Origin of the sequence: Legionella impletisoli, assembly GCF_900639875.1 — a bacterium.
In the GTDB taxonomy this organism is placed as follows: domain Bacteria; phylum Pseudomonadota; class Gammaproteobacteria; order Legionellales; family Legionellaceae; genus Legionella_A; species Legionella_A impletisoli.
Genome location: NZ_CAAAIA010000001.1, coordinates 230687 through 288357, shown reverse-complemented (window position 1 = coordinate 288357; position 57671 = coordinate 230687). Strand labels below are relative to the sequence as shown.

Genomic DNA, 57671 nt, shown 5'->3' with positions numbered 1-57671 from the left:
CTTGATAAAGTGGAGCAAACTTTATGGCCTGATCATTGCGTGCAAGGAAGTTTTGGGGCTCTTTTTCATGCCGATCTCAACACAAACCCTATTGAGGCGATATTTCGGAAAGGTACAGACTCAAACATTGATAGCTACAGTGGTTTTTATGACAACGCTTACCAAAAAAGTACGGGCTTAGCAGGTTATCTTCGTGAGAAAAAGGCAAATGAGCTTTTTTTTTGTGGTTTAGCGGCGGATATTTGTGTGTATTACAGCATTCAAGATGCCGTTAAAGAGGGATTTACCTGCTATTTGATTGAGGATGCAACGAAACCTTTGAATAAAGAGAAGTTTAAATCATTAAAAAAAGAGTTGATTGAAATGGGCGTGATCATTTTATTAAGCCGTGACATCAATAAAGCAAGGACAAGCGCGTGAAAGAATTTATTTCGAGCTCTTATCCTGTGGAACTTCAATCGGCCATTGAGCTTGCTTATGAGGCAGGAGAAATCGCTCTTCATGTTCAGAAAAAAGGCTACCAAGTTTGGAATAAAGGCGCTGAAGCGAATAATCCAGTCACTGAAGCGGATAAAGCCATTAGCGAACACGTTGTTTTAAGACTTAAAGAATTATTTCCTCATGATTTGATTATCTCTGAAGAAGCTCCTTTGCCAACAACAGTCGATGACGAGCAGCGGATCTGGTTTGTCGATCCCATCGATGGAACTAAAGAATTTATTAAAGGATTAAATGAATGGTCTGTCATGATTGGTTTATCAGAACAGGGTAAATCCGTAGTAGGAGTGGTATATCAACCAATAACTCAAGTGCTCTATTATGCAACCAAAGAAGGTGGTTCTTTTTATTCGAGTCAAAATCAGGTGTTTAAAAACCAGGTTAGAACCCTTCCTACAATCAAAGAGGCGGTTTTAATTCAATCACGTAGTCATTGGAGTCTTAAGGCAAAAGCCATTGCTGAGCAGTTCGGCATTACTCGGAGTATTCAGCATGGATCAATTGGTTTGAAGTTTGGTTTAATCGCTCGGGGGCATGCTGATTTATATATGAATTTTTCAGGTCATTGCCATTTATGGGATCTTTGTGCTCCAGAAATTATATTAACCGAAGCAGCCGGCGTTGTGAGTTCTACGAGCGGAAACGCTTTAAACTTTCATTCTGTCAATACGTTAGTAAATCACGGTTTTTGGGCTGCAAGTGCTTCGGTTGCTCATGAGGTTTTCCCCTACCTTAATAAGGATTAAAATGAATAAGGATATTCAGATTTTTGCAATAGGGCGCTCAGCCTCTTGGGCTAAAAAACTAACCGCTGAGGTTTCTGAACTACGAATAGCACAGCTGGAAGAACGAGACTTTGAAGACGGTGAACATAAAATTCGCCCCTTAGAAAGCGTGCGTGGTAAGACAGTTTTTGTGGTCCATTCTCTTTATTCCGATGAAGAGCAAAGCGTGAATGATAAATTGTGTCGCTTATTGTTTTTGATAGCTGCTTTAAAAGACGCTTCAGCTAATACGGTAAATGTGGTAACGCCTTATTTTGCTTATGCACGAAAAGATCGCCAAACAAAAAGTCGAGATCCGATTACCATGCGTTATCTTGCAGAGCTTATTGAATCTGTGGGTGCAGATCGCGTAATCGCGTTGGATATACATAATTTGGCAGCTTTTCAAAATGCATTTCGGATCCCAACCGTTCATTTGGAAGCCAATGTATTGTTTGCCCCGCTCATTGCTGATTTGGTGAAAGAGGAGTCCATTGCCATTGTGTCACCAGATGCTGGTGGTTTAAAACGCGCAGAGAAATTTCGTGCGTTATTAAGTGAGCTCTTACAAAAAGACGTCTCTCGGGCCTTTTTAGAAAAGAAACGAAGCGAAGGGGAAGTCACGGGAGGGGAAGAAATTATTGGAAACGTAAAAGGACGAACCGCGATTATTATTGATGATATTATTAGTTCTGGAACAACGATAAGCTTAGCTGTTAACGCACTAAGTAAACAAGGGGCAAAAAGAATATGGGCCTGCGCAACCCATGGTTTATTTGTCGATGGTGCAAATGAAGTGCTAGCTAACCCTAAGCTTGAAAAAATTATTATCACAAACAGTGTCGAGCCTTTTAGATTAAATAAAGAAATATTAGAAGAAAAAGTTGAGGTTTTAGACGCTTCCACGTTATTTGCACACGCTATTAAACAAATTGCAGAAAATGGTTCGATAGTCGATTTAAAGGAAGGATATCCAAAACAAAACAAATGAACCTAAACTTTGCTGGTAGCATAAGTTAAATAATCTTGTGCTTTTTTATACCACTTTTCTAAGTCATTTACTTGAGGGTCATCTAAGTGCCACGCAGAAATTTTAGCTCGCAAGCAGGTCCGAAGTAGGGTATAAAATCTCCATAATCTTGGAGAAGGAATGTCTTCTATATGTTCCTGATATGTAGATAAAAATAAAGTACCAACCTCAGAATTACCCAAAAATTCACACTCTAAAGAAAAATAAGCCAGCTCTTCTACAACATCCATGACTCTAAGCGTTCTATTAAACTCTAGGCGATCGGTAATAATCGGAGGTGAAATTAAGCAAACATGTTCAGGTCTTAAGTCACCATGACATTCAAGGACTTTCCCTTGTAGGACTCTATGTTTAATTTCATCACTTAATGCATGTAATTCATTTTGTTGAAAGCTGTGCAGTTCTTTCACAAGCGTTGTATTTAAACTATAGCTTGGGTTTATTAACGCTTGTTCATTTTTAAAAATAGATTCTTTAAGGTTTAAAAGATAACGTTCTGGAGAAAGTTGAGTTGGAGGTGATATTGAGTAAAAGTGCATTAATAGATTCGCTGCTTCTTTAACCAAAGTCCAATTAATTTTCTGGTTTAATATCGCTTCATCTAGCGTTTTTTCACGAGGGAATCGTTTCATCTTAACAAGCCAGTCTACAATAAATTTCCCTTCAGGATGTCCAACTGGAATAAGTTTTTTTTGTTTGTTTAGCATTAGAGGGATTGGCTTAAGATAAATATTTGCTGCTAAAAATTGATTGATTTCAACTTCTTTAAAGCAATTGTTCCGTCGGCTTTCTAAAGTGCTGAAGTCTAAATAGGAAAAGGTTACTGGTTTTTTTAATTTATAAGCATGCTGATTAGTCAAAAAAATGAATGACATATGGGTTTCAATGTAAGTAACTTCCGAACAATGCTCATGATAGGAGGAGGGCTCCCGTAGAAAGTCAAATTTTTCTTTTAATGCTTCCCAAGGATTTTTTTGTCTATTTAGGTTCATATTGTTCAGAGCTTTTTTGCTTCTTTAACTATATAGGTTTAAACCCAGAAAAAATACAGTGCTGGCATGGCCGTGATGATGACAATCACTTCTAACGGGATCCCAAGCCATAAATAATCGAAAAATTTATAACCTCCAGGTCCCATAACTAACGTGTTATTCTGATGGCTAATGGGGGTTAAACAAGAGCAGGAAGAACCGATGGCGATAGCAATTAAGAAAGGATCGGGACTTTGATGTAAAATTTCTGCTAAATCAGCGCCAATAGGAGCCATGACCACCGCTGTTGCAGCATTATTCATTAAATCCGATAAAGTCATGGTGATAATGAGCAGTAACCCTAATACTAATAAAATTCCACCCGTACCAGTAAAGGATAACAACTGACTGCCAATCATCTTGGCAGCACCCGTATTTTTTAAAGCGTCGCCTAGTGGAATTAATGCTCCAAGCAAGACAATGATGGACCAGTCAATACTTTTATAAACTTGACGCATTGGAATAATATTTAAAACCACCATCGCAACCACAACCAGGGTAAAAGCTATTTCAATTGAGAGCACCTGAAAAGAAGTGAGTAAAATCCCAGTAATAAATAAAATAAGAGGTAGAATAATCGTTCTTCTAAATCCAACATGAATGGTGCGATGAGCAATGGGTACAAGCCCGAGACTCACAACGTTTTCCCGTAAATCTTCGCTTGCTCCTTGAATCAGTAATACGTCACCCGGATTAAAATTAACATGATTTAAACGATTCTTAATCGATTTACCGGCTCGCGCTACCGCTAATAGATTTAACCCCAATCTTGAGCGGACCCTAAGCCGTTGCCAGGAACGGCCTTGAATTCTTGAGCCAGGAGTAACCACCGCTTCCATTGTTTCAATATCTTTACCAATTAAACTAGCTGTTGATACCATTTCACCATGAAATAATTCCAGGCTTCCTCTTGAGATTAAAAGGTTCAAGTCTTCATGAGATGCTTCAATGATTAAGACGTCATTTGCCATGAGCTCTTCATCGTTTGGAATCGAAAGTTTTTTCTTTCGTCCACGGATAAGCCCTAAAATGGAGAAATCTCCTTCAATAAGATTCTCCAGTTCTTTTCTTTCCATTCCAACGACCGGTGAGTTTTCAGGGATCCTGATTTCGGTAATGTAATCTTGGATTTGGTAAAGCTCTCCAGTGTCACCTGATGCTTTACGACGAGCAGGAACAAAATGCCACCCTATAAAAATTATAAAAAGTAGTCCACCAAGTGCAACACTGAGTCCTACGGGAGTAAAATCAAACATGGTGAAGGGCTTGCCAATTAAATTTTCACGATAGGAAGAGATTAGTAAATTTGGAGGGGTTCCTATTTTAGTTGTCATCCCGCCTAAAATGGTGGCAAATGATAAAGGCATTAAGATTTTAGAAGGAGACATTTTTGCATTAATGGCACTTTGAATAGCCACCGGCATTAATAATGACAAAGCCCCCACATTATTCATAAAGGCGGATAAAATAGCAGCAACCGTACAAATTGTTCCAATTAGGAACAATGAGGAAGTCATCAAGGGCTTTATAAAATCAATAATTTGATCTACTAAGCCGGCTTGAATAAGCACGGCGGAAATAACCATGACCGCAGCAACGCTTATCACTGCCGAATTTCCGAATCCTAAGAAAGCCTGTTCCGTGGGGACAATTCCCGTTAGAACTAAGGTTAACAAACACATTAAAGCCACTAGGTCATATCGAAAGCGTCCCCAGATGAACATTAAGATGGTTATTCCTAGAATTAAAAATAAAACATACGCATCATGCATAATGAAACCAGCTCGATTAATTAATGTAAGTTCGATATCAGAAAAACCCAAATGTTGCTGATATCGAACAGGCTTATTTTGAATGGATCCGATACAAAAAGTTTCGCTTTTATAATTCGTTATAAATTTACACCCACGTTGCGTTCTATACAAGGCGTAAAATGTCAGATTTATTATTAACTTATTGATAATTATTAAAATTAAAATAGGGCGACTCATAACTTAATACGCTTTGATCCTTAGGTAGACGTTTTATGGGTTCACACCAAAAGGAATATTAAGCCACGGGTCGTGGCTCAAGTTTTGATAGTTACTTTAAGGTTGGATGACTCGTTTCATGTATTGTATCTCGATGTAAATGGCTCAGGGGATTTTTGTTTGTTAGATTTCTGTCTAAGAGACGTCTATCTCTCGTTGTCAAAGACTCGCTAGACGCTTCGGCTTCAGCCGTTGCGGCAACTGCTGAAGAGGCATGTCCTCTGGCTTCTTGGGGTTTAAAAAACCGATGCCTTCGGTGCAGATGGCTACTTCTTGGTGCATCAGGTTCTTTTCGAACAATTTGTTGGCTAACTGGAGGAACTCCATGCAATAGCGCATAACTTATTCCGGTGGCTTGTGCCAAGTCAGATGCTTTTCTAAAGACTGGAAATTTTTGAAACGCATCGAGCTCTTGCATAAAATGGATACAACGTCGATGAAACTCCACACTAACATCAAATTTAATAACATTAATTAATTCGGATTCACCAAGCATTTCAAATAAGGTTTTAATTTTAACCGTGGTGCCGCGCTCTTGCTTTAAAGTAAACCATTTCGCAATCCGTTCTAAAACCATCATCTCAGTATTGGTCCACTTAGGAGCAGCACCAAGATTTTCACTGACTTGTGGATCAACCTCTAAAGGCGTTAAGGAGTGGGCATAAGCGTGTAACCACTCAGGCCGATACTGGCACTCAGGATATTTGCGAATATCTGCTAGAAACGCGCGCTGCAATATCTCTTTCATTTCGGGGGCTAGAGTATCTTCCATTTCGCCAAAATATTCTTCATACGCATCTCGAGCAGAACGGCCCATAACTTCATTTTGGCTTTTTGAGCGTTTTCCTTGTGCTTCCCGACTAACAACGGATTCATAATTAATCGTCATCCAATGGCCACCCTTTTGCATATGTCCGATTCGTTCTGCGTCACGATTTTTAAATCGATTTGTGCGTTTAGAGCTTCCCCAAAAAGGCTCCTTTTCGTCTTCTCCTTCGGAAAAATAGGCTAGATCTAATTCCGTATCGGCTAAGGCCCCATCTAACTTGACATGAGCATGAGTGGTACGTTTCGAGTACCATGTTTTTCCATCGGCATCTTTTGCACGATAAACGACTCGTCCAAAACGTTTAATCGCCTCAAAATCATGGAGGCCAACGACACTAGGAGCACCATCAGCGCCACCAGGTAAATGCCATTGCCATGCGTGTGTTTTACCATGGGGGTTGGTAAAAATAGCAGCATGGCCAACGCGATTGCTGGAGCGCGCATAACGAAAATGTTCATTAACAGAAAGGAGGCTAAAATCTTCAGAGCTAAATCCTTCACCTCGTTCAGTAACAGCAAAGGTGAACTTAGGATGGCCAGTCCACCTTGGGGTAGGAAGATCTTCTGCTTCAATGCGCTGTGTAGTAGGAATAGAAAGCGTTGGAACGTTTAACCTAGCGGTTGCTTTGGCTGCAGTAAATGCTTGAGCTGGATTCTTGGGCATAGTGAGTCTCCTTTCACATAATCATTTTTTTTGATGTCTAAGAGAGCACCAAAAAGTCCGTTGACTTAGTTGGCAACATAGTGCTAATTACATGATTTAATAAATCACCTAGGCCATGAGCGTTTTATACTAAATCCGTAAACCATAATCTGCAGCCAAACTTAATCCCAAGTTTTATTATTCTCAGATATCTTGGCCCTTGGCAAGGTTTTTTTATGATGAAATGCCATCAGACCCTAAGGTTTAAATGACTTGGGTGATTCGTCCATTTGGGGCTTGGTGCTCGGTGTTTTTGACCGAACAGTATCGGCTAACGTTTCAACGTCTTTGGGAGAGGTAATTCTTAGACCTGTACGGAATTTCTCATAGATAACATGCATTGGGCTTTTCTTAGGAGTTTCACCAAAAAAGCAAGTTGTTAATTTATACGTTTTTGGACTTTTTTGAGCTTGTGCTAAAAGTTCTTGGTTAATTTTAGCCAATTGTTCCATAGCTGTATGACCGCTCATTCGCTGTTGTTCTATTATCTTACAGAATCTCACTAGTCCTTTGTCTTTATGACCTTGATATTGTTTAGAAAAATCTTTTAAAGCCTCTAAAGTCTTTTCAGCATTTAACTCTTTTTCGTCTTTAAATTCACTTTGAAGATCTGTTTCAAATTCGATTGAAGGTTCTTCTTGTTGAATTTCAGAACGAATATCTTCTATTGGAAGTGGCGTAAAAGATTCAGAGGGAGTGCTAATAGGGATGAATTCCATAGCTGATTGCTCAACAGGGCTGATTGAAAACGATCGGATCTCTAATAACTTACTTGGAAGTATGGATTCATCTTGTCGTACTAAATTTCGAACATCAGATAAAAATAGTGCGGCTTGCAAGGCTTCTTTAGGCTTTTTGTGCTCCTCATGTTTCTTAATGATCCATGTGCCTAATGGACTTTGCGGGCCAAAACTTTCTTTTGCTAATGCAATTGCTTCAGGATATTGTTCTGCTATGGCGTAAGCGGTTTTGGCTAATTCATAAGCTCCAAGGTATTTCTCAGTTTTCCCCATTTTCCCAGCTTTATATACTTCAGCAAGTTGTTGTAACGTTTTTATTTTATCCTCAGCACTAAACGTTTCATCAATCGGTTTTGTGCTTTTTAAAACCAACCAAAGCGGATTCTTGTTTTTGGTATACAGTTTGTCAAGAGATTCAGGCTTAAACAAAGAGGGTTCAATTCTATCGATCGGTTCTGAAAAATTGGTTATCCCCAAAGCCTCATAAATCAGTATTTTGTTTTCTGAATTTACTTCTAATTCTTCAGAGTGCTCAGGAAGTGAGAATTGATCTCGATAGACAGTGGATAGAATTGTTTTAAGATACACATCAAAATGTTTTGTCGCAATCCCATTAACACGTTGGTTTGGACTATTTAGATTGAGTTCAAGAATTTTCTGAAGCATAACCTCAGGATGTTTATAAGCTTCAGACGCAATTTCTCTGAGTGCTAACTCAGCAACATCCCTTTTTTCTTTTTCTATATTCGCAACCGATGCAATTTCAATAGCTCGTTCTAATGCCATAGAAGCCGTAGTAGAGGCTCTTGATAACGTGTCACGAGAAGGGATAGATAGAGGAGTCAGATTGCTGTCCAGTGACATTCGTGCATCCAAACTGGATAGAGATTCAATGGATTCTGATTCTTTAATGAGCTTATCAAATGAATTTAATGTATTAACAATTTCATTTAACTGTAATTGATAGCGCATAATATGTTGCACAGGAATCACTGCACGCGCTTCAAACGATAGACGATCACTGAATTGATAAGATTGAGTGTTAAGTGCTTGGGTAATTTTTTTGTTATTCATCTTTTGAAGTTCGGGAAAATCCAAAATGAGCGGGATCATTCTGGCGGTGTAGTCTTTAAATTGTTTACTGGTGATTAAAGACTCCATTTCATTAACTACCTCATCGGTTGAAGCACTGGGGTTTGCCAAGGGTTTATGAAAATTAATGGTTTGATAGGCGTCGATTAGTTCAGTCAACTGATTTAAATACTGTTTAAAGAACTGTTGTTCCTTTGGGTCGAGTTTATGTAATTCTTTTTGTACCTCATCAGAACTTAAAATAGTTCTTAATTTATCGATGTTAGCAATCATAATGCGTTCTTTTGCAAAGAACTCATTAAGATTATGTAAAGCAGTAATTTCAGTTTTTTCCAGCTTCTTATTTAATTCATGAAGTTTTTCTTGACGCTCATCTACCTCCTCCAAGCTATGTGCGATGGGAAGAGGATAGGTTTGTTTGATAATGGATTTTTGCTTCTCAAACCAGTTTGTGGCTAGAAGCGCTTGTGCAGAAAGTAATTCTTGCAGATCAGGATTTGCCATAAGATAAGTGCCTGTATAGAGCCTTTATATTTTAAAGTGTAGTCAATAAATAAAATTTGGCTAAAGCGGGCATAAATTTGTTTGTAACCGCATTTTTTAAGCGGTTTGGCTGTTATTTAAGGATTTTCCTTAATCGTTTCTTAATGTTGATTAATTATAATGAGTGACTACAATACAACCAGATACAGTGTCTATTATTATGCCAAATGCAAAAAAAACGCCTTCTGCTATAGAAAATCCTGAAGTAGCTACCTATGTTCCGATGACTGATCGATTGGTACAAGTAGGTTGGCAAGTCGCTAACTTTGGCACCTTGTTGGTGACAACAAGTACAACCGTTGCCTTAGTGCAAAGTCCGCTGAATGGCTTGATGGCGAATTTTATGCGATATGGGCAAGCTTTACCTCCCAATCAAAAACCTGGAGTTTTGGCGGCTGTTCGAGGTTTATATGTTGGTATGATTAGTAACTGGACAGGCTCTAGCATGAGAACCGCTTATGTTACAGGAGCTACGTCGAGTACAAAAAAGGGAAATGTTCATGAGGTGACTGAAACATATGCCTCAGAAGAACTGGCCAGTGAGCCATCTCAAGCACATAAAAAACCGGTAAAAAATTTTAAACGTGACATTGGATATGTATCTGCTTTCGCACTGGGTGACGTACTGGTAACGCAAATCTCAGATAATAAAGCACAACTTCGTAAACTGAATGTGATTGATTCGAGTTTTAATTGGAAATCACCTAACAATTTGAGAAAGTTATCAACAACTGGATTTGGAATGCGTTATGGTGCGGGATTAACCAATTTCGCGGCTTTGTGTCTTTTGGAGGAGCAATTTGCTCAGGTTTTGCCGGGAAATAATGCAACAAGACATCTTCTTGCGGGGCTTGCAAGTGGCATGTCTGCCGCGGTTGTATCCTATCCTTTTGCTTATATGCGAGATGTGTTCTTAGCTAAAACATTGGTTGTCAATGGAACGTTGCAACCGCCTACTTTCATGGATTTCACTAGACAATCCTTGACCTACATGCGATCCGTTGGCTTTGTTAATGCTGTAAAAGAAGTATTCAAAGAATTTACTGTACAAGCTCCTTTGAGAATGGGTAGAACAGGTGCAACGTTTGCTATTGTATCGGGTATTAATGCCGCTCTAGGATCTGAACCGTTGGCTCGTGTATTTGAGCGACCTGCGGCAGTGAGCCGAGGTAGTGCCAGTTCTCATGGTTTTTTTGCAAAACCTGAAGTCTCAATGCCTAAGATTGAAGAAGTATCTGAAACAAGCCAAGCCAATCCAAGAAAATAAATTTGAGTCAAATTGGCCATTACTTAACCTAAGATTATTGTAAAATTTTTTTGCTCTGGTAATATTTCTGGAGCAAAATACTTAAAGGACTTCAATATGCCCTCTGCATTTTTCAAACCCGCCCAGCATCTTTTTAAAGTGGTGGCTTCTGACACAGCAAAAACAAGTGCCGCTACCTTAATCTCATTGAGTATTATCACTGGTATAAATTTTGTTTCAGAACAGTCTTTATTGAACTTTTATAAAGTAACGGAATCTTCTTCAGAAAACTGCAACCGTTCACCGAGTCCTGCGCATTAGTTTATAAGGCGATACTCTGGTATTTCGGGTGCTGTGCTATAATAAATAGGCATGCAATACAAGGAGAGTATTATGGCCAACAACGATTCAAGTAATGTTGTAGCGATTGTGGCGATTATCATTATTGTTTTAATAGCTGCAGTTGCGTTGTATTATTTCTTTAGCGCACCAAGGGCAACAACCCCTGTCCCAATGACTTCTCCAGCCACACCTGAAACCAACATACAGGTGGAAACCCCTAAAGTTTCTTTACCTGATGTTGAATCTCCAACGAAAAATGGTGGGGGCGGTCAAGGTGGTGCACAGGGAGGTGGCAGCCAATAAAAGGTGATCATAGAGCATGTTGCGATTCAAGCAGCATGCTCCTGCTTCCATTCATTTTCTAATCCACTACCAAAAATTACTTTCATTTCCCGCTGCAATTTAAAACACAACCTGCTAATATCATTCACAAAAAGCTAGTGGGCAGTAATGCGTGCCTGCCAGGAATCTAACCAGTATAAAGGACTTAGAATGTTAAATCCTAGGGATGTGAAAACGATTGAAGATGCCAAGCGTATTGTTGAAGAACGGCAATTAACGCATGTTAAAGTTGGAATTTTTGATATTGATGGTGTAATGCTTGGCAAGTATATGGGGAGAAATAAATTTTTTTCTGCCCTAGACAATGGATTTGCTTTTTGCGATGTCATTTTGGGTTGGGATTCTAAAGATAAGCTATATGACAATTCAAAATACACCGGATGGCATACGGGATATCCTGACGCAGAAGTCCGGATTTTACCGAATACTTGTCGTGAGCTGGTCTTTGAAGAAAATCAACTATTGTTTATCGCAGAATTTGCTGGAAAAGCCGAAGCGCTTTGTCCAAGAGGTGTATTAAAACGAACCATGGAAAAAGCATCGCAAATGGGATTTGATGCCTTTGCTGCGTTAGAATATGAGTTTTTTCTTTTTGATGAAACCCCTGATAGTATACGTGAAAAAGGATTTCGTCATTTAAAACCAATCACACCCGATTTTTTTGGTTATTCCATTATTCGTAATACTGTTCATGCCGAATTTTATCATCAAATTCTTCAAATGGGTGAGGTCATGGATTTCCCTATAGAGGGATTACATACCGAAACAGGTCCTGGTGTTATTGAAGCAGCACTTTCAGTGGATCAAGTTGTGAATGCGGGCGATAAGGCGGCCTTATTTAAAACCTTTATGAAAGTGCTGGCCCAGAGGAATCATAAAATGGCTACTTTCATGGCGAAATGGTCGCCCAATTATCCTGGTCAAAGTGGACATATCCATCTATCACTATGTCATAAAGATACCAGAGAATCTGCGTTTTATGATCCAAGTCAGTCGTATAATATGAGCAAAACTCAATATCATTTTTTAGCAGGACAACAGCATTTAATGCCACAATTGTTAGCGATGTTATCACCCACCGTAAATAGTTATACTCGATTAATTCCGGGTTTCTGGGCTCCAACCGATGCCACCTGGGGCGTTGAAAATCGAACTACAGCTCTTCGAATCATCCCCGGGAATGATAAATCCCAAAGAATTGAATATCGATTAGGCTCAGCGGATGCGAATCCTTACTTGGCTTTAGCTGCAGCTCTAGGGTCAGGGTTATATGGCATTGAACATGAACTTGAAACACTACCTGAAGTAAAAGGCAATTCTTATGCTCAACAACACCCTAAAGACTTAGCTCTCCCAGGAACATTATGGGAAGCCTCGCAAAATTTAAAATCTTCAAAAGCAGCGCATGAGTTATTCGGCAGTGACTTTGTTGAGCATTTTGCATCTACGAGAGAATGGGAAGAGCGTGAATTTCGTCGTCATATCACCGACTGGGAATTAGATCGATACTTTGAGATTATTTAATCATGAACACATTCAAAACTTATTCTCCTATAGACAACTCCGTCTATGTTGAACGTGCGTTTTCCTCGGAATCTGAAGTCAGAAAAACCTTAGACAACGCTCGACGCGCACAGAAACAGTGGCAAAAAATTCCATTAGAGACTCGTCAGCAATATTGTACCCGTGCAATGGATGCTCTCGTTGCAAAAAAAGCAATATTAGCTAAAGAGCTATGTTGGCAAATGGGGCGGCCGATTCAATACGCTGAAGGAGAAGTGAAGGGGGTTGAGGAGCGTGCACGATATATGATTGCAGCAGCTCCTGAGGCTCTTCAAGCGATAAGTTTACCTCAAAAGCAAGGATTTAATCGATATATAAAACGTGAACCATTAGGGGTCGCTTTGGTCATTGCACCTTGGAATTATCCTTATCTTACGGCGATTAATGCCATTATTCCGGCGATCCTGGCAGGAAATTCTGTTATTTTAAAACACTCAATACAAACACCACTCGTAGCGGAGCGATTTGCCGAAGCTTTTTTTGACGCTGATTTACCGGATGGTGTTTTTCAATATTTGCATTTGACCCATCAAGATACGGAAAAAGTGATTCAAGCGCCTGAAATTCAATACGTTTCTTTTACAGGATCGGTGACCGGTGGAAAGATGGTTGAGAAAGCTGCCGCAGGGCGTTTTCTTCATGTTGGTTTGGAGCTTGGTGGAAAAGATCCAGCCTATATCCGGGATGATGCGGATCTAGATAGCGCGGTCGCTACGGTGGTGGATGGGGCGTTTTTTAATTCTGGCCAGTCCTGTTGTGGAATTGAAAGAATTTATGTTCATCGTGATATATATAAAACGTTTATCGACAAAGCAGTTTCGTTAACGCATCAGTACATACTTGGGCGTCCAGATGATCCACAAACTACGTTAGGTCCTATGGTAAGAGCAGATTCTGCGGATTTTGTTCGACAGCAAATTAACGAGGCCTTAAGGGATGGTGCTAAAGTGCACATTCAAAGTGCAGATTATATATTAGATAAACCGGGGTCTGCTTATCTGTCTCCTCAAATTTTAACCGAAGTTAATCACCAAATGCGTGTGATGACAGAAGAATCTTTTGGCCCTGTAGTTGGGGTAATGCCGGTAGCCCATGATGAAGAGGCGATCGCACTGATGAATGATAGTGAATATGGTTTAACCGCATCGGTCTTCACAAAAGATATAGAAGCAGGTATAGCTATCGGAAATAGGCTTGAAACCGGAACTTTTTTTATTAATCGCTGTGATTATTTAGATCCATCACTAGCGTGGACAGGAGTGAAAAACTCAGGAAGGGGATGTTCGTTATCCAGAATAGGCTTTGAGTCACTGACCAGGCCAAAATCGTTTCATATAAAACTACCGGAGTAGCTCATGTCCTCAACTTATTCCTTATTAGCAAATTGGAATTATCCAACGCAAATACGTATTGGTGCAGGGCGACTTAAGGAATTACCTGAGTCTTGTGCTGCTTTAGGAATAACCTCACCATTATTGGTAACCGATCCAGGATTAGTTCAGTTTCCAATGATACATCAAGCGATAAAGATCTGTAAGGATGCCGACTTAAGAGTCAATTTATTTTCTCAAATAAAAGCGAACCCCATTGAGCAGAATGTTCGTGATGGAATCGATGCTTATCACACAGGAAAACATGATGGCGTGATTGCAATGGGTGGAGGTTCTGCATTAGATGCTGCCAAAGCTATTGCATTGATGATTGGTCAACAAAAAAGGCCTATCTGGGACTTTGAAGATGTCGGTGACAATTGGAAGAGAGTGAATGTAACAGGTATGGCTCCTGTCATTGCAATTCCAACGACGGCAGGCACTGGATCTGAGGTGGGACGTGCCTCAGTCATCACCGATCCAGTGCGCCAACTTAAAACCATTATTTTTCACCCCAATATGATGCCAAAAATTGTGATTCTAGATCCAGAAGTAACGCGGGAATTGCCACCCGCATTAACGGCCGCCACTGGAATGGACGCACTGGCTCATAATCTTGAAGCGTATTGCTCGCCTTTCTATCATCCTATGGCTGAAGGTATAGCGCTTGAAGGCATTCGGCTTGTAAAAGATAATTTACTCCGTGTGGTTCAAGACGGTGAAGACTTGGAAGCTCGCTGCCAAATGCTTGTGGCCTCAAGTATGGGGGCTACGGCCTTTCAACGAGGCTTAGGTGCGATGCACGCGTTAGCGCATCCGTTAGGTGCGCTGTATGATGCTCATCATGGCCGTTTAAACGCGATACTAATGCCCTATGTTTTAATGGCGAATAGACCAGCAATTGATTCTAAAATTGAGCGATTAGCAGCTTATCTTAGTATTAACAACGGGTTTGATGGATTTTTAAACTGGTTATTAACCTTGAGAAAAAATTTAGCCATAGAGCACTCTTTATCTCAGCTAGGGGTTTGGGTTGAACAACCGAGCCACATAGCAAAAATGGCAACCGAAGACGCAGCAGCAGGCGGAAATCCCATTGCTTTTAGTCGTTTGCAATATGAACAGATCCTGATGGCAGCGATTGAGGGGGATTTGAATCAAGCCATAATAAATTAACGAGAGTTCGACAGAAAAGTCATTGATGACTTTTGTGGCGCTAAACGAACGTTATCACGTAAAAAAGCGAAGCTTTTTGTACGGGATCCATTCAAAATAAGCTACTTTGAGATCAGCAAAATTTGAATTTTTCTGATTTCGAACTCACATTAAATTAATGATTTGGTCATGAAAAAAATAGGAATAATTCAATGCGACGAGGTGGATCAGGAGCTAAAAATACACCATGGCGATTATCCAGAAATGTTCTTAGCGCTCCTGCAACATGAGACCTTTCGATTTAATTATCAAGTCTATAGAGCGTTTCAAGAAAATCTACCTAAAAATCTTCACGAGTGTGATGCCTATTTGATCACCGGAAGTCGTTATGGTGTTAATGAAGAGTTGTCTTGGATTCGGAGTTTAGAAGGTTTTATTCAAGAGTCTTCTCGCATGAAAAAAAAGATGGTGGGAATTTGTTTTGGGCACCAGTTAATTGCAAAAGCGCTTGGTGGGAAAGTCGCCAAGTCACCAAAAGGATGGGGAGTAGGGACCTCGATCAACACCATTACTCGGCAAAAGACATGGATGTTACCAGAGTTGCTAGAAATCAATATGCTCGTGAGCCATCAGGATCAAGTGGTAGAAATCCCAAGTGATTTCGAGGTGATTGCTTCTAATGCACATTGTCCTATCTATATGACTCAGTTTTATGATTGCTTTTTAACCATCCAAGGACACCCTGAATTTAGTAAAGCTTATACTCAGGCCTTAATCGAAAAGCGAAAATCACTCTTGGCGCATGCGTATGAGCCTGGGCTTAAATCATTAGAACTTGAAGTTCATAATTCAGTCCTGGCCCGATGGATCATTAATTTTTTGTTGGCAAATTAAAAAGGAAGGTTAGCGTTAAATTTAGGAGATAACATGGCGAATGAGGATGAAACTAAGCAAACCATCTCAGAAGAATCAGGAGTGGAGCATGCAGAGGAAACGCCTGAAGATCATAACGCTGAAACATTTCATCCATCCCAATTTGATGCAGTTTTCTTATTAAGTTTGTTAGACCCCCGACCATTTTTTATACCATTTAATTCAAGGCGGATGGTTTGGTGGTTTGCTTTACTAAGTCTTGTTGCTGGATATGTATTTCTTGAACATCACTATGATGCTTCTACAGTCATTCATGATGTCGCTTTTGATAATGTGCTTCCTTTAATGATTGCTTTAACAAGCTATGAGCCTTTAATGTTATTGATGAACATGGCATTTGCCGTTTATCCTGACGAAGAATTAGAGCAAGATGAGGCGTTATATGATGTTGAAAATCCTTTGGAAGATGAAACAAAGCCAGAAAATTATAGCCGTGAACTGCAAATTGCTTATCGAAGGAATCGAGAATTAGCGATTCTAATTCCGTGCCATAAGAGCGAAAAAATCATACGTGAAACATTTATATCTTGTCTTCGACATGTACCGCCATCCCAGATATTTATAGTCGATAATGGCTTAGAACCAGAACCGACCGATGAAACCCGCGCGGTTATCCGAAACCTTAGTCGGGGTGTAAGGTATGTTTATTATGGCAATACGGGAAACAAAACCCTCGCTTTGCTTGCAACAGCTACGTATATTCTTCATCGTCATCCCTATGATCTTCGCTTTGCCTTGTTAATTGATGATGATGTCTTAGTTCCCGCGCGTTTTCGTGCAAAATACACTTATTTTGAAGACGAAGCGGTGCATTCTATTGTATATCCAATACGAGCTATTTCAGAGCTTACCTCAGAAAAGCCATTATTAATTCGCTTACAAGATTTAGAATATCAGTTATCCGATTTAGAAATGGGTTTTTTAGATCGCACAAACAGTGTGCAAAGACCCCATGGGGCGGCTTCTTTATGGAAAATTGCCACTCTGGTTGATGTGTTGTTAAAACATAATGGTGTCTTTAAGGGGGATGATGTCCAAATGGGACTCATTTTACAGCAAATGCGCTTTAGTGGGCGAAGCGGTATACTTAGACAAGATATGATTTGCTGTTTTGAAACCAAAGCACCGGGTACGATTTTGGGTCCAACGCCAAACTTATATACACAGCGCGTTCGTTCCTGGAATGAAGCAGCATTTTTATATTTTTGGACATTGCATTTAAAGCCGTTGTTAACGCACTGGAAGCGACCGCCATGGTCGTTGCTTTCAATAAAAAATCATCAGTTGTATGGTAATTATATTCAGTTGGGCCATATCATTCGCATCCCCGTTCTCGTGTTTTTACATAAAAATCCTCAATTTTGGCTGGTGAATTTGAGCTCTAGTGTTATCCAAGGATTCTTAATAGCTGGGTTTAATTACTTGAAGCTACCTCTTGAACGACGGTTGGACTGGAAAACAACGGTAATATATCCTTTTTATTCCTTACTCAACATGGGATTTGGTACACTTGGGTTTTTGAGAGCTTTACTTATTTCTGGTCCGGTAGCACCTCATCCCAAAAGTATCCAAAAGAGAATAGAAAAAAATCAATTAATACTGCCTAATAATGCCCCATCGCCGGTTACTCCAGAACATCAGGAGGTTTCTTTTCATGCCACTCAATCTCTAGAGATGTATTCATTTTTTGCAAGAAATGGCCTGAAGGTCATAGAGGCAGGTGAGGTAGAAGCACCCTCTGAAAGTCTTGGACTCTAAAGACTAATCGTGTCATATCGTTTTGAATAAACCTAAGCCAATAAGCAAAGTTAATAGAATTAAGATTAAACGCGCAATTAGATAAGTATATGCGGATTGAATCCCATAAAAAGCTAAGATGCGCATTAGCTTAGTTTTATTGATGAGCAATTCAAATTTACCTTTCCAATTTCCGATGGGTTTACCATTGGATTTAAATTCAATGGGGTTTGACGAGCGAAAATACTCATCCCCATAATCAATCAATAATTGCTCACCAGCTTCAATGGCTTTTATAGTTTTATACTTTATAAATTCAATTCCATTTATATAATGACGTGTCGATTCAACATTAGCGAGTTGACCTTTTTTCGAGAAATGATTTGTGGAGGGTGCATGATTGATAAATCGGGTGATATTTCCTGAATGCCGCGCGTCCATGAATGTGTTTAGTGCATCTTGTTCTATTTTGAACGTATAACTCCAATGGGATGATTGGCACTTTTTAACACCCGTATATAAACCCAAACATGTTCCACTGGCTAAAGCACTACGAGCGAAAACACCACACCCTATGATGGGATCAATCAGGCGTAATTCGCAGTTTTTATGGCTTGGTGGTGTTTTCAATAATTGTAGTATGTCAGTGGATGAATCATAAAGGAAATCAGCATCAACTTCCTTTGGTAAATGATCTATTTTGAGGTCAGCTTGTAACTTTACACCCTGAGAAAACTCAAAAGGATATCCATATAAACGACGAATTAATCCATTGAACTGACGAATAGAGAGGCAATCTTTAGCTGATTGATGAAGATTGGGTGAAAAAAAAATAGGATCAGGCTCTAAAGCGGATTGGAAGTTTGGTGAGGGGGTAATTTTAAAGACACATTGACTTGGATTATCCACTTGCATCAGGGTTGAGTAAATAAAAATAGCTGAATGCAATAACCCATTCATATCATCGTATTGATAATGAAACTTATTCTTTGTTTTTTGTATGCTTGGCTCTTCTAGAATTGGATGGTTAAAATCAATTTGTTTTAAAAAGGTTTCTCGTTTATAAACATGGCCATTTTCCATCTCAAATTGTTGTCTCAGGATGTTATATGTCACGGCTGTTACGTCGGTATTAAGTTTTTTATTTTTTAACAATAGGTTAACCAAGAAAAAATCCTTTTAATCTTATTGTTTTAGTTTAATATGGAGGAATAATTTTAGCGTTAATTGTTAATAATTAATATGATCTTTGCAATAGGCGACATCTTGATTAAGCTCGATACTCGGGGAGTTTACTCGGTTGAATTCAACACACGCCATCATGTGATGCTCGTGATCGATATTAAACAAGGACAACCAATTATCGCACACATGAGGTTTACGGACTACGCAACGAATCGTGGGAAATTAGTGATTGAACCGTGTCCCTCTTTAAAGGATGTTTATTTAATTCGATGTGAAGCATTCAGTCAAACCATGCGTCAAAAATTAACAGCAATTGTCCTTCAAGCTCATGAAAAAGATAAGCTTCGCATTGATAATCATTTTTTAAGAAAAGAATACCAAGCTGCTTCCGAATTCCGTGCGCTCGATTCATATCATTCAAAAAATGCTATTGAAAAACTACGCCAGCAGCCATCTGTGGTTGCTGATGTATTATCTGAAGAAGAACAGCTCATCAGCTGTCATAGCTTTGTTTTATCAACAATCCATCTCGCTTGTCGCACGACAAAAACACAACTACCTCATGGATTAAATATTCCTCCACAATTGGCTTGGTCAGATTTTCTTTATGCCACAGCTAATGATGATAAAGATCTTAGTGTCTATGAAATTAGTTCTTATTATTCTAATGGTCAATTACGATTTTTCCCACGAGTAAAAACAAATTATTCTAAACCCAAATCGAATCCAGCGTGCTCATCTCAGTGTGTTTTGATGTAAATTTAAAAAAATAATCTATTAAGTAAATCGGCTTTGAATTAATTTTTTTAACCCTTGCACAACCAACTTAGCTAATTTTAGAGTGTCTCTTATCCAAATGCTTCCTAATAATCTCTTAATATTTACCCGCTATACTGAAAAAAAGTGAGCTAGGATAACCTAATGACCGAGGCAATTTTAATTGCTGTGAGCGATGGTTTTGGTGGTTACGGTGATTTTTTATTCGCACTAAAGCTTTCCGAACAGTTAAGAGAATATTATGAATTAGCTGGGATAGAAGTCCCACCTGTGTATATTGTTACTCAGCAAAGTGGCAAAGAAAAAATCCAAAGGTTAAAAGGCGATGTCGAATTTGATGTTCCTGTATTGACTCCAGAAGAACTTGAAGAACAAGTTGAAAAAAAGGAAATTCAAGTGGGTCATGTTTTTGAAGGCCCCGTTTTTCAAACGGATTTAATCGATCGTATTGATCGTGCGCTTGCTAAAGTTGAACAACCAGTTTCTCTTACTATGTTGCCAGAATATAGTTTTAATGATCCTCGTCAAAGATCCACAATAGCATGGCAAAAATCTTATCGAGAGCGCAATCTTGAACAGATACGATATAGCAATACCGTTTTCTCTGGCTTTCTTGCAGATAGGGAAGAGAGGGGTATTCTTTTGAGTAAAGATCTTACTCAGCCATGTGCACCCGAAATCATGGTGGCTAAATTAGATGATAGAATTCGAGTTCCTTTATTGTGTCATCAAGATATTCAAACCTATCAAGAAAACCATGATTTAGCGTTTCAATATAGTCATGATGAGTATCACACGGATAGAGCAGATACGGCTGCTAGCCACTTTCTGAACGTTTATTGCGAGTTTGTTGGCATAAGTGATAAAAATCAAGATGTGGTTATGGTCGGCAAAAGCATTCAATCGAAAAGAAAAGCTCTAAACGATATTCAAGAGCGATTACTAGCTGGTGGGTTTACACGCATCATCTTTTACAATAGCGATACTGGAGCGGAAGAAATAGTACATGAACTCGTGGGGCATGAGGATGAAAAAACATTTCGTGTGATCTATGCATCTGGAATACCACATGAGTCGATGATTGCATTATCAGCGCTCTCAGGTCCATTATCAGGCGCTACTGGAGATCAGTCACTTAGTGAATGTCTGAGTGCTAATAAATTAATGGTTTATGAATGCTTACCGCACAAACAATCCTTAATCGCAAATTATGATGCGGCAATCATTAAAGAATCGAGTCATGATCCAAAAGTGATTGAGTTATTACAGTTACTCCGAAAAGCGCGCTCACATAGCGACTATCAACGTTTAGGTGAATTGCTGCGTAACCAAGGTTTGCAGGACAAATTCATACGGTTAAATCAAGCTGTGATGAAAAAATATGATTTTATTTCAAAAGTGATACAGGGTGGTCTGGGATGGGAGCCGTTATTAAAAACTCAAATAGCCAATCTTCTTATAGCGAATAAGCATCAGGAAGCCTTGGATTTAATGATGCAACATCCAAGAGTTACCAGTATTTTTAATGATAGTGATGGTAAATCTCTTTATGACTATGCAAAAGAATCCGATCCCGACAGTTTATTTATCCAATTTTTTGAAAAGAATCCTACAGCCATGCTTATGCAATATTTAATTGCGAGAAAATCTGAGGAAAGCTTACGCTACATGTTAGAACATCAGATTTCCCCTTTTTCTGAGATTCATGGTAAATCCATTTTTCAACATGCTTTGGATTTAAAGACCTATGGTTTTGTCGAGCAGGTTATTAATTCTACAAAAAAATATGAAGATAAAGTTAAACTTCGGATTCTACAAACAAAAAACACTCGTGGTGAGACGTATCTTGCACAATTAAGAAAACGTAAGCCCATTGATCAAAATGCTGCTACAGCTCGTGCAAGATATTTATCCACATTGGCGCAGCTGGATAAATATAAGCCAAAACCGGGATCCAAGCGTGAAACTATGTTTAATTCCTTTAAGGAATTGATTAAAACGTTTAACGATTTATCCACCTATAACGAAGAAGCATTTATTGGTTTGCTCTTACTGAATAAGAAAAATATTGCGGCTGAATATCGAATCTTTTCCCCTAACAATTGGCTTTTTGGCAGTAAATTTTATGATATTTTAGAGAACGCTTTAAAAGGGTTGGATTTAGATCTTGCAAGCCTCACACCTGTAGAAGAAAGGAAATATTATCAGGCCTTAGCCAATGTTATTAATACGAAACCTGATTTTCTTGCTAATGAATATATTTTGCAGTCATTAAGCAAGCAGGCTGAAGTTCAATTGCCAAAAATTGCGTCGTTAGTGCCTAAAGTGGAAGCCAAGCGCTTGTTAACAGAGAAACGTTTTCCGCATGATCCTACTATTATTCCTGTTTCAAATGGTTTTTATAAAATTAATCCAGAACCAATTGGGCAAGGCTATTTTGGACAAGTGTATGTTGGTCAATTTTACTCACTTTCAGAGGGAAATCTAACAATAAGTCGGCCTCTTGCTTTAAAAGAAATGATGCCATCGCAACGAGATATCTTAGATAAAGAGTATGCCATTATCAAAAAAGTTTATTCTCTTGAGCAAGTAGAACGCTTCGAAAAAAATGGTAAATCCTACTTAACTATGCCTTTATTCCCTGGTGTTCAACTTGATAAATATTTAGATTCTCATCGCGAACTTTCACTTGAAGAGCGCCGTTTAATGGCAATGGATTTGTTACGGGATTTAAATCAGTTGCATCAAAAAGAGATAGTGCATAATGATTTGAAACCAAACAATATGTTATATGATCCCATTAAAAAGAAGATGCATATTATTGATTTTGGACTGGCTAAAAATTATGAGGCACGTGAATTTATGCAATTTCATAGCATTGATACCGCCTTGTTTGGCTTTGAAATGCCTCCGGAATATTTAACGGGATCTCAAGCTAGTACTTCAATGGATATCTATTCTCTAACCGTAACACTTGCTGAGATTTTAGGTATAAATAAAAGAGATTTGGTTAACGCAAGACTTGACAAAGCATTGGTTAGTCTGCCTCATAACTTAGCATATGATATAAGAGCAGCCTATGCTAAAAGCAATACGCTTGGAGATTCATTATTTGATCCGATTATTTGTAGATATCACCGAACACAAGCTTTTGAGCAGTTTGTAACATCCTATGTGCACACTCCCTATGATTTTTCACCTTACCAGGACCTATTGGGAGCGGAAACCATTGAATTACTTAATCAAATGCAATCGGTTAATCCCGCTGAGAGACCTAGCGCAGAAACCTGTCTCTCAGTGTTGAATGAACAGATATTACAGGAAACCTCATTACCAGCCGATAAGCGTTTGAGATAATAAAATATAGGTTTAATGAGTATAATGATGTTAGTGTGTATTATTTTGGGGAGAAAAAAATGAGTCTTAACGATAAAATTAAAGAAGCAGTCTCTAATACATTTAGTATCTCAATATCTGCATTAGATCCTATACGTCTATCCACCTCAGAACGAATTAATAATTTTCCAGAATTTGTCGAATTGCTTCATCAACTAAATGATGAGCGCTGCCCACCGAAAATTCTGGCTCAAAGCCTTGAGGCAGTCATCGTAACTATTAAATTAAAAGAAGAGCCTACTGAGCTTGAAAGACGCTTTTTACAAGAAATCGAAACGCTGGTATATGGGCCTCAATATGAAACAAAAGAACAATTAAGTCCATAAAAGAATTTAATATTAAGTATGGGTTATGGGTAAATTACGATGATAGGCGTATTTGATATTCGAAATTTTTTGTCTCTAGGTAAAACTGGGTCTGGAAGATTTACTCATAAAATTGAGCGGGGGAAATTTCTCTCTTCAGAAAAAGTATTTGTTCGTAAAGAGATGACCTCGCCTAGGGTCGCTCGCCAAGAAGTATTAGCACAAGAATTATTTAGGCTTTTGCTACCCACCCAACCTGAAACCAGATTAGCATGGCATCCAATAAATGGTACTTATTATGTTTTGTCGGAAGAGATCCCAAACTACCGTCTACTTCCTATGACGCCTCATGAATTCACGAATGGTCAATACACTGGGTTAGGACAAATTCTTTTAGGGGCTTTATTTCTGCAAGAAATTGATCTTAAAAACGGCAATGTTGGAATAAGCGGCAATCAAGTGATAAAGATTGATGGTGACTGGTCTTTTGCCTTTATTCGTGATCCATCATTTTTTACTTATCAACCAGAACAAACCATTACTACAAGTATGATTGAGACGCTACCTTACCCAAAATTTTACGCTTTTAACTGGTTAGATCTTATTTTCGAAAATGTCGCTCAATCGCGTAGCCGAATTGTTGATCCAGCTGCGTTATGCAATGCTTCGTCATTTAGAAGAGAAGTGAATCAAGCCATTTTAAAAATTCTTCTCCTTCCTGAGTCCTATCTTGAGCGATTGGTAGATGCGTTCATTCCTGCAGGAGGTTCGCGTTATCTTGATTTTCTCAAACAAAGACGAAATGAACTGAAGCAAAGTGCGCTGCAGAGTTTATCCTTTAAAGCATATTTGAGTTCACCACAAGCAGCTAATGATGCACAAATGCATTGGAACTATATTAAAGCGTTTAAGGTTCAAGGAGATTATCCTATTCTATCTGAACAAGACCATGAGTGTTTCAAAGCCCAATTTGATTCTTCTTTTAGAATGCTACAAGAAAGCAGTTCCATGTCGAGAAGTTCTAGGATTAATAGCAATGTGGAAAGCAGGCTCGAGGTCGAGCATGTTAGAGAGGATCAGCAGATTGAAATCGATCATTTTTCTTCGGTTGCAAAGTTTCCCCGTATACCCGTTTGGAAATCATTTCTTAGTGGTTTTTTTATTGGTGGGGCTCTTATTTTATCGTTCATCCTGCTAAGAGTAATTGATGTAATGACGTTTGGGCTTTCTCTGCCTCTTACTGTTACCATTAGTGCGGCTATGGTGTTAAGTGCGGGTCTTTTAATGGGCGCAATCACTAAAGCACTTTGGCCTCAAGTTGATGGGAATAAGGCTGAACCTAAAAAGACAAACAAAAATCAAAATCAAATACCAAGTTTCGTCGATTCAGCTAAAGAGCGGATTGGTTCTTTTAAAGAGCTAACGCATTCTGCAGAGACTTTGTTAAATTCGGGGAAAATAAATACACAGCAATCTCAACCCGCACTTAAACAGGGAAACTTCGATGATAACCCCTCCTTTGGGCCTTAATTGTAGAGGACAATATGCAAAAGAACTCAGGATTATTCAAGAACCCAACCAAAGTAGCATCGAACCCAAGCCATGCTCGCTTAGAAAAAATTAAGGAGCTTACTCGTCAGTATATCGAATCAAACAATGGTTTGGTTGAACTGCTATGGGATTTAGAGCTTGCTATTTTTAGTGAAGAAAACCAAGCTCGAAAAGAAATATGGCAATCATTGTACAATGAGCTTCAGGAAAAACATACAGCATCAGGGGCAAAGGAAAAAATTACAGCCTTATTACACACAATAGAAGCGCTTGAAGTGGAATTAAAGGGAGGCTCAACCATTGGACGCTCCCCTTATCGGTTGTAAGATTAAACGATTTCCACTTCTTCAGCCTGCGGGCCTTTTTGTCCTCTAGCAGGCTTAAACTTAACCGTTTGTCCTTCATTCAGTGATTTAAATCCGCTGCCTTGGATTTCTCTAAAATGGACAAAATAATCAACGCCTTTGCTTTCTATAAATCCAAAACCTTTGCTATTGTCAAACCACTTCACTTTTCCTTCGATTTTTTCAGACATAATTAGTTCCTTATTAGTAGGTAATTTTCTAGTGATTTAGTGTTATTAAATATAGCATTTACTCATTACTTTTCCAGATTGAGTTTATTGATTGTTCGGTGAAATATCCAAATAGGAGTCCTCACATGAAATGGCCTCGTAATACCGGGTAAGTGCATGGATATGGGCTGCATTTCTCCAGTCGGTGCCATGTTTGTTTTTTATCTCATTAACGGCCTTAAACGCTTGAGTTATTATGGACTTTAATCGTTCGTGAACGGTTTCAAGATCCCAATAATAACCAGATTTATTTTGCGTCCACTCAAAGTAACTGACAATGACGCCGCCTGAGTTAGCGAGAATATCTGGAATAATGATAATATCCTTTTTATTTAAAATATCATCGGCTTTGAAAGTAATAGGACCGTTGGCAATCTCAACAATGACATCGGCTTGAATTTGATGAGCATTTTTTTGGGTGATTTGATCTTGAATAGCTGCTGGGATTAATAAATCAACATCAAGCGTTAAGAGTTCAGCATTGCTGATGCTAGAGGTGTTTTCACCTAGTTCACACACCGACTTCTTACAATAAAGATCATGAACGGATTCCATTTGTTTTTTCTTTTGCACTAAATCTGGGATTCTTAAGCCATCTGGTTTATAAATGCCTCCTTCAGAGTCACTTACCGCAACGATTTTATATCCATCTTGATATAATAACTCGGCTACTGGCTGAGCAGCGTTACCAAACCCTTGGATGGCTACGGTAATATTTTCAGGAGACCACTTTCTTTCTTTCTCTAGTTCTTTAATGCAATAGTAAGCGCCGCGACCTGTGGCTGTGTCTCGTCCCTGGCTTCCATTTAGCGGGATGGGTTTTCCAGTGACTACAGCCGGTGAAAATCGCCTGACGATGGTTGAGTATTCATCCATCATCCAACTCATGATTCTTGGTGTTGTGTATAAATCTGGGGCTAGTATATCTTTATCTGGGCCAATAAAATCAGCCATGACTTCAATATATCGACGACTAAGTCGCTCTAATTCGCGTGGGTTTAACTCTTTAGCAGAAACTTTAATCGCCCCCTTACTGCCGCCAAAAGGAACGCCCGCAATCGCGCATTTCATTGTCATCAGAAAGGCAAGCGCTGCGACTTCTTCCATGGATACATCCGGGTGATACCGAATTCCTCCTTTTCCAGGCCCACGAGCATGTTCATAATGTACTCGAAAACCCTGAAAAATTTTTAGTTCGCCGTTATCTAACCGGATCGGAATGCTGACTTGAAGACAGGACTTTGGATGTTTTAATTTTGCAATGGCATCCGCATCAATATCAATATAAGACGCGGCACGCTCTAACCATCTCATGGAACGGATGAAAAAACTATGGTGATTTTGCATGGTATCTCCTTTACCGATTAACCCGCTTACCGTGCTTTTTTATAAGTTTAGTTTATAAATGCTTGTACTTGGTGTCTTTCAAGGTAATATAAGTCAACTATTATGGTGACAAAAGGCTATTTTTTCCATCGGGTGATTTCTGTATGGGTTTTACATCCTCTAAATTAGTTTTTATTATTTCGAAATATTTTAAAAAAATATTATCCGAGGATTCTTTCCAGGCATTTAGTCTGGATAATTCAATTCTGTATAAAGGAGAGTCTTATCATCCGACTGTAATCCATTTTCCAGGGGGCAAAAGAAACCGTTTTTGGCTAGATTATTTTTTAAATCAGTTAAATAAAAAAGATTCGTTCTCTTTAACAAAACCAGACAATGTCCATATTTTGCAACTGAACAATTACGTATCATCGGACATGGAAATAAATCCTGCAGAATATTTTTTAAAAAAAGCCGGTTTAGATTATTGTTCATTGGGGAAAGCAATTTCTCCTTCAACTTGGCGAAATTCGGTAAAAATTTCTCTCTTAAATGAGCTCCTGCAGAATATCCCCAACAGTGAAACACCCCAATATTTTCTCGCATATGATTCTTCTGATGCTGTTTTAATTGGCGAGTGTGGAACATTGATTCAAGCACTTAATGAATATCGGTGTAACATATTATTTGGTCTCGATTCCATCATTTACAATGGTTTTCACTGGAAAAAAAATGTAATTAACACGCCAAAGTACATGCGTGAATATCTAAAAAATCATTACCGATTTTTAAATTCTGGGATGATCTTTGGTGAAGTTGAACCCATGAAACGAGTACTTTCGTTCTTACTTCATGAATATTCAACAAATGGATTATTCCCCCATTTTTCAGATCAGCATTATTATCATCAGGCTCGTTTTGAATTTCCTGAAGATATTGGGGTAGATTATAAAAAAAAATATTTATTAAATATTTTTCATTTTACGGGTTTTTTCGAGCGCTTCCAGTAACCTATTTTTAAAAAGGATTTGGGATCTAATTCATATGACGAAACGTCCTATTATTTTTCCATTGCAACGATTAATTGCTTGCTTGAGAAATCTTCATGCTACGGGAGTAGATAGAGTTGAAATACGCTATGCATACTGGTTAATACAACAAAAGAAACTAGGCCGTAAGGTTATTTTTGTTCGCCAAGAGCAAAATGTAATGCAAAAAATCCCCGATAACAAGGCGGAAAAGATCATTATAGGGTTGTGGCAACGATGGATTGAAAATAAAGGAGTTACTTTTAATCATTACGCGCAAAATGCTGATAGAAATATTTTTTTATTAATAAATAAAATTAGAAATTTATTTGGCCCTTCGCTTGATCGTAACATTGTCGCCGATCTCAAAAATCAACCCGATCCAGTGTACTTAAACATCTCTTATAAAGGGGTTGAGTTTCCAGAAATACATAAATTATTGCGCGATAAAATTAGGGCAACACTTTATTTTTATATTCATGATATCGTGGCGATTGAATATCCTGAGTTCTTTTACGGAAAAGCATCAATATTTCAGAAAAGAGTTAAGGTGATCGCTCAGTATGGTGAGGCAATTTTTGTGAATTCAATTGACACAGCGAGTCGTTTTAATGCCTATTGCAAGAAGGAAAAATTACCCATACTTCCCAACATATTAGCTAAAATTGGAGTCGAAGATAAATTTATTCAGACTGCAAATTTACCACTATGCCCTTTACCAAAGCAACTTGCTGTGCTGACCCAGGGACACCCATTTTTTGTGGCAATAGGAACGGTTGAACCTCGTAAAAATTACCTATTGCTTCTAAATATTTGGCGAGAGCTCGCTGTTGAGTATGAAGCAAAAGGACGTGTTTGTCCTAAATTACTTATGATTGGCAAGCGCGGGTGGGAAAATGAAAATATTCGCGACTTATTAGAGCGTAGTCCGAGTATTATTCGATATGTAAAAGAGCTAAACGATGTTTCTGATGAAGTGATGTTAAGCCTTATTCGTCATTCAAATGGACTTTTAATGCCAAGTTTTGCTGAAGGGTGGGGAATTCCGGTCGCGGAAGCCTTGACGCTTAATATTCCCGTTCTTTGCAGTGACATCCCTGCTCATCGTGAATCAGGGCAAAATCAAGCGCATTATATTCATCCCCTGGATGGCCTGGGCTGGAAAAAAGCTATCATGAAATATGCGGATACAAAACAAAAGCTTGGGGGCTCTTATAAGCCAGATACTTGGTCATCCCATTTTAACCATATAGAACGCTTTCTTTAGATTCGCATTGCAACCCGTGCGGCAATTGCGAGTTGATATAATATACCAGTCATCATGCCTGTCACTTTCAAACCGCTGTCTGTTTCATTAGGTAATACCACCAATTGATCGCCTCCTTCAATTGGATAGTGGGCGTATTTGTCGTATTTAAGATTTTGGATTTGTCCATTTTGCTTAATTAATAAAAACTCTTTTTGGTTGGCTGACTTTTGGAATCCTCCGGCTGCTTGAATATAGTCTGCAAGCCTATACTGCGGGTTTGCATTGATGGAAACTGAATTAACCACATCACCACTTACTGTGACAATAGAGGTTTTGGCGGGAATATTGATGGTGTCATTATTTTCTAGAATGATTTTTTTCCATAGCGCGCGATCACCTAAAACAATTTGTCCCTTTGTTTCAGCCTGCTGAGCTTCGTCGATGAATTTGCTTATGAGCTCAGAGCGTGCAGCATGTATTTTTGCGTCATCACCCGTTAAGGATTCGCCCGTCATTGCCTGGCGTTTTAACCGAGATAAATTAGTATTTAACGCTTCTTTTTGTTCTTTGGCTACTGATTCTCTAAATAACTGAACGTTATCTAGGTTGGCATCGGGTTTTAGTTGTAGTGTATTTAAAAATTCCGCTAAAGTGGTTCCTGGTTTAACGATGTATTGATGTTGTCCTTTTACTTGACCTTTAACGGTCACGACCCGCTGATGAATTTCTTTATCCGCTACAAAGGTAACCCGATCACCCGCTTGGATCATGATTGAGTTTGATTGTGAAATCGGAAGATAATGAAACTTTGGTTTCATGCCTTGATTACGTTGTATGCGAACATAGGTAGAGCTTGGCTCGACGTTGGCAAGCTTTTTTAAGGAAGCCAATGAAATATTCTGGCTTCGTAATTCGTATTGATAAGGTTTTTTCACATTTCCAGCAACAGAAATAGTGTATTTTTGGGGTTTGACGACAATCGTATCGCCTTGATGAAGTTGAAAAGGATTAATATCACCTCGTAATAAAAAGCTGTACAAATCAACACGACGAATTTCCTTACCTTCGCGTGTAATCACGATCTCTCGAAAACTACCTTCATGGAGATTTATGCCACCCGCAGCACAGAGAAAGTAAATAATTGAATCGGATGATAAGCCATCATAAAGTCCAGGCGAATTTACAAAACCGGTTACAAATACTTGGATAGGCTGTGCGGTTACTAAGTCAGCGTAAACATTTACCCCTTTTTTAAAAACTTTTTTTACATGCTGTTGTATGGTTGTATTGAGTTTTTCATTTTCTATTCCGGCTAATTTAACGGGTCCTACTTCAGGAATAAAAATATTACCCTGGGTGTCTACCGTAAATTTTTTCGATAACTGATAAGCTCCCCACATTTGCACATCGACTTCATCTCCAACACTTAAACGATAATGCGGATTAAAAAAGTGAGCTTGATGTTGTTGACTGCACTGATTGCCAAAAAGATTTTGCCCAAAAACAGGTAAATCATTGTTTAAGATGTCTCCCATGTGCGTGGAAGATTTCAAACGAGTATTAATATCATCATCGTCTTCGTGCTGAGTATTGAATGGTGTAAAAAAGCCAGTTGTTGAAGCATGCGATGTTGGAGCAGAAGCTTTAGAGGCACCCGTTTTAAGGTGAGATGCACCTTCAGCATATGCAATCGTTGATAAGATTAGCAGTGAAAAGCCAAATTGTTTCATCAGTCAATGTGTTCCTTAACAATTAGTATGGTCATTTTTGCGAGCACATAAAGGATTAATAATATAAACAAGATATTCATCAAATCATAAAAGGGCTGTGGGCTTGATGCTTCATCGGGCAAATTAGGTGGCTCGATTTCGATGACAATATTCTGATTTTTAAGTAAGTTTGATTCCGCAGCATCAAAGGCTTCTTGGGCTGCTTGATACTCAACTTGAGCAAATTTAGATTGTAATTGAATCCACTCAAAATCCGACATCATTTTATTTAACTTACTTTGCTCTTTGGCTTTACCCAGTAGAATATTTGATTGATGTTTTATTTGGGTTTTGAGCGCATCAATTTCACTTTGAAGTGTTACAATTTTATTTGAGTTAGGCTGCATAAATGAAGAGTAGGTAATTAATTCTGTTTGTTTTTCGACAAGTGTACTCTTTAATTTGGCCATGGCAGATGAAACAACATGCGCTGTTTCTTTGGGATCAAACACACCATTTTGATTTTGCCATTCAATCAACTCTTTACTGGATTTAAATAATTTTTCTTTAGCATGTTGTAGTTTTAAGTTCGCAAAATCATATTGTTTTTGAAACAAAGTATTTGAAACCTGATTTACAAACTCCCGAGTTTGCAAAATGATTGCATCTAATATTTTTTTTGAGGCTTCTGGTGTAAATGCTTTTGCTTTAATAACGATTTCATTAGTTTCTGTATCGACTACCGCGCTGACTTTGCTTCGGTAGTAATCTAGAAAAGCATTTTGCGAACTATTAGAACTTAAACGGGAAAATAAATCCCCGTACTTGGACTGAAAATGCTCCTTAATGGGAAAATGTTGCTCCACCTTGGTAAGAATTTCACGCGATAAAATATAATCTCTGGTTAAATAATTTTCTGAGGCGGGCTCATATCCCCCGAGTAAAGGGCTATTAGATATTTTGGACTCAGATTTTCCAATTAAAATCTTAGCGTTACTTTCATATAAGGGGGCTTTAATTAATAAAATATAAACTGCTGCGAAAAGCCAGGGAATAAGTACTAAAAGAGAAAATAGCAGATTCGATTTGATAAACGCACTTAGACGTTCAATCAACGTGTTATTTTTAACGCCTTGTAACAATTTATTTTCTGCTAAAGTCTTCACTGTTAACGGCACTAAAGCAGTATTTCTTTTATATAAGCGACGTAATCGTTTCAAAATACAAATCCATGTTAGAAAAGTCAGCTTCGATAAAAATCCCTTCAATTTTAAAAGAGAATTTTATTATTTCACTTCAAAAAATAAGTTATTTATGTATGACTTTCGATAAAGTTTTTAGATAGTACGAGATTTGATTTTAATCCTCAAGGAAGTCTTTTCAAAAAGCAAAAAGAGGGTGCTTTTTATTAAAACGGAAGTGAATATAAGAAATAGTCTTTTATTACGCGCTGGAGAGTTTTTTGTCTAGATGCTTGTAATAATGAAAATTTATTATTAAGCTTAAGTTTTTAAAAAACAACAAGCAAGGATGATCAAGATGAAATTACTACCTAAGTTAGTGGGCCGTACTGTAATTGGCGCCTCTGCATTAGCTGCCAGTGCGACAGCAATTGCTCAAGGCAATCCAGCTGCCAATGTAGGATGGAGTACAGGTGCAATAGTTGCTACTGTCGTAGTAATTGCCGTAATCGCAGCTCTGATTGTTACGACAGTTAATACCAATGATGATAATTATAATGGTTAATTTGTAAGATTTATCTCAGAAATTTTTGTTATGGCTCATACCACGCGTTCTCCTTGGCAAATTATGTACGCATCGGTATGTGCCATAGTCATTACAGAAATTCAAAAAAAATTCCTTAAAACCATTAATTCCCAACGCTCTTTCTCATTTTTTTTAATCGTTTTAGAACCACTCATTCATGTGGCTATATGGATGTTACTCTACTGGTTTATTGCAAACGGTCAATTAACTCCAAAGTCCATGCCGATCTCATTATTTGTTGTCTTAGGGGTTATGCCATTTTTACTTTTTCGTACGGTGTTAGGTAGCTCAAAAAATTGCATTAAGAGTAATAAAAATTTTTACGTCTTTCGGCAAATTAAGCCAATTGATCCAATAATTGCATTGTTAGTCAGTGAGCTTTTGGTCAGCGCGTTAGTGTTTGTTATTTTATTAGCTGGGTTTAGTTGGTTTGGCGTGCTTTGGCGAAATTATGCGTTTAGTTATTGGCTATTAAACCTCTTTTCATACGCTTTATTGTTGTTGGGGCTTTCGCTCATTTTTGCTGTAACCTGTTTTTTCTTTAACTTTATGAAAATTATCTTAGATATCATTTTACGTTTATCCTATTTATTCTCCGGTATTTTTTTTAGTGCAGAATCTTTGCCTCAGCCTGTTCGAGACATTATGCTCTATAACCCCATGTTTCAATTTATAGAATTATCTCGTGAAACGTTTAAGCCCACGAAGTCCTATCTGGCGTATGGCTCATCCAGCTATTTATTATTGGTCGCTGCGATTGCTCTGACTTTAGGGTTAGGCCTTTATTTGGCTTTTAGCAAACGAATCATGATTGAAATTGAGCAAAAATGATAGAAGTAGCCCATCTATGTAAACATTATATCGTGCAGGGAAAAAGAAAAACGATTTTTGATAACCTATCGTTTAAGATTAATTCTGGCGAGCGAATTGCTTTCATGGGAAAAAATGGAGTTGGAAAGTCCACACTTCTTCGACTTTTGTGTGGAATTGAAAAACCGAACCGTGGAACAATTCACTTGACCAGCAGCCTTTCATGGCCAGTAGGGGTTGCTGATAACCTGATCCCTAATTTAACAGGGAAGGAAAATGTGAAATTTGTGTGTCGATTGTTTGGAATAAAAGGCTTAAGTGTTAAAGAGAAAATTGATTACGTAAAATCGTTTTCGGAAATTGGGCACTATTTTGATTTACCCGTTCAAACGTATAGTTCTGGAATGCGTTCACGACTAGCATTTGCCTTATCGATGGCATTCGATTTTGACTTTTATATTGTTGACGAAGCCTTTGCTGTAGGGGATGTTCGTTACAAGCAAAAATGTCAGGAAGCTTTTGCTGAGAAGGCAGAGCGTAAAGGCATTATTATGGTTTCACATAGCATTAGCATCATTCGGGAATTTTGTGATCGAGGAATATTGTTTCAAGAAGGGAAAATCACTGAGTCTCAGGATGTTGAGGAAATTATTAATTTATACGCTTCGCAAGAGTAGGAAGTTGAAGTGCCCCCGTAAATGGGAAAGTCCCGGGCTGTCTTTTGATCACATCTCTACCTACGCTACACGGCTTGACCGCTGGACTAGATTTTCAATGATGTGTAGAAGATTCAGGAAAATGGGGAATAGCCCGAACCTCTTTCGGTTCGAACCCTTTCGGGATAGCACCATTGTAAAGGGGATAAGGTATCTACTTTCGATTGTTTTTACTTTTTTGCTTTTAAGGTGATGTAGTTGGTTCCATATTCATACGTGGAGTTTGGATTAGCAGAAGGATTGATTCGTCAGTCGCTTTCGCTTCTTCCTCACCCCTTCGGGGCGCACTGCGTGCGTCCAAAATGCTCCGCCGCGCTTCGCGCTCTTCGCTGTGCATTTTGTCGAACCTCTTTCGGTTCGAACCCTTCCGGGATAGGAGTGATGTACCGGGTTTATTGTATCGGCTTTTGATTTGTTTTATTTGTAGTGATGAAATTGGCGCGCCCGGAAGGATTCGAACCTCCGACCTCCTGGTTCGTAGCCAGACACTCTATCCAACTGAGCTACGGGCGCGTGTTCGTGGCGGAGAGAGAGGGATTCGAACCCTCGATGGGCTTTTGACCCATACTCCCTTAGCAGGGGAGCGCCTTCGACCACTCGGCCATCTCTCCAATCAATGGACGGGAAGTATATCAGGTATTCCCTACTCGTCAACTCTAGAAAAGCAATTTACGTGTAAATTTTAAAAAATTTATAATCACTGTTTAAATTCATTGCTGAATGAAGGGTGTTGAATCTCAAGAATAAAAAAGATGATTATAATTTCCAAAAAGTTATATTTACTGCTATCTTTAAGCTTGAAAAAAATAATGAGTATCTAAGTTTATAATTAAATTATAGAGCGCGTGGTCACTCATAGCGAAATAACCTGCCAGAGCCGGTACTCCCTAAGTAAAACTTACCCGTAGGGAATTTCTTTTGGTACCGGAAAAGAAGCTACTGAGTTCAAACACACCGAAATAGGATTAGACTTTAAAACATAGCGTTCTATCGCTGTGTGCAATCAGGAGGAGTGATGAAACAAAAGTCAAACATAAGCGGTCGCGAAGTCTATGTGGTCGACGGTAGCCGCACACCATTTTTAAAAGCAAAAGGAGTAGGTCCTTTTTCAGGATCTGATTTGGCAGTTGCGGCCGGTGCGCCACTCTTAAACCGCCAGCCTTTTTCTCCTAAAGATTTAGATGAAGTAATTATTGGGTCTGCAATGCCTGGGCCTGATGAGGCAAATATTGCCCGTGTAGTTGCTCTGCGGTTAGGTTGCGGTGAAAAAATGCCAGCCTTTACCGTGATGAGAAATTGTGCTTCGGGCATGCAAGCGATTGATAACGCAGCCATTCAAATTGCAAATGGAAGAAGCGATCTCGTTCTTGCTGGTGGAACCGATGCTATGAGTCATGCTCCATTATTATTTAATCAAAAAATGGCGGAATGGTTATCTCAATGGTATTCAGCGAAAAGTTTTGGACAGCGTGCCAGTTTGCTGACCAAATTTAGACCTTCTTATTTGGCTCCCGTCATTGCGCTTTTAAGAGGTTTAACAGATCCCATTGTAGGATTAAATATGGGGCAAACCGCTGAAAAGCTTGCCTACAAATTTAAAATTTCTCGTGAAGAAATGGATGAATATGCGGCCCGAAGCCATCATCGTATCACAGAGGCCTATGAAGAAAATAGGATGCGTGAAGTCGTCCCTATGGTGGATAAAAAAGGTAAGTTGTATTTAAAGGATGACGGCATCCGAGAAGATACTTCTGTGGAAAAGCTCGCTAACCTTAAGCCCTTTTTTGACAAAAAGTACGGTATGGTTACCGCGGGTAATAGCTCACAAATAACAGATGGCGCAGCACTTTTATTATTAGCAAGCGCCGATGCTGTTAAGAAATATAAATTACCAGTGTTGGGCAAAGTAGTTGACTCCCAATGGGCGGCATTAGATCCAGCGCAAATGGGACTGGGTCCTGTACATGCGGCAACGCCTATCATGCAGCGTCATAACCTAAAAGCGAACGATCTAGATTGTTGGGAAATTAATGAAGCATTCGCAGCTCAGGTGCTAGCTTGCCTTAAAGCATGGGATGATGAGGAATATTGTAAAACTCAATTAGGGCTTAAAAGCGCGTTTGGAGCACCGTCGCAAGATATCTTGAATAAAGACGGAGGTGCAATAGCAGTTGGACATCCTATTGGTGCAAGTGGGGCCAGAATTGTTTTACATCTTCTAGAAAGCTTACAACAAAGCAAAGGAAAACAAGGGATAGCAGCCATTTGTATTGGCGGCGGCCAAGGCGGAGCGATGTTATTAGAACGGGCTACAGAGGTAAATGGACATGACTAAAATAAAACATTGGGAACTAATTAAAGACTCTGACCATATTCTATGGTTAGGATTTGACCGAAAAAATGAGTCCGCAAACACCATTAATGATGAAGTGCTTGATGAGCTCAATAACTCTATACAAGAGATATCTCAAGACTCAGAGGCAATAGGTCTTATTATTTACTCACTTAAACCAAAAGGATTCATTGCTGGAGCAGACGTGAATGAGTTTTCTGGCATAGACGACCCAGCTAAAGCCGTTGATTTTCTTCGCAAAGGGCAAACTGTTTTTTCCCGAATTGAATCATTAAAAATTCCGACGGTAGCCATGATTGATGGTTTTTGTATGGGAGGTGGGCTTGAGTTAGCGCTAGCCTGTGATTATCGCCTAGCAACTGATAGTGATGAAACGCGTTTGGGATTACCTGAAGTAAAATTAGGGATTCATCCTGGTTGGGGTGGGACAGTACGACTTCCTAAGTTAATTGGTGGCTTTCATGCGTTATCTGAGGTTATTCTACCTGGTTCTGCACTGCGCGCATCAAAAGCTAAAAAACTAGGCTTTGTTGACGATGTGGTGCCTCTACGGCAATTGAAGCGTGCTGCTGTCTATTTTATTAAAAATAAGCCCCCTAAGCATCGACCTAATTTCTTACAATCAATGAGCAACTATGCCTGGGCTAGAACTTTGTTGGCTAAAGTGTTTCGCAAACAATTGGAGAAAAAAGTTCGTAAAGAGCATTATCCTGCACCCTATGCAGTGGTTGATTTATGGGAAAAAGAAGGAAGTCTTGGTGAACGTGCTTATCTGAAAGAAGCTGACTCTGTTGAGCAATTGGTGACCAAAGGGGATACTGCCCAAAATTTGATACGCTTATTTTTATTGCGAGAACGGTTAAAAGGGTTTGCTAAAGAAAGTAATTTTAAAGCAAGTCACGTTCATGTCATTGGTGCGGGGGTAATGGGAGGAGATATTGCAGCTTGGTGTGCTTTAAAAGGCTTGCACGTCACATTAGAAGATAAATCCATGGAACGAGTTGCTCCTGCTATTGGTCGAGCACATGATTTATTTAAAAAACGATTAAAAAAATCACGCCCAGTTCAAGCTGCTATGGATCGCTTGGTGGCTGATCCTGAAGGCCATGGAGTTGCTCGTGCAGACGTTATTATCGAAGCGGTATATGAAAATTTGGACGTGAAGCAAACCATCATGAAAGAGGTGGAAGCTCGAGCAAAGCCTGATGCGATAATCGCAACTAATACGTCTAGCATTCCTTTGGACGAAATCAGTGAGGTAATGAAAAAACCACAGCGTTTAGTGGGAATTCATTTCTTTAACCCCGTTGCAAAAATGGAATTGGTTGAAGTGGTTCGTAGTAAACAAACTGCAAAACAAGTTGAGCAACAAGCTTGTTCTTTTGTCGGGCAAATAGGACGCTTACCTTTACCCGTTACTTCAAGCCCTGGATTTTTGGTGAACCGGGTGCTCATGCCTTATTTGATGGAGTGTGTGCAATTGCTTGATGAAGGATATCGTGGTGAAGTGATTGATAAAGCGGCAACTTCCTTTGGTATGGTTATGGGGCCGGTTGAACTAGCCGATACCGTTGGCATGGATGTTTGTCTGGCAGTTGCAGAAAATTTAACTGAGCATTTTGGTGGTACTGTTCCACAAAAACTTCGTGATATGGTCAAGGAAGGGAAGCTTGGGCGTAAATCAGGAGAAGGGTTTTACCAGTGGAAAAATGGTAAAGCCATCAAGGAAAAAGTTTCTAGCCATAGCAGTGAGAAAGAAATTGCTAATCGCCTGATTTTACGTATGGTCAACGAAGCTGCAGCCTGTTTGCGAGAAGGTGTGGTAGCCGATGGTGATTTACTCGATGCGGGTATGGTATTTGCCACAGGTTTTGCTCCTTTCAGAGGAGGTCCAATACACTATGCCAACCAGTTTGGCCGAGATCAGCTAAATGAAATGTTTCGCAAACTTGAAAAGCAATACGGCGAGCGTTTTAAGGCGGATACCAGTTTATAATTTGAAGAGAATGGGTTAGGGCAAACCTAACCCATTACTTAAACCTGCCATGCAATTATCCATATTTTCTTTCTTTTCGCTTCTACTTTTGGCTTTTCCAGCTTATGCCGATCTATATGTTTTACCGGATAAAGGCAATGAAGTGGGGGAAAAACAAGCCGTACAAAGTTTTCCTGGCGAGCTTTTAACCGATGTTGCTATCCGTTATAGAATGGGATACAACGAGTTGAGATGGGCCAATCCCCAAATTGATACTCAAAACATCATACCTGCTTATTCGCGTATCCTACTTCCTACTCGATATACATTACCTAATACACCTCGTAAAGGCATCGTGATAAACCTCGCTAATTACAGGCTTTATTATTTTCCAGACGAAGGTAATACTGTGATGACTTTTCCGGTTGGGATAGGCCGAGATGGCTGGAATACGCCTACTGGAAAAACAAAAATTATAGCTAAGGAAAAATCCCCATCTTGGCGACCAACAGAAAATATAAAGCAATACGCAGCAAAACAGGAGGTTTTAATGCCAGATTTATTACCTCCTGGCCCAGGTAATCCGCTTGGAGACTATGTTTTACGATTAAATTGGCCCACTTACCTTATCCATGGGACTAATCATCCTGAAGGCGTTGGTAGAAAAGTAAGCGCAGGTTGTATCCGAATGTACCCTGAAGATATAGAGATATTATTCGATTATGTAACCGTAGGAACACCAGTAACCATAATTAATCTAAGACAATAATTGGGTATTTATTAATGCGATGTTCGACTGTAAAAGGAAAAAAAATTAATCGAATGCTTTCTCTTGGATTCAGCATTTCGACAAAGGTGATATAGTCCTTGAACCACTAAAATGACTATAATACTTCCTACTATATCAATTGGATAATGCCATCCTAAAAGCACACAAGAAATAGCTAACATGATATTAAGTGGCAATAAAAGAGCAAAAGCCAAATGCCATCCGCGTATTAGATATTGGCAATACCATGCCCAGATAATATGAAATGAAGGAAACGCGATCATACCTCCTTCATACGTAGTAGGTTGAATGTAATTATGAATTTGATAAAACTTAAACCCAGTAGCCAGTTGAGCCTGATAAAAATTAGGGCTTTCGATTACACTGGCGGGGGCCGTCGTTGGGAAAAAATAGTAAATAATATATCCAATGACAACGCTCATGATCATTTGAAAATAGAATTCTCTAGCACGTTTAGTTTGACCAGTTACAATAATCACTAAAGGTAAAAACGCAAGCTGTAAACTCAGCGTGTCGTAACAGTAGGCTAAAAATTCTTTAAAAACAGGGTGTTGGCTTGTCCATGCAATTATTTCTTCCAAGTTGATATGCAGTGCAGTCTCAAAATCCATGATGTGCTCATCAATAGGATTAAATGGAGTAAATTGCACAGCAGTCGAAGCAAGAGAAATTACCACCAACACTAGATAAAAAAAGAAAACCTCTTTAAAAATATTGGTTAATTTTTTATGGACCCCAAATTGCAGCGCACTCCCTGTCCAGCAGAAAATAAGAATGATCCCAACCGCTATCGTATTGGTATTAATGTAGGTATTGCCTGGATATTGATAAAATAATTGATTAACCAATAATGCGATAATGGATAGCATTACAAGCAGTGTTCCTGCAAATAGGTTACAAGAAAAAAGCTTGTTTTTCATAGGTGATATTTCATGACTCTTGGATTTTTTCTTTTTGCTTTATCGCGCGATAAATTTCTTCGCGATGAACATTGATGGAGCGAGGAGCATTAACGCCAAATTTTATATTACCGTGCTCTTGCGTTTTAAAGGCGACCAATTTGACCACTTCACCTTCTATGTTAATGACTAATGGATCTTCGAAAGGAATTTGAATAATACGCATGATAAAAACCTCGTTATTTTTTAATGAGTTATATCGTAACATCATTTTAAATGCAATCGAAACCCTAAGTTTACCTAATAAAATGGCCAGTGATTGAATAAACTCATCAAAAAATTGCTCATTACGACTAATTGAGGTATGATTGACCGATTTTTTAAAACCTTGTCTTATCGCCTTACCCGCGGAAGACTATTATCCATAAGGAGCAAACATGAGACATTATGAAGTTGTCTTTTTGGTGCACCCTGATCAAAGCGAACAAGTGCCTGCTATGGTTGAACGCTATGAAGGGATCATCACGAAAGAAAATGGCGTTATCCATCGTAAAGAAGACTGGGGTCGCCGTCAGCTGGCTTATCCAATTAATGACGTTCACAAAGCGCATTACATTCTAATGAATATTGAATGCAATCAAGCCGCGATTGATGAGTTGAAAAAAGCGTTCAAGTTTAACGACGCCATCTTAAGAAATCTAATTCTTAAGAAGAAAGAAGCGGTTACTGAAGAATCCGTTATGATGAAAAAAGATAAAGAAAGTCGTGCGGCTTAAAGGAGAAACATAGAATGTCAGCTTATTTTCGCAGAAAAAAAATGAATCGTTTTGCGCAAGAAGGTGCAAACGAAATTGATTATAAAGATGTTAATTTGTTAAAAAACTACATCACCGAAACTGGAAAAATCGTACCTAGCCGAATTACCGGCGTCCAAACTCGCTATCAGCGCCAGCTTGCAATAGCAATTAAGCATGCTAGGTTTTTAGGATTGCTTCCATACTGTGATAGACATAAGTAATTGTAAGCAAACATGACCAGGCTGAGTAAAATCATTGCTGCTCAGGGAAAATTCCTGTTGGAGAATTACTGGCACGCATTTTTGTGTGCCTTAGTTTTTTCTTTGCTTCCCTATGCTGCATGGCTTTCCTCGGTGTTAATTGCATTAGTCACGTTACGCAGGGGTGAACGAGAAGGCGGGGTTATTTTACTCGCCGTATTAATTGCCCATACTATATTTTCAGTTGCTTATCTACCAGCAAACGTGGCCGCAGCGCAAACGGCTCTTTTTTTTATACCCTGTTATGTTGCGGCATTTTTGTTGCGTATAACCAAAAGCTGGCGTGCTGTAGCTGCCGGTTTGTTTGTACTCGCAATGATGATGGTGTTCGTTGTTCAGTTGTTTATGCCAAGCGTTATCGCAGCGCAATTTCAATTGTTCAAAATGATCTTAAAAGAGCTTAAGGCAGATACTCATCTGTTAGAGTTGGTTAGGATTGATCCATTGTTTGTAGCGAACATTCTGTTTGGTATTCAAACAACTGTTATCGTGCTTTCTGCGGTGATTTCGCTCATGGCTGCACGTTGGCTGCAATCATTGATTTATTATCCTGGTGGATTTGGCTGGGAAATGCGAAATTTCCGAGCCGATAAAATAGGACTTTTTTTATTGGGAATCGTATTGATTGCTGCTTATTTTGACATGGTATTAGCAATCAATCTTCTGCCTTTATTAATGTTCTATTTTGTTATGGCTGGTTTGAGTTTGGGTTATAATTTATTAGCCCAGAAAAAGCCACTTGGAACGTTTTTTTTGTTGATTACACCGGTCATATTTTTGCCCTATGTAATGTTGCCGTTTTATCTTGTATTTGGTTCATTAGATAGTTTATTTAACTTTAGAATATACCTTGCAAAGCGTGCAAGGAAATGAATGAGGGGTTATTGAGATGGAAGTAATTTTATTAGAAAAAATTAGAAATCTTGGGAATTTAGGTGATAAAGTTGCTGTAAAAAGCGGGTATGGAAGAAATTATCTAATTCCTCAAGGCAAAGCAGTTTTTGCAACCGCTAAAAACATAGAAGAGTTTGAAAAACGCCGTGCAGAACTTGAGAAAAAAGCTCAAAAATCGTTGGCTGAAGCTGAGCAACGTGCGGCTAAGCTGAATGACATTACATTAGAAATTTCCGCTCAAGCTAGTGATGAAGGAAAGTTGTATGGTTCAATTGGGGTAAATGAAATTACCGAAGCCTTGAAAGAGCGCGGTCATGATGTTAGCAAGCGAGAAGTGGTCATGCCAGAAGGCCCTATCCATTCCACTGGCGAGTATGTGGTTCAAGTACAGCTGCATAGTGACGTGATGGCTAATTTAAAAGTAGAAGTGGTTCCTGCAAAATAAAACGATTCTGTACTCCCGCGGCAAAGCCGCGGGGTCTTAATCTTTGAGTGCTGATCAACTATGTTCGACCCACGTTCTTAGAAGTCTTCTAATTTTACAACAGAGTATGCGGGTTCTTCATAAGGATGCGCCTGCTTAAGTGTCTCAATGGCTTGCCTAATCAGTTTATCCGGGCATAGCATTTCAACTTTATACTCGGAAACATACGTCAACTCACCTGATTCTCCAATCGCAGGATTTGCTCCGACTAATGGTCGAAATTGTCCTTGGCCCAAGCATTGCCAGCAGGCTAAATCATAATCACCTTGCTTGCCGGCACCGATGTTAAATAGAGCATTTTTTACTTCTTCAATATGACTTTCTGGTACATAAAACGATAAACGATAATTCATTATTCTTTCCACTTAATATTGCAACCAAGGCTTGGTTTCTGATCCTTCGAAACCGGCTCACCTGCTAGCAAAGAGTCTAAGGCAGAACGTATAGAACTACCATCTGGCTTGATTGTGTTGCCAGGTCTAGAATCATCCAGTTGGCCTCGATAAACCAATTTTAACTGATCGTCAAAAACGTAAAAATCGGGCGTGCACGCGGCTTGATATGCTCTGGCGACTTCCTGTGTTTCATCAAATAAATAAGGAAAAGAATAGTTGTTCTCTTTAGCCGTTTGGATCATATGCAAAGGGGAATCATCAGGATAATTTTCAACGTCATTGGAGTTAATGGCAATAAAATTAACGCCTTTCGGTTGATAATCATTTGCTAGACGGGTGAGCTCATGATTCACATGCTTAACGTATGGACAATGATTGCAAATAAACATGATGACAGTAGCATGAAGGCCTTGGTAATGTTTAAGGCTAATCTTGGACCCACTAATGACATCCGTTAATGTGAATTCAGGGGCTTCAGTGCCAAGCTCCACCATGGTTGACGGGGTTCTAACCATATCAAAATCTCCTTAAAACAATATTATTAAAGCAGTCGACAAGGCAAAAAATAAATTTAATGTTGCCCAGATTAATGCCACATATCTTCCACGGAAGACGTGATAAAATGAAAAAATAGAAATGCATAGGCTGCCCAAAAAAAATATCCAGATTCGAGTAAAGGTAAATCCAATTGAAAGCAACGCAATTCCAAGGATACCAATCCAACGATAGATGTTACCGAGCTGCCCACTTAAAAAGTAGTAAACTAGTAACTGCACACAAAGCAGTAGTGGCAAAATGAGTTGAATGGTATTACCTAAGTCTAATAGTATTGCGCCATGGCCTGACAGGAGAATAGATTCAAGGGCCATAAAATACGTTAATTTAAAATAAATAGCCGTTATGAGTAATAGCCCAGAACCAATGACATAGTAAAGCTGGGCTGGAGTTTGAGTGAATCCTAATATGATAATCAAAGCACCCATGACCCCAATAATGATGGTGAGAGAGTCTTTGAATTTCTTAAACCATGAATTACCAGCGTAATAATATTCCTTTTGCAATGGCATCTTTAATTACCCGGGCTTGTGGCTTATTTGTAGATACCCAATAATTTCCCATATTGCTGAGGGCAAATTTAACTCTAGGGTATTGGCAAATATCGAGCACGTCACTGCATTTTACAAGGCTCGTATTACCATCGTTGTGCTTATAACATTTGAAGTGTAAGTTACCCACATCCGAAGCAAATGCTGCCCATTGCTTTGGATCCAATTTGGTTTGAAGGGTAGGGCTCATGAACACTTCTTCTGTTTCATGTCGCTCAAGCTCGATTTGAGTATCCGATCGATTTTGAATGAGATAAAACGTTTGTTCGCCTTGCTCATTTAATATTAAATAGTTTTCATTATATCCAAAGCCAGTGACTTCACATCCTCTTGGATACGATTCCCCGAGGGCGGCTGTGGATATGAGTAGCATCGTGATTATAGCAAGTTTTGTTTTTATTGTTCGGTTAATCATGGGTATTCTCTAGTTAAGCATACTTATTTTAGCAAATTCGTCGCTAAATCTTTAGATTTAAATAAAGGCGTTCCTATCTTAGAGTTTTGCTTCAGAAAGTTCCTAAGCTTTTTCCGCCTTATGTAGCGCAATCTTTGCGATTATCATAGGAGAGTATGTACGATAAATACTTAATACAAGATATAATACAACATACGCTAGGGATATAGCCAATAATATAGGATTACGCATGGGATATATCCATAAAATGAGTACCGAACTTACTCCATAGGTCAATGAAAAAACATGCATAAGTATCTTCAAATACTTAGAACGAGTTAAATAATCGAGTCTAGAAGGATAAACGTACTTGATAGGTACAAAAATTAATACACATAGAACACTTAAAATGAAAGCATTGGTGATGGCTGATGTGTTAAAAATAAACATGTAAAATACAACAATATTCCAATAACAAGGGAATCCTTTAAAAAAATGATCGGGAGTTTTAGCATCTGCCTGACAAAATTGATATGCAGAAGTAAGGGTAATAGCGGCAATCACCCAAAGTGCATAGGACTCAGGTAACATCTCGGGTTTAATAAGAAGAAATGCTGACGGGGTAATGACGTAGTTTAAATAATCAACAATGTTATCCAACAACGTACCGTCAATCTTGGGTAAAACTTCTTTCACTTTCACCAAGCGAGCAAAAGAGCCATCTACCGCATCAATGACCACAGTAATAGCCATTAACCACAAGGCAAGTATATATTGATGCTGAAAGATCATTAATAAGGATAAAACCCCAATAAAGGCCGCACTTGCTGTAAAAATATGCACCATCCATGCAAGGATATACTGGGTGAAGGGATATTTCTTCTTATTATTCATCAATATTCTGCCAGTAGGATAAGTTTCGATTTGTAAGTTTATGAATTGTTTGATTTATAACTTTTTTGGGGTTCGACATGCAAGGATTTCATTAAAAAATTTGTACGTTTTCTTGTTATTTAGCAAAACATAACTTAAATCGAGAGTTGTGTTTATGTTTATTTATTCTGTTCATGCCTGTCAAATAGAACTAGACTACGGTGTATTAAAAGCAATATATTTGGCAATAAGTGCAATATTTATCCTGATTAATATTTCCTTAATATTAAGAAAGTATAATTTTTCTACATTCTACAAGTCTTAAGATAAACATGAGAAGACAAGACGATTATTATATCTTAGATAAAGAAGCGATAACTATTAGACAGCGAATGCTTTCTTATTTATTAATACCATTTTTGGCATTGAGGTGGTTTGCATCTTTTCTTATATCTCGTAATTTATCCAGCATTATTCTAAACCCTGACGGAATCAAACGACAAAAAGAATTCCATTTAATAAAAACGTCTGAAGATCAAGCCGATGATATCGTCGTAGTAAATTTAATAAATCATAGTACTCATAAGTGGTTTCGTGATTTTTTATTAAAATTTAGTAACACGGTAATGCCTCTTGCATTCTCTAGCTCTTTGAGAAAACCTTCCATTGATATAGATCGTTCTGAAGATAAAGCTCATGTTGATGAAATGCTAAGCAAGATTGATAGTTTGGTTAGTGGTACTTTTGAGATCGCTGAAGGCAACACAAGGCAATTTGCATGGGAAAAAATTCATTTTAAAGGACTTGAATTTTTTACTCCTAAAGCTCGCGCATATTTTTATACGGAGCTTACAAGAAAATATGGTGATATGTCCATTACCCTTCCTCGCGCTGAAAATTTTACATTTTATAGCCTACAAACTCCAGATGGTGCTGTACTTGATTCAGTCGAAGTAATAGGAGCTGGGGAAAAAGAAAAAAAATATGATACAAGAAAATATGTAATTACTTGTTTAGCTCGTGATCAAAATTATATTGATTGGTTAAAAGATATGAATCTTTCAGCTAATCAAATCAAGGCGACGGTTATTGGTTTTAATTACAGGGGGGTTGACTATAGCAAAGGGATGGTATGGACCCAAGATAACATGATTAACGACATTATTGCTCAAGTTAAACGTTTATTAGACTTGGGTGTCAACCCTGAAAATATTGGGCTTGAAGGTATGTGTGTAGGTGGGGCAGTTGCAACACTTGCCGCAGCAAGACTTCATGAGATGGGGATAAAAGTAAAACTATATAACGAACGATCTTTTCGCTCAATCCTAAAATTTGTTGTTGGTTTTATCTTACCTCCTCCACATAGTAGTTATTGGAATCCGCTAACATATCTTCGCTATTTCGCAGCGGCCATTATCTATGTGTTAATCGCGCCAATTTTATGGTTATCTGGCTGGCATATGAATGCTGCAAGTGCATGGGATAAAATACCAGCAGCTTATAAAGATTATTCTATTGTTCGTAATGCTGCACTACAGGAAACAGATGGTGTAATTAGTGATCATAACGCTTCCCTTGGATCTTTAGTAGATGAAAAGCATCTTGCCGTAAATAAGAAGTTTAAGACTGGGAAAGTTTTGTCTCCAGAAGAATTGATGATATTGGGAGATAAGCCATCTAGTCATCATTTTAAAAAGGATTCAGTTGAAAACTTGCCTGAGAGACTGCGCCAAAAAATGGCGCATCACTTTCCCCGAAAATACCTGGTTCGATCAGATAGCCGCTTTCATCCGCTAACGATGCATGAACATATGCAACATAGTTTTAGAGATCAAGGGAGTGATACATATGATCCAAGCATAAAACGGCCATTGGTCATTGCATGCAGTGGCGGAGCTGGTCACATTTCTGCGGCGTTAGGTATTATTGACGATCTTAAAAGTAAACATCCAGATAATCTGCATCTTACCTCTCATGAAGCTCATTTATATAGAAATTCAAAAATCAATTTGCAACATATTCTTATAAGAATAGGTCTTTTCTTAATGTCTTTAGCTGTGATTGGAACAGCAATACGTTATATTGTTAGAAAATTTGGATACCCTGCTTTACCTGAGTCAAAAGTATTTTGGAGAGAAATTGCTAATCTTGAAAGAAACGAAAGTGATGCAAATTTAAATAATATGGCAAGGCAAAGACCCTATATTGATATGTTGCTAGATATATATCCCACAGGATATCAATTTGCAGCAATTAACAATGCGCTTCATTTAACCAGTAGCCCAAAAGATATAGAAATTCTCTTACAGCATAAAAGCTCAAAAGAAGAATCTAATTATGAAATTGCTTATGTACGGGTTATGCAAATGTTAATTGAAGCTGCTGAACGTGGGGAGCCCTATACGGAGATTGTTTCTACACAAGCTCTTTCTTTGCGTGCGATGTGTGATGCAGTAATTAACTACAATAAATACTACTTGCCTTCCGTAGAAAAAAATCAGGGGCGAACTCTTCCAAAAGTTTCTATTCATCAATACATGACTGATCTGCCTTCATTAGAAAGTGGTCATTTTTTGGATGAGTTGGTAAATTTTAACGAGGAACAGCGTCGTCAATTACATCTTTATGCAGTTAATTTAACTCCAGCAATCATTAAAGGTTATTTTGGTGATAGTCAATTTAAGTCGATTAATAATTTACCCCCAAACCAAAATCCTATGGTTAGGTCTGGTTTTAAAGATGCGAGCCTTGCTCAATACTTGGATTCATCTAAAGAATGTACCTTGCAAATTAGAGTCTATGACAATAAAGGTGCACTAATACCAAATCAAGATAAAATAACTATTCCATCTGAAGCCAAAGTTGCTTCGATTATGATTGGATCATTAGCTGCAATTGCCTCCGTAGATTATGTGAAACATCTTTTAAATAAGGGATATGATAGAATATTTGTTTTTGGAGGGCTTAATGCAGCACTTAGTCAAGAGCTAGAGAAAATTATTTTATCTTTTGATGAAAAGGAACAGCCTGACATTCGTAAGCGTATTATTTGTTTAGGAAATCAAACGGATGCAGAGATAGCACCTATTATGACCCGTAGTGATTGTGTTGTAATTCGAGGTGGTGGTTTGAGTGTTATGGAACAAATGGCATTACCAATAAAACCAGGAAAAAAACTCTTTATTCATCATAATGATTCATTACTAAAATCTGGAACACCCTGGGAAGACAGCAATGCAGATTGTTTGATGGAACATTATGGAAAATATAAATTTTTCGCAAAAAAAACCTATCCTAATGGCTTTGTCGAAGAGCTGGAGAGAGCTGATAAGTTTTACGTACCATTTAAGGGTCCAAAAAGAACGATTTCTTTGCCACCAGCTAGAACAGGAGTCAACCAAACATCTAAATTAGTTCGATCCTCATCTGTACACTCATTTTTTCATCAAAGAAAATCGACTTCAGCTGAGGATGCTTTAATTCCGGATCTTTTACCAACTAAGACTTATAGTCCAATGGCAACCTAAATAAACTGCTCCTATGTTTGTGGCTTATGCATAGCTAGACCATTAGGTGGCACTCTTAAAGCTTATTAATTTGGAGTTGTGGAAAATTCACCTTACTGGATGGCCAAGTAAAAAACCAAATAGATTTGGACCAAATGCAAATTTGTCGTCTAAACTAAACTAATAAAAACAAAAGGAGTTTCATGATGCAACTTCAGGCCATCAATCCCGCAACGGAAGCAGTCACACAAACCTATACCACGTATACGAAAGATCAAATCAAAGCTTACATCGATGCCGCTGATATTAGCTTCAAAGCTTGGCGCACGACATCATTCGAACAGCGTCGTGAACGAATGCTTGCCATGGCTAATTTATTGAGGAACAAACAAGATGAATTAGCAAAGTTAATGGCGATAGAAATGGGAAAGCCTATTTCTGCTGGAAAGGGGGAAATTGAAAAATGTGCTTGGGTTTGTGAACATTTTGCCGAGGAAGCGGGGCATTATCTTGAGCCTCGACTCATCCAAACTGAAATGCATAAAACCAAAGTTTGCTACCAACCTTTGGGTGTTATTTTTGCCATTATGCCATGGAATTTTCCATTCTGGCAGGTATTTCGCTTTACAGCACCGAATCTTATGGCAGGAAACGCCGCCATATTAAAACATGCCCCGATTTGTATGGGCACGGGAATTAAAATTGCAGAATTATTTCTTGAGGCCGGTTTTCCTGATCATCTATTTCAACATTTTGTCTTGGATAATGAATTAGCCGCTTATGTCATGGCAGAAGATAAGATAAAAGGTGTGACATTAACAGGCAGTGAACAAGCGGGATGCACGGTAGGGGCCGAAGCAGCAGGGCATCTAAAAAAAGTTGTCTTAGAGTTAGGCGGCAATGATCCTTACGTAGTGCTTAGCGATGCAGATTTAGATTTGGCAGCCGATTGCATTGTCACATCACGGATGAATAATACCGGCCAAGTTTGCATTGCCGCAAAACGAACGATTGTGGTTGAAGACTCTGTCGATGAACTAACCAGTAATATTATGGATCGAGTGAAGCAGTATTCTATGGGTGACCCCCTGGATCCTGATACAAACTTTGGCCCTATGGCACGCGAAGATTTACGCAAGACGCTTCATGAGCAAGTACAAGAAAGTCTAAAAAAAGGCGCAAAGCTTCTCTATGGCGGCGAAATTCCTGAACGAAAAGGGTTTTATTATCCTCCTACGGTCTTAACCAACGTAAAACCAGGCATGCCTGCATTTGATGATGAATTATTTGGCCCGGTTGTTGCCATAATTGTGGCTGAAAACGAACAGCATGCGATACAATTAGCCAATCAAAGTCGTTTTGGCTTGGGAGCTGCGGTATTTACCCGCGATCTTCTACGCGGTGAAAAAATCGCGACCTACGATATTCATGTTGGCAGCTGCTTCGTGAATGCTTATGTGGCCTCCGATCCACGAGTCCCTTTTGGAGGAATAAACCATTCAGGGTTTGGACGTGAATTATCAAAAGAGGGTATATTGGAATTTGTCAATGTTAAAACAGTGAGCATCAAGTAATTTTATGAATAACCAACAGCTGATTATCGTCAATTCGAAGAGTCAAACGATGACCTGTTATACAGACGATCAATTATGGAAAATCTACTCAGTCTCTACTGGAAAAAATGGTATGGGTGAGCAGAAGAATAGTTTTTGCACACCAAGAGGTTGGCATCGAGTTCATAATATTATTGGACTAGAACATTCAGAAAATAGCGTCTTTGTCGCTCGGGAATGGACCGGAGAAATCTACTGCCCTGAATTATCTTTAGCGCATCCCAATAGAGATTGGATTTTAACGAGAATTATTCAATTGGATGGTTTGGAGCCAGGGCGAAATAAAGGCGGCGAGGTTGATAGCTTAGAACGTTATATTTATATGCATGGCACACCAGACTCAACCAAGCTAGGTAAGCCAGGATCAAAAGGATGCATCCGCATGAAAAATAAAGATATTATTCAGCTAGCAAGCTGGATAAAGATGGATGCCAGGGTCTACATCGAGTAAACCACTCACATCAATTACAATTAGCACCGCTTCATGATGAAATTTATGTACGATGGGTATATAATTCGCATCAATTAATTATTATTTTATCAATGCCTAATGGGGTTTTTGAATGTCATACAAATTTGAAGAGGGTAAAGATCAGATTTTAAACGTAGTCGTTAAAAAAATTAAATCAAAATTGAATGCGCAGCAAGCAAAACTTTGCTCTGAGTTTTTTCTGGAATTTTTTGGTACGGTTGCTTTAGATGATTTGCAGGAATGGTCTACGGATGATCTTTATGGTGCAGCGATTAATTATTGGCATCTTCTTCAAAGTCGAGAGCCTGAAGAAATTAAAATACGGATTTATAACCCTGAATTTGAACGCCATGGCTGGCAAACGACACATACGGTAATTGAAATTATTTCTGATGATATGCCGTTTTTAGTTGACTCCATTCGAATGGCCGTAAACCGCATGGGTTTATCTTCCCATTTAATTATTCATTTGGGCGGTTTGCACATTGAGCGTAATAATCAAAACGAAATCACATCCATTTCCTCTTCTAGCAGTAAACGCGCCAGAAAATCTATTGAAGACACCGCTTTAATTTATATGGAGATTGATAGACAAACCGATCCTCAAGTCCTAGATGAACTCTATAAGCATTTAGAACGTGTTTTAGAGGATAATCGCCTGGCCGTTGAAGATTGGATGGCTATGCGGGAGCGTGTTCGAGATATTATTCATGATTTAGAGCACGCCCCAAAATCGCTTGACCTCGCAGAAGTTGAAGAAACGAAGGCGTTTCTTAATTGGATTGAAGACCATCATTTTACATTTCTTGGAATTCGCGATTATGAAATCGTGCAAAAAGGCAAAGAAACAATTTTACAAGCCATTCCAGATACGGGTTTAGGTGTATTAAGCCAAGGACTAAGCAAATCATCCGTTCGAAGCATTTCCGCAATGACGCCAGAAGCTAGGGAATTAACTTTGTCGTCACGTATTTTAGTGATGTCTAAAACCAATACCTTATCGAGCGTACATCGTGATGCTTACACCGACTACATTGGCGTTAAGCGTTTTGATAAAAAGGGCAAAGTAATTGGTGAGCGAAGAATCATCGGCTTGTATACTTCAGCTGCTTACAATACTAATCCCAAACATATTCCCTTTTTGCGCCATAAAGTTGCGCAAATTATGAAAAACTCAAAACTTCATCCACGAAGTCATGCAGGCAAAGTGTTATTAAACATCCTTGAAACGTTGCCGCGCGATGACTTGATCCAAGCATCTGAGGATGAGCTTCTTGAAATTGGAATGGGTATATTTCATATGCAAGAACGGCGTCGAATTCGGATGTTTGCACGTACGGATGTATATCGTCGTTTTATTTCCTGTTTAGTGTATGTACCACGCGATCGATTTAATACTGAATTACGACAGGAAATGCAAGAAGTACTCAGTGAAGCCTTTCATGCGAAAGAAGTTACTTTTTCAACGCGTTTTTCTGAGTCAGTTTTAGCTCGAATTCACTTTATTATCCGGATTGATCCAAAAGAAACACCGGATATTGATTTTAAAGAGGTTGAAAAACAACTCATCGAGATTGGCCGCTCCTGGACCGATGATCTTCATCAAAATCTAAAAGATGCATTCGGAGAAGAAAAGGCAAATCAGATTTTTTCAACCTATAAAAACGCTTTTCCAGCGGTATATAAAACCAATTTTGCTCCTAGAACGGCAGTTTTTGACATTAAGCATATCGAACAATTATCTGCTGAAAATATACTTGGGATGAATTTTTACAGACCGTTGGATAACTCAACGGATACTTTTCGTTTAAAAATGTATCAGCATGATACGACGATCGCTATTTCTGATGTGCTTCCTATTATTGAAAACCTTGGATTGAGAGCGATTACCGAGCGGCCTTATGCACTTAAGTTTGGTAAAGGAAAAGTAACCTGGATCAATGACTTTATTTTACAATATACCAATGGCTCCGCATTTGATTTTGATGAAATTCGAGATTTGTTTCAGAAAGCCTTCACTCATATTTGGTTTAATGATGCCGAAAATGATGGATTTAACCAATTGGTACTTGGTGCAAGTTTAGATTGGCGCCAAGTTTCTGTGCTTCGAACCTATGCTAAATATTTTAAACAGATTGGAATTACTTTCAGCCAGGATTATATTATTTCAGCATTAAATAATAACGCATCGTTGGCAAAAAAATTAATCAATCTTTTTGAATTACACTTCTCACCAAAGGAAATTGAAAATCGTGAAAAGCAGATTCATGCCTTAGTTGCTGAAATATTAACGGACTTGGATTCGGTTGAAAATCTTGATGAAGATAAAATTATTCGTCAATACGTGCAAGCTATTACTTCAACCTTACGAACTAATTTTTACCAGGTTGATGAGGATGGCAAGCCAAAATCATATATTTCAATCAAACTAAACAGTAAAACCATTGCTGGGGTTCCCCGACCACATCCCATGTTTGAAATATTTGTCTATTCGCCAAGACTTGAAGGCGTTCATTTAAGATGTGGCCGCGTTGCGCGTGGAGGAATTCGATGGTCGGATCGTAAAGAAGATTTCCGAACTGAAATTTTAGGGCTTATGAAAGCCCAACAAGTAAAAAATGCCGTTATTGTACCTAGTGGCGCTAAGGGTGGGTTTGTTGCGAAGCAACTTCCGTTAAACGGTACACGAGAAGAAATTCAAGAAGAAGGAATTAATTGTTATCGGTTGTTTATTCGCGGGCTTCTCGATATTACCGATAACTATAAAAATAAAAAGATTGTAAAACCAGATAATGTAGTTTGTTATGATGAAGATGATCCCTATCTAGTGGTAGCAGCGGATAAAGGCACAGCCACGTTTTCAGATATTGCTAATGAACTATCTCAACGTTACGGCTTTTGGCTTGGTGATGCGTTTGCATCCGGTGGCTCAATTGGATATGACCATAAAAAAATGGGGATCACCGCTAAAGGGGCTTGGGAATCGGTTAAGCGCCATTTTTATGAAATTGGCATTGATGTGCAAACTACCGATTTTACTGTAGTTGGTATTGGGGATATGGCGGGCGATGTATTTGGAAATGGTATGTTGCTGTCTAAACATATTAAGTTAGTTGCAGCCTTTAACCATATGCATATTTTCATCGATCCCAACCCGGATCCTAAAACCAGTTATAAAGAACGTGAGCGTTTATTTAAGTTGTCTCGTTCTACATGGGCTGATTATGATAAAAAATTAATCTCGAAAGGTGGTGGTGTATTTAATCGCTCGGCAAAGTCTATAACGCTTACCAAAGAAATCAGAGACTTATTGGGTATTAAACAAACATCAGTAGAACCAAATGAATTGATCCGCATGATCTTGCAAGCAAAGGTGGATTTATTATGGAGTGCAGGGATTGGGACATTTGTTAAAGCAAGATCCGAAACCAATCAGGAAGTAGGTGATAGAACAAATGATGGCATTCGAATCAACGCAAAGCAGTTAAACTGTAGAGTGGTCGGTGAAGGCGGAAACCTTGGCCTTACGCAATTAGCGCGTGTGGAATATTCACTAAACGGCGGATTAATCTACACGGATTTCATTGATAATTCAGGCGGTGTTAGCTGCTCTGACAAAGAAGTGAATATCAAAATTTTGCTGGATATGATTGTTCGAGGGGGAGATTTAACCGAAAAACAACGAAACGAATTACTGGTCGAAATGACGGATGAAGTATCTCGTTTGGTGTTGCGTGAGAACAACGCACAAACTCGTGCTTTAAGTATGATGGAAGCACAGGCAGCTCGTTCAGTTGAATTGCATTCCCGTTACATTAATGAATTAGAGCGAACGGGTAAAATCGATAGGAGCCTTGAGTTTTTACCGGAAGAAAAAGTATTAATGGAACGAAAGCAAGCCGGAAGAGGATTGAGCAGTCCTGGCATGGCTGTTTTGTTCTGTTACAGTAAAATTATTTTGAAGGAAGCTATTTTGGCCTCGGATGTGCCAGAAGATAGCTTTTTAAATTTTTCATTAATTCGTTCATTTCCAATTCCTTTACGTGAGCGATTTAGCGAGCAAATGCAATCACATCCTCTAAAACGCGAAATCATTGCTACAAGTTTGAGTAATACCATCATCAATGAAATGGGTTTTACCTTTGTGTTTCGCATGCAAGATGAGACGGGCGCCCCCATTTCCGCTATTGTTCGAGCATTCATGATTGCCCGAGCGGTGATGGATATGGATTCGGTATGGAAGCGAATTGATACCCTTGAAAATAAAATCCCAGCCAATACGCAGGCTGATATTATGCTCATGTATGTTCGATTGTTACGGCGAATGACACGGTGGTTTTTACGCAGCCAACGTAAAAAACTGGATATCAGTAAAACGGTTGAGTTGTGTGCGCCAGGAGTTCAGGCCCTTAAACAATCGATGCCTGAGGTATTCGGTGCGACCCATCGTGCAAAATATGACGATCATTTAAATGAATATTTAGCTATGGGGATCGGTAAAGAGCTTGCTCATGAGCTAACCATCACGCGCGGCATGTTTGCTGCACTTGATATTATCGATATCGCTCATGAATTAGGCGTTAAAATTCCTAAAGTTGCTGAAACCTACTTTAACATTGGCGAATATCTTGAGTTAGCTTGGATTAGAACACAAGTTATAATTCATCCTACAGACAATCATTGGGAGGCGTTATCCAGAGAAGCACTTCGTGATGACTTAGATTGGCAGCAACGGCAATTAACCTATGGAATTATTCAGCTCGATGGGTGTAAAAAAGACTTCTTTAAGTGTTTTAACAGCTGGTCTGAGAAACATGCCGCATTAATTGAGCGATGGCGACATGTATTAGGTAATTTACGCTCGAGCTCGACGTTAAACTACACCATGTTTTTTGTCGCGACACGAGAACTCTTGGATTTAACTCAAACAACGGTCCAAGCCCAGTTAAGCTAGAGAACCTCTTTAATTGTTTAAACACTTCTATGTTCATTATAAAAAATGACTCAGAAGTGTTTATCAAGTAAGAGATACGTATTTTCAAAATTAGCTTGCAGCAAAGGCTTTAAATACACTAATATTGCCAGAGCTTTACAGCGGCCTATTCAAGGAGAGAATAAAATGAATTCTATGGTGCAATATTCATCTGGCTCAAAATTCTTTCATTGGCTGATTGCAATCATGGTCACCTTCATGCTTTGCTTTGGCTTTTTTCTGGATGATTTACCTAAAGCTATTCAACCTTTCGCATATATGATGCATAAATCATTCGGGTTAACGGTGTTAATGCTTATGGTTCTTCGAGTTATTTGGATTGTAAAGTCAGGAAAGCCTAGCCTTCCAAACACAGTCCCATTTTGGGAGAAAGCGTTTTCACGCATAGTCCAATACAGTTTTTATGTGCTTTTATTTGCAATGCCGCTTTCAGGCTGGATCATGTCAGCAGCTGCTGATAAAACGCCTGTATTCTTTGGTTTATTTAAAGCGCCTTTACCCATTGCGCCGAACCAGGCGTTGGCAAAATTCATGAATCAAAGCCATGGTGTTATTGCTTGGGTATTAATTGGTCTTCTGGTATTGCATGTCGCTGGAGCAGTAAAGCATTATTTTTGGGATAAAGATCGTGTTCTACAAAGCATGTTGCCAAATTAGGGACGCTCTTAAAGATATTGCGAGTCAATATTATCTGGCTTGTATGGCAGGGCCTAGACATGAAAAAAATTCCGTCGTCATTGCGAACGAAGTGAAGCATATCCAGTACAGGATTTCATAGGAGCATCGATGGATTGCTTCGCTAGTGCTCGCAAAGACGAATTATTTTTCATATTGAGTTAAAAATTGCCTTTTCATGCGTTTGCCCTGGCTTGTATGGGTACGAGCTTGACTGCTTGAAGATGGTCCCCGATATAGCATTGAGGCGAGTCGTTTTCTATCAGCACACTTGCCGCAATCATGGTTTGATCATTCCCAATAGGGCAATAATCAACGAGCTCTCCAATTTCAAGCCGTGGCTCATCTGTTGAAAATAATGGTTGCCCTACATGCAACGCTTCTTGAGATTTGATAATATATAACCTCATTTCGTGTTTTAATTTAGCACGATAATGCGTGCGGGCAATAATTTCTTGACCACGATAACAACCCTTATTAAAGCTAATTCGTTCAGTATTATGTAAACCTAGGCGGTGTGGTAAAAAAACTCCCGTTGACTCTGGGTAAAGTTCATATAAGTGATCGAGTAATTGTAATTTATGCCAGGCTAAACTCCCTTTCCATTGCTTGTTTGTTATGAATGGTTCTTTAATTGGATCAATATCTTGATGATCGAGCAAAATAATATGTAATTTAGAACTAATGCGGTAGATACAATACCCCTCGGTTTGCTTTACTTGATGAAGCGTTTCGGGCACCTCAATCATAGAGGGCATGAGATCTTCTGAGTTTTGGCAATAAAAACCTAAAATTTTCTTTATAGGTTGTTCAGATAATTTAACTCTAGAAAACATCGCTGTTTTAGCCAAA

General features: G+C 38.8%; 49 protein-coding genes and 2 tRNA genes (2 of these 51 running past the window's edge). 32 read left to right on the top strand and 19 right to left on the bottom strand.

The window, feature by feature from the left end; translation table 11 throughout:
* The 3 genes in view from pncA to E1O41_RS01340 are tightly spaced (at most 1 nt apart) and all read left to right on the top strand, a layout consistent with a single transcriptional unit that may run on beyond the window.
* On the top strand, window positions 1-420 hold the 3' portion of the coding sequence (gene pncA / locus E1O41_RS01350; RefSeq protein WP_131775509.1) for a bifunctional nicotinamidase/pyrazinamidase. Its footprint begins 210 nt before the window's first position; only the last 420 of its 630 coding nucleotides appear in the window; its start codon lies off the left edge, out of view; its stop codon occupies window positions 418-420.
* Window positions 417-1244 carry a 3'(2'),5'-bisphosphate nucleotidase CysQ family protein gene (locus tag E1O41_RS01345; protein WP_131775508.1) on the top strand — a complete coding sequence of 276 codons (828 nt, stop codon included), beginning with the start codon at window positions 417-419 and terminating at the stop codon, window positions 1242-1244. The genes pncA and E1O41_RS01345 overlap by 4 nt, the downstream gene beginning before the upstream one ends.
* 1 nt (window position 1245) lies before the next feature.
* Window positions 1246-2253, top strand: coding sequence for a ribose-phosphate diphosphokinase (locus E1O41_RS01340; RefSeq protein WP_131775507.1), 1008 nt, complete (start codon window positions 1246-1248; stop codon window positions 2251-2253).
* Between the two features lie 2 nt (window positions 2254-2255).
* Here the strand turns inward: E1O41_RS01340 and E1O41_RS01335 are convergent, their stop codons facing one another.
* The 4 genes from E1O41_RS01335 to E1O41_RS01320 form a co-directional block, all read right to left on the bottom strand.
* Window positions 2256-3284: a hypothetical protein gene (locus tag E1O41_RS01335; protein WP_131775506.1), complete on the bottom strand. Its 1029-nt coding sequence runs from the start codon at window positions 3282-3284 to the stop codon at window positions 2256-2258.
* 38 nt (window positions 3285-3322) lie between these two features.
* A complete protein-coding gene (locus E1O41_RS01330) occupies window positions 3323-5314 on the bottom strand; it encodes an SLC13 family permease (protein ID WP_229669290.1) in 1992 nt (663 codons plus the stop codon).
* Between the two features lie 91 nt (window positions 5315-5405).
* Window positions 5406-6845 (bottom strand): hypothetical protein, encoded by a 1440-nt coding sequence (locus tag E1O41_RS01325; RefSeq protein ID WP_131775505.1) that lies wholly within the window; start codon window positions 6843-6845, stop codon window positions 5406-5408.
* Between the two features lie 236 nt (window positions 6846-7081).
* Window positions 7082-9220 (bottom strand): hypothetical protein, encoded by a 2139-nt coding sequence (locus tag E1O41_RS01320; protein ID WP_131775504.1) that lies wholly within the window; start codon window positions 9218-9220, stop codon window positions 7082-7084.
* 199 nt (window positions 9221-9419) lie between these two features.
* Between E1O41_RS01320 and E1O41_RS01315 the strand changes: the two genes are divergently transcribed.
* From E1O41_RS01315 to E1O41_RS01280, 7 genes are all read left to right on the top strand, one after another.
* Entirely contained in the window at window positions 9420-10526 is a 1107-nt protein-coding gene (locus E1O41_RS01315; RefSeq protein ID WP_131775503.1) for a hypothetical protein, read from the top strand.
* 372 nt (window positions 10527-10898) lie between these two features.
* Window positions 10899-11150 carry a hypothetical protein gene (locus E1O41_RS01305; RefSeq protein ID WP_131775501.1) on the top strand — a complete coding sequence of 84 codons (252 nt, stop codon included), beginning with the start codon at window positions 10899-10901 and terminating at the stop codon, window positions 11148-11150.
* A gap of 189 nt (window positions 11151-11339) precedes the next feature.
* Complete coding sequence (locus E1O41_RS01300; protein WP_131775500.1) at window positions 11340-12713, top strand: glutamine synthetase family protein; 1374 nt, start codon at window positions 11340-11342, stop codon at window positions 12711-12713.
* Complete coding sequence (locus tag E1O41_RS01295; protein WP_131775499.1) at window positions 12713-14104, top strand: aldehyde dehydrogenase family protein; 1392 nt, start codon at window positions 12713-12715, stop codon at window positions 14102-14104. Before E1O41_RS01300 ends, E1O41_RS01295 begins: the two co-directional genes overlap by 1 nt.
* 3 nt (window positions 14105-14107) lie before the next feature.
* Window positions 14108-15298: an iron-containing alcohol dehydrogenase gene (locus E1O41_RS01290; RefSeq protein WP_131775498.1), complete on the top strand. Its 1191-nt coding sequence runs from the start codon at window positions 14108-14110 to the stop codon at window positions 15296-15298.
* A 168-nt stretch (window positions 15299-15466) separates the two neighbouring features.
* Entirely contained in the window at window positions 15467-16171 is a 705-nt protein-coding gene (locus E1O41_RS01285) for a glutamine amidotransferase-related protein (protein WP_131775497.1), read from the top strand.
* A 33-nt stretch (window positions 16172-16204) separates the two neighbouring features.
* Window positions 16205-17968 (top strand): glycosyltransferase, encoded by a 1764-nt coding sequence (locus E1O41_RS01280; protein WP_131775496.1) that lies wholly within the window; start codon window positions 16205-16207, stop codon window positions 17966-17968.
* Between the two features lie 12 nt (window positions 17969-17980).
* Here the strand turns inward: E1O41_RS01280 and E1O41_RS01275 are convergent, their stop codons facing one another.
* Window positions 17981-19114, bottom strand: coding sequence for an SET domain-containing protein-lysine N-methyltransferase (locus E1O41_RS01275; protein ID WP_131775495.1), 1134 nt, complete (start codon window positions 19112-19114; stop codon window positions 17981-17983).
* A 99-nt stretch (window positions 19115-19213) separates the two neighbouring features.
* On the opposite strand from E1O41_RS01275, the gene E1O41_RS01270 reads away from it, so the two are divergent.
* From E1O41_RS01270 to E1O41_RS01250, 5 genes are all read left to right on the top strand, one after another.
* Complete coding sequence (locus tag E1O41_RS01270; protein ID WP_131775494.1) at window positions 19214-19891, top strand: hypothetical protein; 678 nt, start codon at window positions 19214-19216, stop codon at window positions 19889-19891.
* Between the two features lie 162 nt (window positions 19892-20053).
* On the top strand, window positions 20054-23266 hold the full coding sequence (locus tag E1O41_RS01265) for a serine/threonine protein kinase (protein WP_131775493.1): 3213 nt from the start codon (window positions 20054-20056) through the stop codon (window positions 23264-23266).
* A gap of 59 nt (window positions 23267-23325) precedes the next feature.
* Window positions 23326-23631 (top strand): hypothetical protein, encoded by a 306-nt coding sequence (locus E1O41_RS01260; protein ID WP_131775492.1) that lies wholly within the window; start codon window positions 23326-23328, stop codon window positions 23629-23631.
* A gap of 39 nt (window positions 23632-23670) precedes the next feature.
* Complete coding sequence (locus tag E1O41_RS01255) at window positions 23671-25140, top strand: hypothetical protein (protein WP_131775491.1); 1470 nt, start codon at window positions 23671-23673, stop codon at window positions 25138-25140.
* 14 nt (window positions 25141-25154) lie between these two features.
* Window positions 25155-25487, top strand: coding sequence for a hypothetical protein (locus E1O41_RS01250; RefSeq protein ID WP_131775490.1), 333 nt, complete (start codon window positions 25155-25157; stop codon window positions 25485-25487).
* A gap of 2 nt (window positions 25488-25489) precedes the next feature.
* Here the strand turns inward: E1O41_RS01250 and E1O41_RS01245 are convergent, their stop codons facing one another.
* Together E1O41_RS01245 and E1O41_RS01240 are read right to left on the bottom strand one after the other, a co-directional pair.
* A complete protein-coding gene (locus E1O41_RS01245; RefSeq protein ID WP_131775489.1) occupies window positions 25490-25696 on the bottom strand; it encodes a cold-shock protein in 207 nt (68 codons plus the stop codon).
* A gap of 84 nt (window positions 25697-25780) precedes the next feature.
* The gene (locus tag E1O41_RS01240; protein WP_131775488.1) at window positions 25781-27082 is read right to left on the bottom strand and encodes a Glu/Leu/Phe/Val family dehydrogenase; all 1302 of its coding nucleotides are present in this window, start codon (window positions 27080-27082) and stop codon (window positions 25781-25783) included.
* A 143-nt stretch (window positions 27083-27225) separates the two neighbouring features.
* Between E1O41_RS01240 and E1O41_RS01235 the strand changes: the two genes are divergently transcribed.
* Together E1O41_RS01235 and E1O41_RS01230 are read left to right on the top strand one after the other, a co-directional pair.
* The gene (locus tag E1O41_RS01235) at window positions 27226-28071 is read left to right on the top strand and encodes a hypothetical protein (RefSeq protein WP_131775487.1); all 846 of its coding nucleotides are present in this window, start codon (window positions 27226-27228) and stop codon (window positions 28069-28071) included.
* Window positions 28072-28105: 34 nt separating this feature from the next.
* Window positions 28106-29356 carry a glycosyltransferase gene (locus tag E1O41_RS01230; protein WP_131775486.1) on the top strand — a complete coding sequence of 417 codons (1251 nt, stop codon included), beginning with the start codon at window positions 28106-28108 and terminating at the stop codon, window positions 29354-29356.
* On the opposite strand, the gene E1O41_RS01225 is transcribed toward E1O41_RS01230, so the two are convergent.
* Together E1O41_RS01225 and E1O41_RS01220 are read right to left on the bottom strand one after the other, a co-directional pair.
* Complete coding sequence (locus tag E1O41_RS01225) at window positions 29353-31068, bottom strand: polysaccharide biosynthesis/export family protein (protein ID WP_131775485.1); 1716 nt, start codon at window positions 31066-31068, stop codon at window positions 29353-29355. The genes E1O41_RS01230 and E1O41_RS01225 overlap by 4 nt on opposite strands.
* Window positions 31068-32267: a KpsE/RkpR family capsule polysaccharide export protein gene (locus tag E1O41_RS01220; RefSeq protein ID WP_131775484.1), complete on the bottom strand. Its 1200-nt coding sequence runs from the start codon at window positions 32265-32267 to the stop codon at window positions 31068-31070. Before E1O41_RS01220 ends, E1O41_RS01225 begins: the two co-directional genes overlap by 1 nt.
* Window positions 32268-32586: 319 nt before the next feature.
* Here E1O41_RS01220 and E1O41_RS01215 point away from each other — a divergent pair, with 319 nt between their 5' ends.
* The 3 genes from E1O41_RS01215 to E1O41_RS01205 are packed head-to-tail and all read left to right on the top strand — an operon-like array spanning window position 32587 to window position 34301.
* A complete protein-coding gene (locus E1O41_RS01215; RefSeq protein ID WP_131775483.1) occupies window positions 32587-32793 on the top strand; it encodes a hypothetical protein in 207 nt (68 codons plus the stop codon).
* A 30-nt stretch (window positions 32794-32823) separates the two neighbouring features.
* A complete protein-coding gene (locus E1O41_RS01210; protein WP_131775482.1) occupies window positions 32824-33645 on the top strand; it encodes an ABC transporter permease in 822 nt (273 codons plus the stop codon).
* Window positions 33642-34301, top strand: coding sequence for an ABC transporter ATP-binding protein (locus E1O41_RS01205; RefSeq protein ID WP_131775481.1), 660 nt, complete (start codon window positions 33642-33644; stop codon window positions 34299-34301). Before E1O41_RS01210 ends, E1O41_RS01205 begins: the two co-directional genes overlap by 4 nt.
* A 475-nt stretch (window positions 34302-34776) precedes the next feature.
* Here E1O41_RS01205 and E1O41_RS01200 read toward each other — a convergent pair.
* Window positions 34777-34853, bottom strand: a tRNA-Arg gene (locus tag E1O41_RS01200).
* A 7-nt stretch (window positions 34854-34860) separates the two neighbouring features.
* A tRNA-Ser gene (locus E1O41_RS01195) sits at window positions 34861-34951 on the bottom strand.
* Window positions 34952-35355: 404 nt separating this feature from the next.
* Between E1O41_RS01195 and E1O41_RS01190 the strand changes: the two genes are divergently transcribed.
* Genes E1O41_RS01190 through E1O41_RS01180 form a run of 3 tightly spaced genes read left to right on the top strand, consistent with a single transcriptional unit; the run spans window position 35356 to window position 39437 of the window.
* The gene (locus E1O41_RS01190) at window positions 35356-36675 is read left to right on the top strand and encodes an acetyl-CoA C-acetyltransferase (protein WP_131775480.1); all 1320 of its coding nucleotides are present in this window, start codon (window positions 35356-35358) and stop codon (window positions 36673-36675) included.
* Window positions 36668-38689: a 3-hydroxyacyl-CoA dehydrogenase NAD-binding domain-containing protein gene (locus E1O41_RS01185; protein WP_131775479.1), complete on the top strand. Its 2022-nt coding sequence runs from the start codon at window positions 36668-36670 to the stop codon at window positions 38687-38689. The genes E1O41_RS01190 and E1O41_RS01185 overlap by 8 nt, the downstream gene beginning before the upstream one ends.
* A 49-nt stretch (window positions 38690-38738) precedes the next feature.
* Window positions 38739-39437, top strand: coding sequence for a L,D-transpeptidase (locus tag E1O41_RS01180; protein ID WP_131775478.1), 699 nt, complete (start codon window positions 38739-38741; stop codon window positions 39435-39437).
* Between the two features lie 11 nt (window positions 39438-39448).
* Here E1O41_RS01180 and E1O41_RS01175 read toward each other — a convergent pair whose 3' ends face one another.
* Both E1O41_RS01175 and E1O41_RS01170 read right to left on the bottom strand, forming a co-directional pair.
* On the bottom strand, window positions 39449-40378 hold the full coding sequence (locus tag E1O41_RS01175; RefSeq protein WP_131775477.1) for a phosphatase PAP2 family protein: 930 nt from the start codon (window positions 40376-40378) through the stop codon (window positions 39449-39451).
* A 10-nt stretch (window positions 40379-40388) separates the two neighbouring features.
* A complete protein-coding gene (locus E1O41_RS01170; protein WP_131775476.1) occupies window positions 40389-40583 on the bottom strand; it encodes a carbon storage regulator in 195 nt (64 codons plus the stop codon).
* 211 nt (window positions 40584-40794) lie between these two features.
* Here E1O41_RS01170 and rpsF point away from each other — a divergent pair, with 211 nt between their 5' ends.
* The 4 genes from rpsF to rplI are packed head-to-tail and all read left to right on the top strand — an operon-like array spanning window position 40795 to window position 42753.
* Window positions 40795-41133, top strand: a complete 339-nt coding sequence (rpsF, locus tag E1O41_RS11885; RefSeq protein WP_131775475.1) for a 30S ribosomal protein S6 — start codon at window positions 40795-40797, stop codon at window positions 41131-41133.
* 14 nt (window positions 41134-41147) lie between these two features.
* Complete coding sequence (gene rpsR, locus E1O41_RS11880; protein WP_131775474.1) at window positions 41148-41375, top strand: 30S ribosomal protein S18; 228 nt, start codon at window positions 41148-41150, stop codon at window positions 41373-41375.
* A 12-nt stretch (window positions 41376-41387) separates the two neighbouring features.
* A complete protein-coding gene (locus tag E1O41_RS01155) occupies window positions 41388-42287 on the top strand; it encodes a hypothetical protein (protein ID WP_131775473.1) in 900 nt (299 codons plus the stop codon).
* Between the two features lie 16 nt (window positions 42288-42303).
* On the top strand, window positions 42304-42753 hold the full coding sequence (gene rplI / locus E1O41_RS01150; RefSeq protein ID WP_131775472.1) for a 50S ribosomal protein L9: 450 nt from the start codon (window positions 42304-42306) through the stop codon (window positions 42751-42753).
* Window positions 42754-42830: 77 nt separating this feature from the next.
* Here the strand turns inward: rplI and E1O41_RS01145 are convergent, their stop codons facing one another.
* The 5 genes from E1O41_RS01145 to pcsA all read right to left on the bottom strand — a co-directional run bounded on the left by E1O41_RS01145 (window position 42831) and on the right by pcsA (window position 45581).
* Window positions 42831-43145: a YqfO family protein gene (locus E1O41_RS01145; protein WP_131775471.1), complete on the bottom strand. Its 315-nt coding sequence runs from the start codon at window positions 43143-43145 to the stop codon at window positions 42831-42833.
* A complete protein-coding gene (locus tag E1O41_RS01140) occupies window positions 43145-43702 on the bottom strand; it encodes a thioredoxin family protein (protein ID WP_131775470.1) in 558 nt (185 codons plus the stop codon). The genes E1O41_RS01145 and E1O41_RS01140 overlap by 1 nt, the downstream gene beginning before the upstream one ends.
* A 12-nt stretch (window positions 43703-43714) precedes the next feature.
* Window positions 43715-44254: a hypothetical protein gene (locus E1O41_RS01135; protein ID WP_131775469.1), complete on the bottom strand. Its 540-nt coding sequence runs from the start codon at window positions 44252-44254 to the stop codon at window positions 43715-43717.
* Window positions 44220-44708 (bottom strand): enhanced entry protein EnhB, encoded by a 489-nt coding sequence (locus E1O41_RS01130; RefSeq protein ID WP_131775468.1) that lies wholly within the window; start codon window positions 44706-44708, stop codon window positions 44220-44222. Before E1O41_RS01130 ends, E1O41_RS01135 begins: the two co-directional genes overlap by 35 nt.
* A 102-nt stretch (window positions 44709-44810) precedes the next feature.
* Window positions 44811-45581: a phosphatidylcholine synthase gene (gene pcsA / locus E1O41_RS01125; RefSeq protein WP_131775467.1), complete on the bottom strand. Its 771-nt coding sequence runs from the start codon at window positions 45579-45581 to the stop codon at window positions 44811-44813.
* A gap of 311 nt (window positions 45582-45892) precedes the next feature.
* On the opposite strand from pcsA, the gene E1O41_RS01120 reads away from it, so the two are divergent.
* From E1O41_RS01120 to E1O41_RS01100, 5 genes are all read left to right on the top strand, one after another.
* On the top strand, window positions 45893-49087 hold the full coding sequence (locus E1O41_RS01120) for a glycosyltransferase family protein (RefSeq protein ID WP_131775466.1): 3195 nt from the start codon (window positions 45893-45895) through the stop codon (window positions 49085-49087).
* 185 nt (window positions 49088-49272) lie between these two features.
* Window positions 49273-50640, top strand: a complete 1368-nt coding sequence (locus E1O41_RS01115; protein WP_131775680.1) for an NAD-dependent succinate-semialdehyde dehydrogenase — start codon at window positions 49273-49275, stop codon at window positions 50638-50640.
* Window positions 50641-50644: 4 nt separating this feature from the next.
* Window positions 50645-51130 (top strand): L,D-transpeptidase, encoded by a 486-nt coding sequence (locus tag E1O41_RS01110; RefSeq protein WP_131775465.1) that lies wholly within the window; start codon window positions 50645-50647, stop codon window positions 51128-51130.
* A gap of 112 nt (window positions 51131-51242) precedes the next feature.
* The gene (locus E1O41_RS01105) at window positions 51243-56105 is read left to right on the top strand and encodes an NAD-glutamate dehydrogenase (protein ID WP_131775464.1); all 4863 of its coding nucleotides are present in this window, start codon (window positions 51243-51245) and stop codon (window positions 56103-56105) included.
* Window positions 56106-56270: 165 nt separating this feature from the next.
* Complete coding sequence (locus E1O41_RS01100) at window positions 56271-56801, top strand: cytochrome b (protein WP_131775463.1); 531 nt, start codon at window positions 56271-56273, stop codon at window positions 56799-56801.
* 194 nt (window positions 56802-56995) lie between these two features.
* On the opposite strand, the gene ygfZ is transcribed toward E1O41_RS01100, so the two are convergent.
* A protein-coding gene (gene ygfZ / locus E1O41_RS01095) for a CAF17-like 4Fe-4S cluster assembly/insertion protein YgfZ (protein ID WP_131775462.1) crosses the window boundary here: on the bottom strand, window positions 56996-57671 show its 3' portion. 320 nt of this gene lie beyond the right edge of the window; the window shows 676 of its 996 coding nt (coding positions 321-996); the start codon falls outside the window, past its right edge; its stop codon occupies window positions 56996-56998.

Coding starts and splice junctions, on each gene's coding strand:
- rpsF (WP_131775475.1), top strand. CDS start 40,795: ATGAGACATTATGAAGTTGTCTTTTTGGTGCACCCTGATCAAAGCGAA.
- E1O41_RS01105 (WP_131775464.1), top strand. CDS start 51,243: ATGTCATACAAATTTGAAGAGGGTAAAGATCAGATTTTAAACGTAGTC.
- E1O41_RS01180 (WP_131775478.1), top strand. CDS start 38,739: ATGCAATTATCCATATTTTCTTTCTTTTCGCTTCTACTTTTGGCTTTT.
- E1O41_RS01215 (WP_131775483.1), top strand. CDS start 32,587: ATGAAATTACTACCTAAGTTAGTGGGCCGTACTGTAATTGGCGCCTCT.
- E1O41_RS01305 (WP_131775501.1), top strand. CDS start 10,899: ATGGCCAACAACGATTCAAGTAATGTTGTAGCGATTGTGGCGATTATC.
- E1O41_RS01120 (WP_131775466.1), top strand. CDS start 45,893: ATGAGAAGACAAGACGATTATTATATCTTAGATAAAGAAGCGATAACT.
- E1O41_RS01330 (WP_229669290.1), bottom strand. CDS start 5,314: ATGAGTCGCCCTATTTTAATTTTAATAATTATCAATAAGTTAATAATA.
- E1O41_RS01250 (WP_131775490.1), top strand. CDS start 25,155: ATGCAAAAGAACTCAGGATTATTCAAGAACCCAACCAAAGTAGCATCG.
- E1O41_RS01110 (WP_131775465.1), top strand. CDS start 50,645: ATGAATAACCAACAGCTGATTATCGTCAATTCGAAGAGTCAAACGATG.
- E1O41_RS01155 (WP_131775473.1), top strand. CDS start 41,388: ATGACCAGGCTGAGTAAAATCATTGCTGCTCAGGGAAAATTCCTGTTG.
- E1O41_RS01255 (WP_131775491.1), top strand. CDS start 23,671: ATGATAGGCGTATTTGATATTCGAAATTTTTTGTCTCTAGGTAAAACT.
- E1O41_RS01185 (WP_131775479.1), top strand. CDS start 36,668: ATGACTAAAATAAAACATTGGGAACTAATTAAAGACTCTGACCATATT.
- E1O41_RS01315 (WP_131775503.1), top strand. CDS start 9,420: ATGCCAAATGCAAAAAAAACGCCTTCTGCTATAGAAAATCCTGAAGTA.
- E1O41_RS01170 (WP_131775476.1), bottom strand. CDS start 40,583: ATGCGTATTATTCAAATTCCTTTCGAAGATCCATTAGTCATTAACATA.
- rpsR (WP_131775474.1), top strand. CDS start 41,148: ATGTCAGCTTATTTTCGCAGAAAAAAAATGAATCGTTTTGCGCAAGAA.
- E1O41_RS01100 (WP_131775463.1), top strand. CDS start 56,271: ATGAATTCTATGGTGCAATATTCATCTGGCTCAAAATTCTTTCATTGG.
- E1O41_RS01300 (WP_131775500.1), top strand. CDS start 11,340: ATGTTAAATCCTAGGGATGTGAAAACGATTGAAGATGCCAAGCGTATT.
- E1O41_RS01130 (WP_131775468.1), bottom strand. CDS start 44,708: ATGATTAACCGAACAATAAAAACAAAACTTGCTATAATCACGATGCTA.
- pcsA (WP_131775467.1), bottom strand. CDS start 45,581: ATGAATAATAAGAAGAAATATCCCTTCACCCAGTATATCCTTGCATGG.
- E1O41_RS01205 (WP_131775481.1), top strand. CDS start 33,642: ATGATAGAAGTAGCCCATCTATGTAAACATTATATCGTGCAGGGAAAA.
- E1O41_RS01140 (WP_131775470.1), bottom strand. CDS start 43,702: ATGGTTAGAACCCCGTCAACCATGGTGGAGCTTGGCACTGAAGCCCCT.
- E1O41_RS01190 (WP_131775480.1), top strand. CDS start 35,356: ATGAAACAAAAGTCAAACATAAGCGGTCGCGAAGTCTATGTGGTCGAC.
- E1O41_RS01210 (WP_131775482.1), top strand. CDS start 32,824: ATGGCTCATACCACGCGTTCTCCTTGGCAAATTATGTACGCATCGGTA.
- E1O41_RS01225 (WP_131775485.1), bottom strand. CDS start 31,068: ATGAAACAATTTGGCTTTTCACTGCTAATCTTATCAACGATTGCATAT.
- E1O41_RS01240 (WP_131775488.1), bottom strand. CDS start 27,082: ATGCAAAATCACCATAGTTTTTTCATCCGTTCCATGAGATGGTTAGAG.
- E1O41_RS01175 (WP_131775477.1), bottom strand. CDS start 40,378: ATGAAAAACAAGCTTTTTTCTTGTAACCTATTTGCAGGAACACTGCTT.
- E1O41_RS01145 (WP_131775471.1), bottom strand. CDS start 43,145: ATGAATTATCGTTTATCGTTTTATGTACCAGAAAGTCATATTGAAGAA.
- E1O41_RS01265 (WP_131775493.1), top strand. CDS start 20,054: ATGACCGAGGCAATTTTAATTGCTGTGAGCGATGGTTTTGGTGGTTAC.
- E1O41_RS01115 (WP_131775680.1), top strand. CDS start 49,273: ATGCAACTTCAGGCCATCAATCCCGCAACGGAAGCAGTCACACAAACC.
- E1O41_RS01325 (WP_131775505.1), bottom strand. CDS start 6,845: ATGCCCAAGAATCCAGCTCAAGCATTTACTGCAGCCAAAGCAACCGCT.
- E1O41_RS01135 (WP_131775469.1), bottom strand. CDS start 44,254: ATGCCATTGCAAAAGGAATATTATTACGCTGGTAATTCATGGTTTAAG.
- E1O41_RS01280 (WP_131775496.1), top strand. CDS start 16,205: ATGGCGAATGAGGATGAAACTAAGCAAACCATCTCAGAAGAATCAGGA.
- rplI (WP_131775472.1), top strand. CDS start 42,304: ATGGAAGTAATTTTATTAGAAAAAATTAGAAATCTTGGGAATTTAGGT.
- E1O41_RS01320 (WP_131775504.1), bottom strand. CDS start 9,220: ATGGCAAATCCTGATCTGCAAGAATTACTTTCTGCACAAGCGCTTCTA.
- E1O41_RS01290 (WP_131775498.1), top strand. CDS start 14,108: ATGTCCTCAACTTATTCCTTATTAGCAAATTGGAATTATCCAACGCAA.
- E1O41_RS01235 (WP_131775487.1), top strand. CDS start 27,226: ATGGGTTTTACATCCTCTAAATTAGTTTTTATTATTTCGAAATATTTT.
- E1O41_RS01340 (WP_131775507.1), top strand. CDS start 1,246: ATGAATAAGGATATTCAGATTTTTGCAATAGGGCGCTCAGCCTCTTGG.
- E1O41_RS01245 (WP_131775489.1), bottom strand. CDS start 25,696: ATGTCTGAAAAAATCGAAGGAAAAGTGAAGTGGTTTGACAATAGCAAA.
- E1O41_RS01260 (WP_131775492.1), top strand. CDS start 23,326: ATGAGTCTTAACGATAAAATTAAAGAAGCAGTCTCTAATACATTTAGT.
- E1O41_RS01230 (WP_131775486.1), top strand. CDS start 28,106: ATGACGAAACGTCCTATTATTTTTCCATTGCAACGATTAATTGCTTGC.
- E1O41_RS01335 (WP_131775506.1), bottom strand. CDS start 3,284: ATGAACCTAAATAGACAAAAAAATCCTTGGGAAGCATTAAAAGAAAAA.
- E1O41_RS01285 (WP_131775497.1), top strand. CDS start 15,467: ATGAAAAAAATAGGAATAATTCAATGCGACGAGGTGGATCAGGAGCTA.